The 56075-nt window shown below is 67.8% G+C and carries 52 protein-coding genes (1 of these 52 cut by a window edge); 23 read left to right on the forward strand and 29 right to left on the reverse strand.

The window, feature by feature from the left end; all coding sequences use genetic code 11:
* Positions 1–35: 35 nt before the first annotated feature.
* Positions 36–242 (reverse strand): hypothetical protein, encoded by a 207-nt coding sequence (locus tag BM162_RS22345; RefSeq protein ID WP_143096115.1) that lies wholly within the window; start codon positions 240–242, stop codon positions 36–38.
* Positions 243–401: 159 nt separating this feature from the next.
* Entirely contained in the window at positions 402–1181 is a 780-nt protein-coding gene (xth, locus tag BM162_RS07375; RefSeq protein ID WP_093419852.1) for an exodeoxyribonuclease III, read from the reverse strand.
* A 77-nt stretch (positions 1182–1258) separates the two neighbouring features.
* On the opposite strand from xth, the gene BM162_RS07380 reads away from it, so the two are divergent.
* A complete protein-coding gene (locus tag BM162_RS07380; RefSeq protein ID WP_093419855.1) occupies positions 1259–1597 on the forward strand; it encodes a hypothetical protein in 339 nt (112 codons plus the stop codon).
* A gap of 262 nt (positions 1598–1859) precedes the next feature.
* Here BM162_RS07380 and BM162_RS07385 read toward each other — a convergent pair whose 3' ends face one another.
* Positions 1860–2282 carry a VOC family protein gene (locus BM162_RS07385; protein ID WP_093419858.1) on the reverse strand — a complete coding sequence of 141 codons (423 nt, stop codon included), beginning with the start codon at positions 2280–2282 and terminating at the stop codon, positions 1860–1862.
* Positions 2283–2510: 228 nt separating this feature from the next.
* Here BM162_RS07385 and BM162_RS07390 point away from each other — a divergent pair, with 228 nt between their 5' ends.
* A complete protein-coding gene (locus tag BM162_RS07390) occupies positions 2511–3095 on the forward strand; it encodes an HNH endonuclease (protein ID WP_093419860.1) in 585 nt (194 codons plus the stop codon).
* On the opposite strand, the gene BM162_RS07395 is transcribed toward BM162_RS07390, so the two are convergent.
* Positions 3096–3428, reverse strand: a complete 333-nt coding sequence (locus BM162_RS07395; protein ID WP_093419863.1) for a DUF3140 domain-containing protein — start codon at positions 3426–3428, stop codon at positions 3096–3098.
* 221 nt (positions 3429–3649) lie between these two features.
* Here BM162_RS07395 and zwf point away from each other — a divergent pair, with 221 nt between their 5' ends.
* From zwf to pgi, 3 genes are all read left to right on the forward strand, one after another.
* Positions 3650–5101: a glucose-6-phosphate dehydrogenase gene (gene zwf, locus BM162_RS07400; RefSeq protein ID WP_093419865.1), complete on the forward strand. Its 1452-nt coding sequence runs from the start codon at positions 3650–3652 to the stop codon at positions 5099–5101.
* A gap of 66 nt (positions 5102–5167) precedes the next feature.
* The gene (pgl, locus tag BM162_RS07405) at positions 5168–5839 is read left to right on the forward strand and encodes a 6-phosphogluconolactonase (protein WP_093419868.1); all 672 of its coding nucleotides are present in this window, start codon (positions 5168–5170) and stop codon (positions 5837–5839) included.
* A 4-nt stretch (positions 5840–5843) separates the two neighbouring features.
* Positions 5844–7445, forward strand: coding sequence for a glucose-6-phosphate isomerase (gene pgi / locus BM162_RS07410; RefSeq protein WP_093419871.1), 1602 nt, complete (start codon positions 5844–5846; stop codon positions 7443–7445).
* Between the two features lie 154 nt (positions 7446–7599).
* On the opposite strand, the gene BM162_RS07415 is transcribed toward pgi, so the two are convergent.
* Positions 7600–8022 carry a cupin domain-containing protein gene (locus BM162_RS07415; protein WP_093419873.1) on the reverse strand — a complete coding sequence of 141 codons (423 nt, stop codon included), beginning with the start codon at positions 8020–8022 and terminating at the stop codon, positions 7600–7602.
* A gap of 105 nt (positions 8023–8127) precedes the next feature.
* Here BM162_RS07415 and BM162_RS07420 point away from each other — a divergent pair, with 105 nt between their 5' ends.
* Both BM162_RS07420 and BM162_RS07425 read left to right on the forward strand, forming a co-directional pair.
* On the forward strand, positions 8128–8547 hold the full coding sequence (locus BM162_RS07420) for a PRC-barrel domain-containing protein (RefSeq protein ID WP_093419876.1): 420 nt from the start codon (positions 8128–8130) through the stop codon (positions 8545–8547).
* 74 nt (positions 8548–8621) lie between these two features.
* A complete protein-coding gene (locus tag BM162_RS07425) occupies positions 8622–9086 on the forward strand; it encodes a PRC-barrel domain-containing protein (RefSeq protein ID WP_093419878.1) in 465 nt (154 codons plus the stop codon).
* A 67-nt stretch (positions 9087–9153) separates the two neighbouring features.
* Here the strand turns inward: BM162_RS07425 and eno are convergent, their stop codons facing one another.
* The 6 genes from eno to BM162_RS07455 all read right to left on the reverse strand — a co-directional run bounded on the left by eno (position 9154) and on the right by BM162_RS07455 (position 16027).
* Positions 9154–10431 carry a phosphopyruvate hydratase gene (eno, locus tag BM162_RS07430; RefSeq protein WP_093419881.1) on the reverse strand — a complete coding sequence of 426 codons (1278 nt, stop codon included), beginning with the start codon at positions 10429–10431 and terminating at the stop codon, positions 9154–9156.
* A 193-nt stretch (positions 10432–10624) separates the two neighbouring features.
* Positions 10625–11527 (reverse strand): DMT family transporter, encoded by a 903-nt coding sequence (locus tag BM162_RS07435; protein ID WP_093419883.1) that lies wholly within the window; start codon positions 11525–11527, stop codon positions 10625–10627.
* A 123-nt stretch (positions 11528–11650) separates the two neighbouring features.
* Positions 11651–12064: a Fur family transcriptional regulator gene (locus BM162_RS07440; protein ID WP_093419886.1), complete on the reverse strand. Its 414-nt coding sequence runs from the start codon at positions 12062–12064 to the stop codon at positions 11651–11653.
* Between the two features lie 29 nt (positions 12065–12093).
* On the reverse strand, positions 12094–12969 hold the full coding sequence (locus BM162_RS07445; RefSeq protein ID WP_093419889.1) for a PhzF family phenazine biosynthesis protein: 876 nt from the start codon (positions 12967–12969) through the stop codon (positions 12094–12096).
* 34 nt (positions 12970–13003) lie between these two features.
* Positions 13004–13738, reverse strand: a complete 735-nt coding sequence (locus BM162_RS07450) for a DUF533 domain-containing protein (protein WP_093419891.1) — start codon at positions 13736–13738, stop codon at positions 13004–13006.
* 15 nt (positions 13739–13753) lie between these two features.
* Positions 13754–16027 (reverse strand): CDC48 family AAA ATPase, encoded by a 2274-nt coding sequence (locus tag BM162_RS07455; RefSeq protein ID WP_245759195.1) that lies wholly within the window; start codon positions 16025–16027, stop codon positions 13754–13756.
* 373 nt (positions 16028–16400) lie between these two features.
* Here BM162_RS07455 and BM162_RS07460 point away from each other — a divergent pair, with 373 nt between their 5' ends.
* The gene (locus tag BM162_RS07460; RefSeq protein ID WP_093420057.1) at positions 16401–17783 is read left to right on the forward strand and encodes a pyridoxal phosphate-dependent decarboxylase family protein; all 1383 of its coding nucleotides are present in this window, start codon (positions 16401–16403) and stop codon (positions 17781–17783) included.
* Between the two features lie 161 nt (positions 17784–17944).
* On the opposite strand, the gene gltA is transcribed toward BM162_RS07460, so the two are convergent.
* Together gltA and gltX are read right to left on the reverse strand one after the other, a co-directional pair.
* Complete coding sequence (gene gltA / locus BM162_RS07465; protein ID WP_093419896.1) at positions 17945–19240, reverse strand: citrate synthase; 1296 nt, start codon at positions 19238–19240, stop codon at positions 17945–17947.
* Between the two features lie 87 nt (positions 19241–19327).
* Positions 19328–20731 carry a glutamate--tRNA ligase gene (gene gltX / locus BM162_RS07470; RefSeq protein WP_093419899.1) on the reverse strand — a complete coding sequence of 468 codons (1404 nt, stop codon included), beginning with the start codon at positions 20729–20731 and terminating at the stop codon, positions 19328–19330.
* A gap of 77 nt (positions 20732–20808) precedes the next feature.
* Between gltX and BM162_RS07475 the strand changes: the two genes are divergently transcribed.
* Positions 20809–22848, forward strand: a complete 2040-nt coding sequence (locus tag BM162_RS07475; protein WP_093419901.1) for a ComEC/Rec2 family competence protein — start codon at positions 20809–20811, stop codon at positions 22846–22848.
* Here the strand turns inward: BM162_RS07475 and lexA are convergent.
* The 5 genes from lexA to tyrS all read right to left on the reverse strand — a co-directional run bounded on the left by lexA (position 22842) and on the right by tyrS (position 27734).
* Complete coding sequence (lexA, locus tag BM162_RS07480; protein WP_093419904.1) at positions 22842–23528, reverse strand: transcriptional repressor LexA; 687 nt, start codon at positions 23526–23528, stop codon at positions 22842–22844. The two genes, BM162_RS07475 and lexA, sit on opposite strands and share 7 nt — an antisense overlap.
* Before the next feature lie 79 nt (positions 23529–23607).
* Positions 23608–24786, reverse strand: a complete 1179-nt coding sequence (locus BM162_RS07485) for a molybdopterin molybdotransferase MoeA (RefSeq protein ID WP_093419906.1) — start codon at positions 24784–24786, stop codon at positions 23608–23610.
* A complete protein-coding gene (moaC, locus tag BM162_RS07490; RefSeq protein ID WP_093419909.1) occupies positions 24783–25262 on the reverse strand; it encodes a cyclic pyranopterin monophosphate synthase MoaC in 480 nt (159 codons plus the stop codon). Before moaC ends, BM162_RS07485 begins: the two co-directional genes overlap by 4 nt.
* Entirely contained in the window at positions 25262–26062 is an 801-nt protein-coding gene (gene trpC / locus BM162_RS07495) for an indole-3-glycerol phosphate synthase TrpC (protein WP_093419911.1), read from the reverse strand. The genes moaC and trpC overlap by 1 nt, the downstream gene beginning before the upstream one ends.
* Positions 26063–26480: 418 nt before the next feature.
* Positions 26481–27734, reverse strand: a complete 1254-nt coding sequence (gene tyrS / locus BM162_RS07500) for a tyrosine--tRNA ligase (protein ID WP_093419914.1) — start codon at positions 27732–27734, stop codon at positions 26481–26483.
* A 69-nt stretch (positions 27735–27803) separates the two neighbouring features.
* On the opposite strand from tyrS, the gene BM162_RS07505 reads away from it, so the two are divergent.
* The 3 genes from BM162_RS07505 (at position 27804) to treY (ending at position 33041) form a co-directional block, all read left to right on the forward strand.
* Positions 27804–28928 carry an anhydro-N-acetylmuramic acid kinase gene (locus BM162_RS07505; RefSeq protein WP_093419916.1) on the forward strand — a complete coding sequence of 375 codons (1125 nt, stop codon included), beginning with the start codon at positions 27804–27806 and terminating at the stop codon, positions 28926–28928.
* 97 nt (positions 28929–29025) lie between these two features.
* Positions 29026–30765 carry a malto-oligosyltrehalose trehalohydrolase gene (treZ, locus tag BM162_RS07510; protein ID WP_093419919.1) on the forward strand — a complete coding sequence of 580 codons (1740 nt, stop codon included), beginning with the start codon at positions 29026–29028 and terminating at the stop codon, positions 30763–30765.
* On the forward strand, positions 30762–33041 hold the full coding sequence (gene treY / locus BM162_RS07515) for a malto-oligosyltrehalose synthase (protein ID WP_093419921.1): 2280 nt from the start codon (positions 30762–30764) through the stop codon (positions 33039–33041). Before treZ ends, treY begins: the two co-directional genes overlap by 4 nt.
* 85 nt (positions 33042–33126) lie before the next feature.
* On the opposite strand, the gene mepK is transcribed toward treY, so the two are convergent.
* The gene (mepK, locus tag BM162_RS07520; protein WP_093420060.1) at positions 33127–33672 is read right to left on the reverse strand and encodes a peptidoglycan L,D-endopeptidase MepK; all 546 of its coding nucleotides are present in this window, start codon (positions 33670–33672) and stop codon (positions 33127–33129) included.
* A 346-nt stretch (positions 33673–34018) separates the two neighbouring features.
* Between mepK and BM162_RS07525 the strand changes: the two genes are divergently transcribed.
* Genes BM162_RS07525 through BM162_RS07540 form a run of 4 tightly spaced genes read left to right on the forward strand, consistent with a single transcriptional unit; the run spans position 34019 to position 38272 of the window.
* On the forward strand, positions 34019–35644 hold the full coding sequence (locus tag BM162_RS07525; RefSeq protein WP_093419924.1) for a L,D-transpeptidase family protein: 1626 nt from the start codon (positions 34019–34021) through the stop codon (positions 35642–35644).
* Between the two features lie 9 nt (positions 35645–35653).
* The gene (gene lpxD / locus BM162_RS07530; protein WP_093419926.1) at positions 35654–36760 is read left to right on the forward strand and encodes a UDP-3-O-(3-hydroxymyristoyl)glucosamine N-acyltransferase; all 1107 of its coding nucleotides are present in this window, start codon (positions 35654–35656) and stop codon (positions 36758–36760) included.
* 37 nt (positions 36761–36797) lie between these two features.
* A complete protein-coding gene (locus tag BM162_RS07535; protein ID WP_093419929.1) occupies positions 36798–37064 on the forward strand; it encodes an acyl carrier protein in 267 nt (88 codons plus the stop codon).
* Positions 37061–38272, forward strand: a complete 1212-nt coding sequence (locus BM162_RS07540; protein ID WP_093419931.1) for a beta-ketoacyl-[acyl-carrier-protein] synthase family protein — start codon at positions 37061–37063, stop codon at positions 38270–38272. The genes BM162_RS07535 and BM162_RS07540 overlap by 4 nt, the downstream gene beginning before the upstream one ends.
* Positions 38273–38336: 64 nt before the next feature.
* Here BM162_RS07540 and BM162_RS07545 read toward each other — a convergent pair whose 3' ends face one another.
* Entirely contained in the window at positions 38337–38996 is a 660-nt protein-coding gene (locus tag BM162_RS07545) for an invasion associated locus B family protein (protein WP_093419934.1), read from the reverse strand.
* A gap of 407 nt (positions 38997–39403) precedes the next feature.
* On the opposite strand from BM162_RS07545, the gene BM162_RS07550 reads away from it, so the two are divergent.
* The gene (locus tag BM162_RS07550; protein ID WP_093419938.1) at positions 39404–39823 is read left to right on the forward strand and encodes a PaaI family thioesterase; all 420 of its coding nucleotides are present in this window, start codon (positions 39404–39406) and stop codon (positions 39821–39823) included.
* A 29-nt stretch (positions 39824–39852) separates the two neighbouring features.
* On the opposite strand, the gene tkt is transcribed toward BM162_RS07550, so the two are convergent.
* Positions 39853–41871 (reverse strand): transketolase, encoded by a 2019-nt coding sequence (gene tkt, locus BM162_RS07555; protein WP_093419941.1) that lies wholly within the window; start codon positions 41869–41871, stop codon positions 39853–39855.
* A 201-nt stretch (positions 41872–42072) separates the two neighbouring features.
* Between tkt and BM162_RS07560 the strand changes: the two genes are divergently transcribed.
* Positions 42073–42576: a hypothetical protein gene (locus BM162_RS07560; RefSeq protein ID WP_093419943.1), complete on the forward strand. Its 504-nt coding sequence runs from the start codon at positions 42073–42075 to the stop codon at positions 42574–42576.
* A complete protein-coding gene (locus BM162_RS07565; RefSeq protein WP_093419946.1) occupies positions 42569–42985 on the forward strand; it encodes a cell division protein ZapA in 417 nt (138 codons plus the stop codon). Before BM162_RS07560 ends, BM162_RS07565 begins: the two co-directional genes overlap by 8 nt.
* A gap of 125 nt (positions 42986–43110) precedes the next feature.
* Here BM162_RS07565 and BM162_RS07570 read toward each other — a convergent pair whose 3' ends face one another.
* From BM162_RS07570 to guaA, 5 genes are all read right to left on the reverse strand, one after another.
* Positions 43111–43974 carry an ATPase gene (locus BM162_RS07570; RefSeq protein ID WP_093419948.1) on the reverse strand — a complete coding sequence of 288 codons (864 nt, stop codon included), beginning with the start codon at positions 43972–43974 and terminating at the stop codon, positions 43111–43113.
* Positions 43975–44097: 123 nt separating this feature from the next.
* On the reverse strand, positions 44098–45243 hold the full coding sequence (locus tag BM162_RS07575) for an OmpP1/FadL family transporter (RefSeq protein WP_093419951.1): 1146 nt from the start codon (positions 45241–45243) through the stop codon (positions 44098–44100).
* A 125-nt stretch (positions 45244–45368) separates the two neighbouring features.
* The gene (locus BM162_RS07580) at positions 45369–46265 is read right to left on the reverse strand and encodes a DMT family transporter (protein WP_245759197.1); all 897 of its coding nucleotides are present in this window, start codon (positions 46263–46265) and stop codon (positions 45369–45371) included.
* 100 nt (positions 46266–46365) lie between these two features.
* Complete coding sequence (locus BM162_RS22350; protein WP_143096116.1) at positions 46366–46575, reverse strand: hypothetical protein; 210 nt, start codon at positions 46573–46575, stop codon at positions 46366–46368.
* 153 nt (positions 46576–46728) lie between these two features.
* Positions 46729–48297 (reverse strand): glutamine-hydrolyzing GMP synthase, encoded by a 1569-nt coding sequence (guaA, locus tag BM162_RS07585; protein ID WP_093419953.1) that lies wholly within the window; start codon positions 48295–48297, stop codon positions 46729–46731.
* Between the two features lie 326 nt (positions 48298–48623).
* On the opposite strand from guaA, the gene modA reads away from it, so the two are divergent.
* From modA to BM162_RS07605, 4 genes are all read left to right on the forward strand, one after another.
* Positions 48624–49361 (forward strand): molybdate ABC transporter substrate-binding protein, encoded by a 738-nt coding sequence (gene modA, locus BM162_RS07590; RefSeq protein WP_093419955.1) that lies wholly within the window; start codon positions 48624–48626, stop codon positions 49359–49361.
* Positions 49361–50023, forward strand: a complete 663-nt coding sequence (gene modB, locus BM162_RS07595; protein WP_093419958.1) for a molybdate ABC transporter permease subunit — start codon at positions 49361–49363, stop codon at positions 50021–50023. Before modA ends, modB begins: the two co-directional genes overlap by 1 nt.
* Positions 50016–51008, forward strand: coding sequence for an ATP-binding cassette domain-containing protein (locus BM162_RS07600; protein WP_177215090.1), 993 nt, complete (start codon positions 50016–50018; stop codon positions 51006–51008). The genes modB and BM162_RS07600 overlap by 8 nt, the downstream gene beginning before the upstream one ends.
* A 621-nt stretch (positions 51009–51629) precedes the next feature.
* Entirely contained in the window at positions 51630–53837 is a 2208-nt protein-coding gene (locus tag BM162_RS07605; RefSeq protein WP_143096117.1) for a Hint domain-containing protein, read from the forward strand.
* A gap of 78 nt (positions 53838–53915) precedes the next feature.
* Here BM162_RS07605 and BM162_RS07610 read toward each other — a convergent pair whose 3' ends face one another.
* The 3 genes in view from BM162_RS07610 to BM162_RS07620 are tightly spaced (each overlapping or abutting the next) and all read right to left on the reverse strand, a layout consistent with a single transcriptional unit that may run on beyond the window.
* Positions 53916–54506 carry a nucleotidyltransferase family protein gene (locus BM162_RS07610; RefSeq protein ID WP_093419963.1) on the reverse strand — a complete coding sequence of 197 codons (591 nt, stop codon included), beginning with the start codon at positions 54504–54506 and terminating at the stop codon, positions 53916–53918.
* Positions 54503–55807 (reverse strand): branched-chain amino acid ABC transporter permease, encoded by a 1305-nt coding sequence (locus tag BM162_RS07615; protein ID WP_093419967.1) that lies wholly within the window; start codon positions 55805–55807, stop codon positions 54503–54505. Before BM162_RS07615 ends, BM162_RS07610 begins: the two co-directional genes overlap by 4 nt.
* Positions 55804–56075: the end of a branched-chain amino acid ABC transporter permease gene (locus BM162_RS07620; RefSeq protein WP_093419969.1), read on the reverse strand. 739 nt of this gene lie beyond the right edge of the window; the window shows 272 of its 1011 coding nt (coding positions 740–1011); its start codon lies beyond the right edge, outside the window; its stop codon occupies positions 55804–55806. Before BM162_RS07620 ends, BM162_RS07615 begins: the two co-directional genes overlap by 4 nt.

Consider the following 56075-nt stretch of genomic DNA (forward strand, 5'->3'; position numbering starts at 1 on the left):
TCCAGAGGCGCCGAAGGTCGTCGGCGGCTGGCCGCTCAGAAGGCGCGGTTCGCTTGATGCGTGACGCGCTCGAGCACCTCCAACGTGTCCCGGCCGACGCGATAGATGTCGTCGTCGACCCGGTAGTACACCCAGCCGTCCGCCACTGGCGGCAGGCCGTAGTAGCCCGTGTTGAACATCATGCGATAGCGACCTTCGGGCAGGATCTGGCCGATCTCGACCGGAGGAGGCGCCTGCGGCACGGACAGCCACTTCCCGGCGTTCCCGCTGCTCAGGCCGCCGGTCTCGACACTGATGCATTTCGCCCCACTTGGACAGGCCAGGGCGGGAAGTGGAAGGCAGCACAGGATGAGGACAGCCGCACGCATGAGCGTCGAACGCCGGTGCGGCGCGGCGGTTCCTCAGGCGGCGAGATCCAGCCAGACCGGCACGTGGTCCGACGGCTTCTCGCGTCCCCGCATTTCGCCCTCGATCCAGCAATCCTGCATCAGGTCGGCGCATTGCGGCGTCAGCAGGAAGTGATCAATGCGGATCCCGTCGTTCCGGTCCCAGGCGCCAGCCTGGTAGTCCCAGAACGAGTAGTGTCCCGGCGCCATGTTCCGTGCGCGGAACGCCTCGGTGAAGCCGAGGTTGAGCACGCGCCGGAAGGCTTCGCGCGATTGCGGCAGGGCCAGCGCATCGGTGCGCCAGGCGTCGGGTCGGGCGGCGTCCTCGTCCTGCGGGATCACGTTGTAATCTCCGGCCATCAATGCCGGTTCCTCCATCTCGAGCAGCGCCTCGGCCCGCGCCTTGAGACGCTCCATCCACGCAAGCTTGTAGTCGTACTTCGGCCCCGGCGCCGGGTTGCCGTTGGGCAGGTACAGGCCGCAGATGCGGATCGGCCGCTCGCCGATCACCGTCGCCTCGATCCAGCGGGCCTGCTCGTCGCTGTCATCGCCGGGCAGGCCGCGGGTGACGTCCTCGAGCGGGAGCTTGGACAGGATCGCGACGCCGTTGAACCCCTTCTGGCCGTGGGTTTCGACGGTGTAGCCCATGTCCTCGAAATGCTGCCGGGGGAAGTTCTCGTCGACCGACTTGATCTCCTGCAACAGCGCGACGTCGGGCTTGCTGTCGCTCAGCCAGGTCGAGACGGTTTCGATGCGGGCCTTGACGCCGTTGATGTTGAAGGTGGCGATCTTCATGCTGGTCCCTCCGGTTTGGCCCGTTCTGGCGCAAGCACTTCGCGGGCACAAGCGGTCGGGATCAGCTGGAGGCGAGGATGACAGAGCGCGACGTCGCAGTGCGGCTGGTCCTGCCGTGTACGCACCAGTTTGTCGGAGCACGCGGCCCCAGGGTGGGCGAGGCCTTGTGCGGCGCAAGCGCACTGGACTTGTCGGACGGCACCGTCGCCTTCGGCAGCCTGCGCGCCGCGGGCGTGCTGCGGATGGAGCCGCATGTCAGGGCGGCGGGCACGCGCATCCCCGCGAAGGACTGGCAACTGGTTCGCCGACGACGGGTTCAGGGTGGCGCGGCGGCTGTGAGCTTCAGCGTCGTCGCTGCGGGATCACGTCCATCGCTGCGTCGATACGTCGGCGCGGGCCACTGCGCTGCGGCCTGAGGCCGAGGCTGAGCCACGGCGTCCGATCCTCTTCTGTCGGTGTCTCGTCTTCCTCCGCGGCGTCATCCGCGCGGTCGGGCGGCGGGAACTGAAATGACATATCCATACCCCTCTAACGTGTGAGGATTGCGGTGGTTTCAAATCAGTCCGGCCGGACGCAAGAAGTGTGCTCCGGAACCTGCTTTCGCGGTATGCTTAAGTAACAGGATGGTGCGTATTGTGGCGTTGCGGCATCAGCTGCAGGCGCGCGGCTCCGTCGGTCTCAGAACCACAAGCGCGGCTCGGCGATCTCGACCGAGTTGCCGTCGGGGTCGCGGGAATAGATTGAACGTGCGCCATTCGGCCATTCGAAATCCGCCTCGATGCCGTACCCGGCGGCTTCGAGCCGGGCACGCCAGGCGTCGAGTTCCTCGGCCGTCGCCGAAAAGCATACGTGGCATTCCCCCGTGGCGCCGTGCGGCGGAACCGGGAGCTTGTCGTTCTCGGTCGGCTTCACCGTCTCGGCAGGGTTGAAGACCAGCAGGACCGAGGTCCCGACACGGTAGAAAACGTGCCGGTTGCCCACGCGGCGGATCTTCTCGAGTCCCATGACGCCGCCATAGAACGCCTCGGCCGCTTCGAGATCCCGGACATAGATCGCCGCTTCGAGGATGCCGCGCGGCGGGGCGGGCATGTCGCTGCTCATGGTCGCGACTCTAGCGGTCGTGCCTCGACCTGTCAGCCCGTACCGCACCTTGTGGATAACTGTCACTCGGACGTCACGAAACAGGATTACCTGTGCGACCGAATGCGGCACACATCGTGAGGCTTGAAAGGCTCACAGCGCCATATATAGTCGAACATGATGCTGGGGCGGGTGGTCCCGCTCTGGTGCCGCGCGACGGGGGCAGACAGGGCGAGGATCGAGTCGATCATGGACGGCGATTTCAGGACGAGTTTCGTAAGGGAGCCGAACAGCCTGAGGCATCATCCGGCGCTGGTGCTGAACGCGGATTACCGTCCGCTGTCGTATTATCCGCTGTCGCTCTGGCCCTGGCAGGAGGCGGTGAAGGCGGCTTTCCTGGACCGGGTGGATATCGTGGCCGAGTACGATGCCTTCGTCCGGTCGCCGACGACGAAAATCCGAATACCCTCGGTCGTGGTGCTGAAAGACTACGTCAAACCGCAGAAGCGCGTGGCCTTCACGCGCTTCAATTTGTTTCTGAGGGATGAATTCTGTTGCCAGTACTGCGGCGGGCGCGGCGACCTGACCTTCGACCACGTGGTCCCGCGTGCGCGCGGCGGCATCACCAGCTGGGAAAACGTTGTCGCCGCCTGTTCGCGCTGCAACCTGAAGAAGGGCTCGAAGAGCCTGCGGCAGGTCGGCATGACGTTGCGCAAGGCACCGCGCCAGCCCGGGGCGGAAGAGCTGAAGAACATGGGCCGGAAGTTCCCGCCCAACCATCTGCACGACACCTGGATCGACTTCCTTTACTGGGACGCCGAGCTGGAGGCCTAATCACTTCAGCGGGTCGTGCCCCCAATTCATCAGCGAGTAGCGCCAACGCGAATGCTCGACATCCTCGGACGGGCCGCCCTGCGCCGTGTGGCGCTTGATGTAGCCCACGACCTTGGCCATGTGGTCCCAGTCGTCGTCCGACAGCTCCGCCTTTTTCGTGCGCTTGATCCCCACGATACGGCGGCCGGACTTGTGGCCGGTCGACTCGCCGTCGCTCGTGTCGCCGACGGACTTGCTTTCCTCGGTCTCCAGGAACTCCTCGAGCTCCTTCGGCGTCATGTTGACCAGGTCGTTCCACTCGTCCCAGATTTCGTCGTGCGACTTCGATGACATGTGGCCTGTCTCCCTTCGACGTTCCGCACAGGAACCGGGCAGGGCGGGCGGAGGTTCCGGAGGTGTCACGCGGTGGAGCGTCGGCGCTTCGAATTCTAGTCGCTCGTGCATTGTGAGCCGCCGCGGGCGCGCTAGACTTGGCGCAGATCAAGCGATATCACGGCGGCGCGAGGATGGTTAGCGCTAACGGGGCCGTCCGCACACAGACAGGGGTTGGGAATATGGTGTCGCGCATCATTCCGGTCGATCCGTTCGACCTGGTGATCTTCGGAGGGACGGGCGACCTCGCGCGGCGCAAGATCCTGCCGGGCCTCTATCGTCGTTTCCTGGCCGGTCAGATGCCCGAGGACGCCCGCATCATCGGCGCCGCCCGATCCGAACTGGACGACGACGCCTATCGCGCGTTCGTGCGCGACGCGGTGGACGAATTCGTGCGGCCCGACCGCAAGGACGTGGGCCAGATCGACGCCTTCTTGTCCCGGCTGCACTATGTCACCATCGACGCCAAGGGCACGGGTGGCTGGCAGGAGCTTGCCGGTCTCATGCGCGACGGCGTGATCCGCTCTTTCTATTTCTCGGTCGCACCCGGGCTCTTCGGCGATCTGGCCGAGCGGTTGCACGACCACGACATCGCCGATGCCGACAGCCGCATCGTGGTGGAAAAACCGTTCGGCCGCGACCTGAGCAGCGCGAAGGCGCTGAACGCCACGCTGGCCGAGCATTTCAACGAAAGCCAGATTTATCGCATCGACCATTACCTGGGCAAAGAGACGGTCCAGAACCTGATGGCGGTGCGCTTCGGCAACGTCCTGTTCGAGCCGCTGTGGAACTCGCAATACGTCGATCACATCCAGATCACGGTGGCCGAAACCGTGGGCGTCGGCGGGCGCGGCAGCTACTACGACCGCTCGGGCGCGATGCGGGACATGGTGCAGAACCACCTGATGCAGCTTCTCTGCCTGATCGCGATGGAGCCGCCCTCGCGCTTCAATCCCGACGCGGTGCGGGACGAAAAGCTCAAGGTCATCCGCGCCCTTGAACCAGTAGAGCCCTACCAGATCGTGCGCGGCCAGTACCAGGCGGACGCCGACGGCCCCTCGTACCGCGAAGACGTCGAGAATCCCCGTTCGCTGACCGAAAGCTTCATCGCCATGAAGCTGCACGTGTCGAACTGGCGGTGGGCGGGCACGCCGTTCTACTTGCGCACCGGCAAACGCCTGCGCGCCCGCGCCTCCGAGATCGCGGTGGTGTTCAAGGACGCGCCGCATTCGATCTTCGGAGACGAGGCCGGGCACCACCGCAACATCCTGACAATTCGGCTTCAGCCCGACGAGGGCATGACGCTGGGCGTCACCATCAAGGAGCCGGGGCCGGGCGGCATGCGCCTGATCGACGTGCCGCTCGACATGACCTTCGCCGAGGCGCTGGGACCCGAGAGCGAGGAGATACCGGATGCCTACGAGCGGCTGATCATGGACGTGATCCGCGGCAATCAGACCCTGTTCATGCGCGGTGACGAGGTCGAGGCCGCCTGGTCCTGGACCGATCCGATCATCGAGGGGTGGGAGGCGCGCGGCGACGCGCCCAAGCCCTACGAGCCGGGCACGGCGGGGCCCGAGGAGTCGCAGATGCTCATGCACCGCGAGGGCCGGCGCTGGCGCGAGATCCGCTGACGGTCGCAATTCAGCCCGATCCGCGCTAGACCGGCGTCCGGGCCACGCGTCACGAAGGAGGACGTCATGGAGCTGATCGAGTATCCCGACCGGGAACTGATGATGATCGACCTGGCCGACAAGCTCGCCGCCGAGCTGAACGGCTATCTCATGAATCACGAATGGGCCACTTTCGCGGTTCCGGGCGGCACCACGCCGGGCCCCATTTTTGACACGCTGTCCGGCATCAAGCTCGACTGGTCCCGCGTGCACGTCATGCTGACGGACGAACGCTGGGTGCCCGAGGATCATCCCCGCTCGAACACGCGCTTGCTGCGCAAGCACCTGCTGCGCGATAAGGCGGAGGCGGCGAAATACATCCCGCTGCACGCCGATGCCATGGCTCCGGAAGATCGGATCGACGAGCTGTCGGGCAATGTGGCCGCCGAGCTTCCGATCTCGGTCCTGCTGCTGGGCATGGGCGGCGACATGCACACCGCGTCGCTTTTCCCCGGCGCGGACCGGCTGCAGGAAGCGTTGCAGGACGACGCCCCGCCGCTGATGGCGATGCGCGGGGGCGGTGCGAACGAGCCGCGGATCACCCTGACTGCACCAGTGCTGAAGGGTGCGATGTCGACGCACGTGGTGATCACCGGGCCAGAGAAGCGCGCGGCGCTCGAGAAGGCGCAGAAGATGAAACCCCTCGACGCGCCCATCGCTCTGGTGCTGCGCGAGGCCAAGGTCCACTGGGCGGAGTAAAGCGATGAACTGGAACGATCTGAAGGCCCGGGCGCAGGCTGCCGGGGGCCGCCACATCCTCGACCTCTTCGACGACGCCCGCGCGGCAGACTTCTCGGTGACCGCCGGCGGATTGCTTTTCGACTATTCGAAGACGAACCTTGACGCCGACACCCGCGACCTGCTGGTGCGCATGGCCGAGGAGGCCGACGTCCCCGGCCGGCGCGAGGCGATGTTCTCCGGTGAGAAGATCAACGAAACGGAGGGCCGCGCGGTCCTGCACACCGCGCTGCGCAACCTCGAGGGCACGCCGGTTCATGTGGACGGGCAGGACGTCATGCCAGAGGTGCTCGACACGCTCGCGCGGATGGAGCAGTTCGCGGGCGCCGTGCGCGAAGGCGCGTTCCGGGGGCAGGGCGGCCCGATCACCGACGTGGTCAACATCGGCATCGGCGGCTCCGACCTCGGACCCGCGATGGCGACGCAGGCGCTCACGCCTTACCACGACGGCCCGCGATGCCACTTCGTCTCCAACGTCGACGGCGCGCATATCGCCGACGTGCTGCGCCCGCTGGACCCGGAAACGACGCTGGTCATCGTCGCCTCCAAGACCTTCACCACGATCGAGACGATGACCAACGCGGCGACTGCGCGCGCCTGGATGAGCGAGACGGTCAGCGACCCCGCGGCGCAGTTCGCCGCCCTCAGCTCGGCCAGGGACAAGACCGCAGCCTTCGGCATCGACGACTCGCGCGTCTTCGGCTTCGCCGACTGGGTCGGCGGCCGCTATTCCATGTGGGGGCCCATCGGCCTGTCGCTGATGATGGCCATCGGCGCCGACGCCTTCCGCGCATTCCTGTCGGGCGCGCAGGCTATGGACACGCACTTCCGCGCCGCCCAGCCGCTTGAGAACATGCCGCTGATGCTGGCCCTCGTCGGCATCTGGCACAACCAGGGCTGCGGCCACGCCACCCGTGCGGTGCTGCCCTACGAACAGCGCCTCGCCCGTCTGCCCGCCTATCTCCAGCAGCTCGAGATGGAGAGCAACGGCAAGCGGGTCTCGATGGACGGAAAGGACCTGCCGGTTGACAGCGGCCCCGTCGTCTGGGGCGAGCCCGGCACCAACGGTCAGCACGCTTTCTACCAACTCATCCACCAGGGCACCCGCGTCGTCCCGTGCGAGTTCATGGTCGGTGCCGAGGGACACGAGGACGACCTGTCGCACCAGCACCGCCTGCTGATCGCGAACTGCCTCGCCCAGTCCGAGGCGCTGCTCAAGGGCCGCTCGATCGACGAGGCGCGTACGCTGATGAAGGGCAAGTTCCAAGGCGAAGAGCTCGAACGCCAGGCCCGCCACCGCGTCTTCCCCGGCAACCGCCCCTCGACAACGCTGGTCTACCCGAAGCTCACACCCTTCGTGCTGGGCCAGATCGTGTCGCTCTATGAGCACCGGGTCTTCGTCGAAGGCGTGATGCTCGGCATCAATTCCTTCGACCAGTGGGGCGTCGAGCTGGGCAAGGAGCTGGCCAAGGCGCTCGAGCCCGTCCTCTCGGGTGACGAGAGCGCGGGCGGGAAAGACGGCTCGACGCGGCAACTGGTGGACTTCATGCGCCTGAATGCTGACTGACTAGCCGAGAGCCGAGGCGGCCCCTCCGCTGCCTCGCCGCTCGCACTGCGCCACGGGGCCGTGCGCTCCGTGATGACATCTTTGGTCCTCAAATATCCCGGGGGCCGCGTGTAGCGCGGCGGGGCAGAGCCCCTCCACGCCCTCCGCCCGCGCCTCACCCTGGAATGTCGAAGTTCGGCTCGGCCAGCTCGAACCCTTCGAACCGGAAGCCCGGCGACACGGTGCAGCCCACCAGGGTCCAGTCGCCCCGCGTCTCGGCCGCCTGCCAGTGATGCGCCGGTACAATGATCTGCGGCCGCTCGCCCCGCGCCAGGTCCGCCCCCAGCACGTATTGCCCCGCCGGACCCACCGGATCGGCCGAAATCGACAGGACCAGCGGCGCGCCGGCGTAGAAGTGCCAGATCTCGGTGGCGTCCACCTTGTGCCAATGGCTGCGCTCGCCCTTGCGAAGCAGGAAATAGATGCAGGTCTTGGCCGGCCGCGCCTCCTCGCGCCCCTCGATCCAGGTCTGCCGGTACCAGCCGCCCTCGGGATGCGGGGACAGCTCCAGCATGTCGATGATGTCGTCGGCCGTCATGCGCCCCACAATGCCTGGGCCGCGCGGCGCCTGTCCAGAGCGTCGGAACCCGCCGCGCCGCGCTTCGGTTGATGCTGCGACAGTCAGAACAAGGGACGACGCACCATGCAGACCCACTTGAAGCTCGGGCTCGCCGCCGCGCTGGCGGCCGCCACGCCCGCCGCAGCCCAGGACGAGGGTGCGACGCCGTCGCTCATGCGCGCGTCGCTGCTGCTCGACGGCACGATCTACGCCCCCGGCGAAAGCCAGACCGAAGACTGGACGGTGGGCGAGGACCTGCTCGCCATGCCTGCCGACTGGGAAGAGGTCGGCGAGATCGAGGATGTCGCGCTGTCCACCGACGGCACCATCGCCGGCATCGTGGCCGATGTCGGCGGCTTTCTCGGCATCGGTGAAAACACGATCCTGCTGCCCATCGAAGACCTGCGCGCCGTGCGCGTCGCCGGCGAATTCTATTACATCACGCGCCTGACAGAGGAGCAGCTCGAAGAGCTGCCGGAAGTGGACGAGTCCACCTGGCAGTGAGCCGTAACAGGAACCCGGCCACCGGATCAGGTGTTGTCCAAGTGAAGAAGAGTTTGAAACTAAAGGAGATCGACATGAAACGCATCGGACTTTCCGCCCTCGCCCTGACCGTCGCCACCGGCGGTGCCGTGGTCGCCGAGACGCACATGACAGACGATGCAACGTTCAGCGGCGTCGTGTCGCCCGAGGTGTCGCAGAACGTCCTGCGAGCCGAGAACATCATCGACGCGGACATCTACACGCTGGAAGCCGAGTATGACGAAACCACCTGGTTCGACACCGACTACTACGACGAGATCGACACCGACTGGGAGGAGATCGGCGAGATCGAGGACATCGTGATTTCGCGCGACGGCCAGATCATGGGCCTCGTGGCCGAGGTCGGCGGCTGGCTCGATATCGGCGACAACGACGTGATCATTGACATGAACGACCTGCGGCTGGTGGGTGACACGGTGGGCAACGTGGCCTTCGTTACCCGCCTGAGCGAAGAGCAGCTCGAGGCGCGCCAGGAAGTCGACGACGCCTGGGGCTGGTAAGCCTCCCGCCGGATTACCGGCTTGACGAACGGGGCGCGGGGCCGTCAGGCCCGCGCCCCTTTTCGTGTCAGCGGCGCAGGATGCCCCTGCCGGCATACTCCGCACTTTCGCCCAGCATCTCCTCGATCCGGATCAGCTGGTTGTACTTCGCCAGCCGGTCCGAGCGCGACAGCGAGCCGGTCTTGATCTGTCCGCAATTGGTGGCCACGGCGAGGTCGGCGATCGTGGCGTCCTCGGTCTCGCCCGAGCGGTGGGACATCACGTTTGTGAAGCCCGCCCGGTGCGCCATGTCCACGGCCCGCAGGGTCTCGGACAGGGTACCGATCTGGTTGACCTTCACCAGCATCGAGTTGCCGCAGCCTTTGGCAATCCCGTCGGCCAGGCGCTTGGGGTTGGTGACGAACAGGTCGTCGCCCACCAGTTGCACCTTGCCGCCCAGCCGCTCGGTCAGCATCTTCCAGCCGTCCCAGTCGTCCTCGGCGCAGCCGTCCTCGATCGACAGGATTGGGTAATCCGCGACCAGCTTCTCAAGGTAGTCGACGTTCTCTTCCGAGGTGAGCGAGGCGCCTTCGCCCTTCATCTCGTACTTGCCGTTCTCGTAGTATTCGGTCGAGGCGCAGTCGAGCGCCAGCATCACGTCGTCGCCCGGCGTATAACCCGCTTTCTCGATCGACTTCAGGATCACGTCGAGCGCGTCGCGGGTCGAGCTCAGCGCCGGCGCGAAGCCGCCCTCGTCGCCGATGCCCGTGGACAGGCCCATCGACGACAGCTCCTTCTTCAGCGTGTGGAAGATCTCGGCCCCCACGCGCACCGCATCGCGGATGTTGCCGGCGGCCACAGGCATGATCATGAATTCCTGGATGTCGATCGGGTTGTCGGCATGCTCGCCGCCGTTGATGATGTTCATCATCGGCACCGGCAGCACCCGCGCCGATGTCCCGCCGACATAGCGGTAAAGCGGCTGGCCGGTGAACTCCGCCGCCGCCTTCGCGGTGGCCAGCGACACGCCCAGGATCGCGTTCGCGCCCAGCCGGCCCTTGTTGTCGGTGCCGTCCATCTCGATGATCGCGGCGTCGAACGACTCCTGCTCGGTCGCGTCGAAGCCCACCAGCCCCTCGGCGATTTCGCCGTTGACCGAGGCGACGGCCTCCAGCACGCCCTTGCCCTTGTAGCGGTCCGCGTCGCCGTCGCGCCGCTCGACGGCCTCGTGCGCGCCGGTGGACGCCCCCGAGGGCACGGCGGCCCGGCCCATGGTGCCGTCCTCGAGGATCACGTCCACCTCGACGGTGGGATTGCCCCGGCTGTCGAGGATCTCGCGGCCGATGATGTCGATGATGGTGCTCATTGCGATCTCCGCTGATGCTGTGTCGCCGGACCTATATCAGCCCCTTCACCGCACGGAAACCACGCCCGCAGCGTAGCCGCGGCAGCCCCCATCTTCGGTCCTCAAATATCCCCGCCGGAGGCATATCCGCCCGCAGCGCCGCAGGCGCGCAGGGCCAGAAGGTGCGCGCCGCAGGCGCACAATTCTGTCGCGCTCAGTTCACCGGCCCGCTCGGCGTCAGCACCGCGCGTCGCCGGGCCCGGCCCAGGCGCGCCTCGCGGAAGAGGGTGTAGAGCCCCGAACCTATGACGATCGCTGCGCCCACCAGCGTCAGCGTGTCGGGCCGTTCGCCGAAGACGACCGTGCCGATGACCAGCGCGAACAGCAGGCGGGTGTAGCGGAACGGCGTCACGGCCGCGACCTCGCCCACGCGCATGGCCGCCGTGATCGCGTAGTAGCCGAAGACGCCGACCACCAGCGCGCCGCCCAGGTCGATCCACCGCGCGGTTTCGGGCAGGGCTGCGCCGCCGCTGAAGGCCAACAGGATCAAACCCGCCGGCACCATCAGCGCGAAGGCATAGACCGACAGTTGCGTGGTGGAGACATGCGCCGGCACGCGCCGCGTCGCGAGGTCCCGCGTGGCAAGCCCGACCACCGCCAGAACGGCGAACAGCGACGCCGGGCGAAACCCCTCGAACCCCGGGCGCAGGATCAGCAGGACACCGAACAGGCCGACAGCGATGGCGCTCCAGCGCCGCCAGCCCACGTCTTCGCCCAGAAACAGCGCGGCCCCCAGCGTCACGGCCAGCGGCGTGGCTTGAAGAATGGCCGAGGCCAGCGACAGCGGCACCAGCGAGATCGCGGTGACGAAGCTGAGCGTGCCCACGACCTCGCCCACGTGGCGCAGCATCACCGGCGGCAGGATCGCGCTGCGCGAGACCAGACGCGTGCCGTGCCGCCGCGCCATCAGGCCGAAGACCAGCGTGCCGCCGAAGCCCAGGATCACGAGGATCTGCCCCGTCGGCAGACTGCCCGAGGCGCGCTTGATGAACATGTCCTCGAGCGCGAAGCCGGCCATGGCGGCGACCATCAGCACGATGCCGCGAATGTTGTCCATCTGTCGGGGTCCTTCCGGTTACGCACCGCGCTTAACGCGGCGGCGGCGGGAAGGGAAGGTGGCGCCGGACAGTGCGAGGGGCGCCCCGCCGGAGACCGCGTTTGCGGCGATGCGGACCGGCCGTTACTTCTTCTTGCGTGGCACGCCGTAAAGCTCCAGCCGGTGGCCCTTGAGATCGTAGCCCAGCCGCTCGGCGATCTTTTCCTGGAGCGCCTCGATCTCGGCGTCCACGAACTCGATCACCTCGCCCGAGTTCATGTCGATCAGGTGGTCGTGGTGGTCGCGCTCCGCATCCTCCCAGCGGGCGCGGCCGTCGCCGAATTCCCGCCGTTCAAGGATTCCGGCCTCCTCGAACAGCTTGACCGTGCGATACACCGTGGCGAGAGAGATACGCGGGTCCTGGTCTGCCGCGCGACGATACAGCTCCTCGACGTCCGGGTGGTCGGCGGACGCCTCGATCACCGAAGCGATCGTGCGGCGCTGGTCGGTCATGCGCAGGCCCTTGGCCTCGCAGCGTTCAATGATCGTTTCCGTCATGGGCCCGTCCGTCGCTTCGGGGTCCCCGCTCATATGGAATCATGCCCGGGCCGTGAACCCTGTTCCAACGTCAGCCGGCCCTCCATCATCCGGACCGCACGGCCCGAAATGGTCACCGCCCCGCCGGAAACGGCGACGCCGATGCGCGACGGGCGGCCCATCTCGACACCCTGCGCGATGTCGAGCGACATGTCGCCGTCGTCGAGGTCGGCAAGGAACGCGCCGAGCGCCGCGGCGGCGCTGCCGGTGGCCGGGTCCTCGGGGATGTTGTCGAGCGGCGCGAACATGCGCTGCTGCACGCGCTCGCCGTTGCGCACATAGGCCAGCACCGCGAAGTCGAGCGACGAGGGATAGACCCTCGCACAGCGCCGATACTGGTCAAGCGCCGGCGTGCAGGCGGCGAGCGCGTCGAGGTCGCGCAGCTCGGCCAGCACGAAAGGCAGCCCGACCGAGGCCATGGCGGGTGCGTGCCGATCGATGCGGATCGCGTCCGTGCCCAGGCCGAGGCACGCCGCGATGTCGTCCGGATCGCAGCGGTGGAGGATCGACAGCGGCACCTTGGTGACGAACTCCGCCTCGCCGTCGCTCACGCGGCAGGGGATGGGGCCCACGCCCAGCTCCAGCACCTGCTCGGCGCCCCGGCCCATCTCGGCCAGCGCGATGGCGGTGCCTATGGTGGGGTGCCCGGCGAACGGGATCTCGGCGTTCGGCGTGAAGATGCGGACGCAGGCCGTGTGGGCCGGGTCCTCGGGCGGGAAGACGAATGTCGTTTCCGAGAAGTTGAACTCCCGCGCGATCTTCTGAAGCCGTGCCTCGGGCACGTCCCGGGCATCGGGGATGATGGCCAGCGGGTTGCCGCCGAACGGGGTGTCGGTGAAGACGTCGTAAACGAGGTATTCGGTCATACCCTGTCGTCGCGCGCCGCCGCGCCCGCGTCAATCACGAAAGCGGCGGCTTGCGCAACGCCGCGTGGATCTGGTTCACCGTCTCGCGGTCGAGCTCCAGCCGGTCCGACAGCGTGCGAAGATAGTCGAGCTCGGCGTCGTTGTCCGGGTCGATCACGTTGACCGAGGCGGTGTAGACTTCGGCGCGCAGGCCCCGGGGCGTGTCGCGAGCCAGCCCCTCGACGTCCACCGGCGCGGCGAGCAGTTGGTCCACCGTCGCAACGTCCTCGCGGTCGCTTTCGCCGATCACGTCCATCAGGGTTTGCCGCTCGACGCTGTCGATCTCTCCATCGGCTTTCGCCGCCTGGATCATGGCCCGGATCAGAAGCTGTGCCTCCTGGTGCTCGTCGATGCCCGCTGCCTCGCGGTGCCGGCGCAGAACCTCCTGCACCCGCGCGCCCTGATCCGGATCGCCCGACGCCGTGGCCAGCCCGCCGAACAGGCTGGTGTAGTCGTCCTGCATCGGCGTCTGCCCGGCAAAGCGGGCCTCGCGCGCGTCAGTGGCGCCCGCGAAGCCCAGGCTGTCGAGCACGTTGCCCAGCCCGCTGGCCGAGCTTTCGCGATCGCCGCCCACGCGGCCGATCATGCCGCCGATGCCGCCGCCGGGACCGTCATGATCCTCGAGCCGTTTCTTCACGCTCTTCATGCCGCCCGCGCGGCGGTGGGTCTCCACGCCTTTCGCCGCCGCGAAGGCGAGGGCGAGGCGGGTGGCGAGGGACTTGAGGGACATCCGGTGTCTCCTTTCTCACGATCCGCCGAAGGGGCGAAAGCCGATGGGCTGGCGCAGCGGGCCTTCCTGGCCCAGCGAGGCGCGGATCTGCTCGTATTCCTGCTCCATCTGTTGCGTGACGGAGGCGCGGCTTTCGTCCAGCGCGCTTTCGAACTCGGCCTTGCCGACCATGTCTTTCCCCGCGCGCAGGGCGTGCAGCCCGGCCCGACGTGTCACGTCGGTCAGGTCCGCGCCGGTGTAACGTTCGGTCCGCCGCGCGATGTCGTCGAGGTCGACGTCCTCGCCAATTGGCATTTTCGAGGTCTGGATGCCGAGGATGTGGCGGCGCGACTCGAGGTCCGGCACCGGGACATAAATCAGTTCGTCGAAGCGGCCCGGCCGCAACAGCGCGGGGTCCACAAGGTTCGGGCGGTTGGTCGCGCCGATGACGATGACCGATTGCAGCTCTTCCAGTCCGTCCATCTCGGACAGGATGGTGTTCACCACGCGCTCGGTCACCGCCGGCTCGCCCAGGCCCCCGCCGCGGGCGGGCACCAGGCTGTCGATCTCGTCGATGAAGATCACCGTGGGAGCGACCTGCCGGGCACGGCGGAACAGGCGGGCGACCTGCTGTTCGCTTTCGCCGTACCACTTCGACAGAAGGTCCGAGGACTTGGTGGCGACGAAGTTCGCCTCGGCCTCGCGCGCGACCGCCTTGGCCAGCAGCGTCTTGCCGGTGCCCGGCGGGCCGTAGAGCAGGAAGCCCTTGGCCGGTCGGATGCCGAGTTTGCGGAACGCCTGCGGGTTCTTCAGCGGAAGCTCGATGCTTTCCTGCATCCGCTCGCGCACGTCGCTCAGTCCGCCGATGTCCTTCCACGAAACGTTAGGCACCTGGATCATGATCTCGCGCATGGCCGAGGGTTGTACGCGGCGGAGCGCGTTGTCGAAATCCTCGCGCGTGACCTTCAGAGCTTCGAGCGTCTTTGCCGGAACCCCTTTCTTCAGGTCCAGCCCGGGCAGGATGCGCCGCACCGCGTCCATCGCCGCCTCGCGGCTGAGCGCCGAGAGGTCCGCGCCCACGAAGCCATAGGTGGTGCGAGCGAGGTCATCGAGATCCACGTCTTCGCCCAGCGGCATTCCGCGGGTGTGAATGCCGAGGATCTCGCGCCGCCCGTCCTGGTCGGGCACGCCGATGATGATCTCGCGATCGAAGCGGCCGGGACGGCGCAGCGCCTCGTCTATGGCGTCCACGCGGTTGGTCGCGCCGATCACCACGATGTTCTGGCGCGGCTCGAGCCCGTCCATCAGGGTCAGAAGCTGGGCCACCAGCCGCCGTTCGGCCTCGCCGCCGACCTGTTCGCGCTTTGGGGCAATCGAGTCGATCTCGTCGATGAAGATGATCGCGGGCGACTGCTCGCGCGCTTGGGTGAAGACCTGGCGCAGCCGTTCCTCGGACTCGCCCTGCATCTTTCCCAGGATCTCGGGGCCGTTGATGGTGAAGAAGTTCGCTTCGGCCTCGCTGGCGACGACGCGGGCCATCAGTGTCTTGCCTGTGCCCGGCGGCCCGTGCAGCAGCACGCCCTTGGGCGGGTCGATACCCAGCCGTTGGAACAGCTCGGGGTGGCGCAGGGGCAGCTCGACCATCTCGCGGATTTGCTCGACGGTGTTCCCTAGCCCGCCGATGTCGTCGTAGGTGATGTCGGGGCGGCGTGCCTCGGCCGGTTCCTCGTATTGCGGGCGCAGGTTCACCTCGGTTTCGGGCGTCATCTGCACGATGCCGCGCGGCTCGGTCGACACGACGACGAGCCGGATCTCCTGCAAGCCGTAGGCGGGCAGGTTGAGCATCGCTCGCAGTTCCTCGGGCATCCGGTGGTCGGCATAGGCGCGGGGGGCATGCACGCTGGTCGAGATCACGTCGCCGGCGACGAAGGGGCGGCGGTAGAAGGTGCGCTTGAGCGCCTCGCCCGTGCCCGTCAGGCGCAGGTTCTTCTGCGCCGGGGCCACGGTGATGCGGCGGGCCGGCTTCACCTCGGCCCGGCGCACCTCCACCTGGTCGCCCGAGGCCGCGCCGGCATTGCCGCGAAGAAGCCCGTCCAGGCGGATGACGTTGAGCCCCTCGTCCTCGGGATAGGGCGGGAAGGCGATGGCGGCCGTGGTGCGGCGTCCCTCGATCTCGATCGGCTCGCCCTCGCGGACGCCGATGCGGTTCATCGACTCGCGGTTGAGGCGGGCGATGCCGCGCCCGGAATCCTCGGGGCGCGTGTTGGCCACCTGAAGCGTCAGATCTGTGTCGGTGTCGGTGTCGGCCACTTGCGTTCTCCCTCGCCAGCTTTCGCGTCCGCCCGTGGCGGCCATGTCGAAGCAATGTGGAACGGGGCGCGCGCGTTCCACGGGGGCGGCGAAATGCGCGGGGGCGGAGGCGGTGAGGAGGGCCCGGTCCGCTCCTTTTGGCGGCGCGCGCTGCCCGAAGATCCGGTGCGTGGCCGGTATGCGGCGGAGGGCTCCGAATGTGGTGCGCGACGAAAGGGCGGACCCGGCCTCGGGTGGGCGTGGAGCGCCCGCCCGTGGGGCGGCTCTGCGCTGTCCGAGCGGCTGGCTCGGGCGCATCGCGGCAGGGATGCACTGTCGGGAGACACGCGCCGCGCCCTTGCCATCCGTCCGTACCCCGGGCTCTATGCGCGCCATGAACCATGACGATCTGAACCACTGGTCGAAGCGTGCGGCCGACTGGACGCGCGACTACCACGCTACCCTCCGCGAGCGGCCCGTGCGCGCCGACACGACGCCGGGCAAAACGGCCGCCAAGCTGCCGAAGGCGCCGCCCGAGCATCCCGAACCGGTCGAGCGCATCTTCGACGACTTCGCCCGCATCGTCCCCGAGGCGACGACGCATTGGCAGCATCCGCGCTTCTTCGCCTACTTCCCCGCGAACGCCGCGCCCGCCTCGATGCTGGCCGAGCAATTGGCGAACTCTATCGCCGCGCAGGGGATGCTGTGGCAGACCGCCCCGGCGGCGACCGAGATCGAGCAGGTGATGATCGGCTGGCTGCGCGACGCGCTGGGGCTGCCCGGCGGCTTCACCGGGACCATCCACGACAGCGCCACCACCGCCACGCTTTCGGCGGTACTTGCGATGCGCGAGGCGGCGCTTGGCTGGAAGGGCAACGCCGAGGGGCTGTCGGCCCTGCCGCGCCTGCGGCTCTATGCCAGCGACCAGACGCACAGCTCGGTCGACAAGGCGGCGCGCGTGGCGGGCATCGGACAGGCCAACCTGGTGAAGATCGAGACGGACGATAACGACGCGCTGAAGCCCGGGGCGCTGGACCGCGTCATCGCCGCCGACCGCGCGGCGGGGCATCTGCCGGCGGGGGTGATCCTTTGCGTCGGCGGGACCTCGGTCGGCGCGGTCGATCCGGTGGCCGATGCCGTGGCGGTGGCGAAGAAACACGACCTGCCGGTGCACGTGGACGCCGCCTGGGCGGGCTCGGCCATGATCTGTCCGGAGTTCCGGCACCTCTGGACGGGGATCGAGGCGGCGGACAGCATCGTGTTCAACCCGCACAAGTGGCTCGGGGCGCAGTTCGACTGCGCAGTGCAGTTTTTGGCCGACCCGACGGCCCAGCTTCGCACGCTGACGCTGAAGCCCGACTACCTGCAGACGCTGGGGCAGGAGGGTGTCACCGACTTCAACGACTGGACCATCCCCCTGGGCCGCCGTTTCCGCGCACTGAAACTGTGGTTCGTGCTGCGGGCATACGGGCTGGAGGGGCTGCGTGAGCGGCTGCGGAACCACGTGGCATGGTCGCAGGCGCTGGCCGAACATATCGGCGCGATGGAGCGTTTCGAGATCGTCACGTCTCCGGTGCTGTCGCTCTTCTCATTCGCGCTTGTCGACGGGGACGAGGCGACCGAGGCGCTGCTGCGCCGGATCAACGACGACGGGCGCGTCTACCTGACTCAGACGCGCCACCGGGGCCGGTTCGCGATCCGCATGCAGGTGGGCAGCTTCGACTGCACCGAGGACGACGTGATGGAGGTTGCGCGGGTTCTCGAAGACCTCGGCTGACGCGGCGGGCGCAGGAGCGCACGTCAAGGCCGTCGCGGGTCCCTTGAGGCAATCGAACCGCCCGAATAGCGCCGAACGCTGCCGGGCAGAATCCCTACGCAGCCGGCATGAAAAAAGGCCGCCCCGAAAGGCAGCCCTTTAACATTACGCGTCGCGTCGCCTCAGCGGTTTTCGACGTCGACGTAATCGCGCATGGTCGCGCCGCAGTAAAGCTGGCGCGGGCGGCCGATCTTGAGCTGCGGATCGCTGATCTGCTCTTTCCACTGAGAGATCCAGCCGACGGTCCGTGCAAGTGCGAAGATCGGCGTGAACATCGAGGTCGGGAAGCCCATCGCATCGAGGATGATGCCCGAGTAGAAATCCACGTTGGGATAAAGCTTCTTCTCGGCGAAGTAGGGATCTTCCAGAGCCACACGCTCGAGCTCTTTGGCGACCTGGAGCGTCGGGTTATCCTCGATCCCCAGAAGCTCGAGCACCTCGTCGGCCGACTGCTTCATCACCCGCGCGCGCGGGTCGAAGTTCTTGTAGACGCGGTGGCCGAAGCCCATCAGGCGGAACGGGTCGTTTTTGTCCTTCGCGCGCGCAATGAATTCGGGGATGCGGTCGGGCGTCCCGATCTCGCGCAGCATTTCGAGGCAGGCCTGGTTGGCGCCGCCATGGGCGGGGCCCCAGAGGCAGGCAATGCCGGCCGCGATGCAGGCGAAGGGGTTCGCGCCCGAGGACGAGGCCAGACGCACAGTGGAGGTCGAGGCGTTCTGCTCGTGATCGGCGTGCAGGGTGAAAATCCGGTCCATCGCGCGGGCGAGGATCGGGTTCACCTGGTATTCCTCGGCCGGAACGCTGAAGCACATGCGCAGGAAGTTCGACGCATAGTCGAGGTCGTTGCGCGGGTACACGAACGGCTGGCCGATCGAGTACTTGTAGGCCATCGCCGCGATCGTCGGCATCTTGGCGATCAGGCGGATCGAAGCGACTTCGCGCTGCCAGGGGTCCGAGATGTCGGTCGAGTCGTGGTAGAACGCGGACATCGCGCCCACGACACCGACCATGATCGCCATCGGGTGGGCGTCGCGACGGAAGCCGCGGAAGAAGTTCTGCATCTGCTCGTGCAGCATCGTGTGGTTGGTCACACGGCTTTCGAAATCCTCGAGCTGATCGGCCGTCGGCAGTTCGCCGTAAAGCAGCAGGTAGCAGACCTCGAGGAAGTGCGACTTCTCGGCCAGCTGGTCGATCGGGTAGCCGCGGTGCAGCAGCTCGCCCTTGTTGCCGTCGATGAAGGTGATCGTGGAGTCGCACGACGCGGTCGAGGTGAAGCCCGGGTCGTAGGTGAACACGCCGCCCTGGGCATAGAGCTTGCGGATGTCGAGCACGTCCGGCCCCGCGGTGGGCGACAGGATCGGCAGTTCGACGGTCGTGTCGCCGAAGGTCAGCGTTGCGGATTTCTGGCTATCAGCCATGGCATTCCCCTTCCTGTAGGTCGCCCCGCCCGCCGTGCGGAGAGGGGCCATCCGTTCCGGCAGGGCGCAAGAGGGGCGCCCCAGCGTTCAAGCCGCAGCGTCGTTCAGCCGGGCTATGGTTTCGTCCCGGCCTAGGACGAGCATCATGTCGAAGACGCTGGGAGACACGGCACGCCCCGCCAGGGCCGCGCGTGCCGGTTGCGCGACCTTGCCCAGACCGACGCCGTTGGCTTCGGCCACGCGGGCCGCGGCGGCCTCCAGTTCGTCACGCGTCCAGCTAGCATTTTGCAGGTGCGGCGTCAATTCCGACAGTATACCACGGGATACTGAATTGAGCTGCTTCGCCGCCTTCTCGTCGGGCTCGACAGGCCGCTCTGCAAGCACGAAATGCGCCTTTTCAAGCAGATCCGGCAGCGTCTTTGCCCGGTCCTTGAGGCAATACATGGAGGCCAGAAGCCCGCTGCGCTGCGGCGAAGTCAGCGCCGACTGTCCAGTCGCGGCAAGGTAGCCGTCGATCTCGGACACGAGGGCGTCGTCCTCCATCGCGGCGATGTGCTGGCCCGAGATGTGGTCGAGCTTCTTGAAGTCCAGCCGGGCGGGCGCCTTCTTGATGCCGGTGATGTCGAACCAGTCGAGCATCTGCGCGTCGCTGAACACCTCGTCGTCGCCGTGGCTCCAGCCGAGGCGAGCCAGATAGTTGCGCATGGCGGCGGCGGGATACCCCATCGCCTGGTATTCCTCGACCCCCAGCGCGCCGTGTCTTTTCGACAGCTTCTTTCCGTCCTCGCCGTGGATCAGCGGAATATGCGCCCAGACGGGTTCAGCCCAGCCCATCGCGTCATAGACCAGCTTCTGGCGCGCCGCGTTGTTCAGGTGATCGTCGCCGCGGATCACGTGGGTCACGCCCATGTCGTGATCATCCACGACCACCGCCAGCATGTAGACGGGCGTCCCGTCCGAGCGCAGCACGATCATGTCGTCGAGTTGGTCGTTGCGGATGGTCACGCGGCCCTGCACGGTATCCTCGATCACCGTCTCGCCCTCCCGCGGGGCCTTCACGCGGATCACGTAGGGCGCATCGGGATAGGTCGAGGGATCCGCGTCGCGCCAGGGGCTCTGGAACAGGGTCGAGCGGCCCTCGGCCCGCGCGGCCTCGCGGAACGCCTCGATCTCGTCCTGCGTCGAGAAGCACTTGTAGGCCGCGCCCTTGTCGAGCATCTCGCGCGCCACCTCGGCGTGCCGCGCGTGGCGCGAGGCCTGGCTCACCGGCTCCCCGTCCCAGTCGAGGCCCAGCCACGTCAGGCCCTTCAGGATCGCCTCGGTCGCCTCAGGGGTCGAGCGAGCGCGATCGGTGTCCTCGATCCGCAGCAGGAACCTGCCGCCACGACCGCGCGCGTACAGCCAGTTGAACAGCGCCGTGCGGCCCCCGCCGATATGCAGGAAACCCGTGGGCGAGGGGGCAAAACGCGTGACGACCTCGGGCTGGGACATGGGGCGCGGTAACCTTCTCTCAATCTTCCGGGAAGTAGGTTGCCGTGGTCTAGCCAATCGCCGGAAGGAGGACAAGAGTGCGGCCAGCGGCGGCCCTGGCCGCCTTCATCGACGCGCAGCGGGGGCACCTGTTTCCGTGGGTGCCTGTCTGCGTCGGCCTCGGGATCGGCGCCTACTTCGCATTGCCGAAGGAACCGCCGATGGCTGTCTGGGCGGCGCTCGGAGGCTTGCTCGTGCTCGGTGCGGCGCTCCTGCAACGGCGGGCGGCACGACACCCGCTGGCGCTGGCGGTGCTGCTGGCGGTCGCGGGGCTGTGCCTGGCCGGGGCGCGGGCACACCTGGTCGCGGCGCCAAAGCTGGCCTTTCGCTATTACGGCCCGGTCGAGGGGCGCATCGTGCGCATCGACCGTTCGGCCAGCGACGCCGTGCGGCTGACGCTTGACCGGGTGGTGCTGTCCGACACGGTGCCCGCGCGCACGCCGGCGCGGGTCCGTGTCTCCCTCCATGGTGAGCAGCGATTCATCGTGCCGCGTCCGGGGCTGACGGTGATCCTGACCGGTCACCTGTCGCCGCCCGCGGGTCCGGTCGAGCCTGGCGGCTTCGACTTCCAGCGCCTGGCGTGGTTCCTGCGCCTGGGCGCCGTCGGCTACACGCGTTCGCCCGTCCTCGCGCTCGGACCACCGGGACGGGCGTTGCCGGTGGAGCGCCTTCGGATGCGCATTTCATCCGCCGTCCGTGCCAAGATGGACGGGGAAGCCGGGGCCTTCGCCGCCGCCATCACCACCGGCGACCGCTCCGATATGGGCCACGCCACGCTTGAGGCGTTGCGCGACGCTAACCTTGCGCATCTGCTGGCGATCTCGGGCCTGCACATGGGCCTGCTGACGGGCTTCGTGTTCTCGGCCTTGCGCCTCGGCCTCGCCGCCGTGCCGTACCTGGCGCTGCACGCGCCCACCAAATCGTGGGCGGCCGCCGGCGCGCTCGCCGCCGGCGCGGTTTATCTCGCGCTTTCGGGCGGCAACGTCGCGACGCAGCGCGCCTTCGTCATGATGGCGGTGGTGCTATGCGCCGTGATGCTCGGCCGGCGCGCCCTGACCCTGCGCGCGGTGGCGGTCGCGGCGCTGATCGTACTCGCGCTGCGCCCCGAAAGCCTGACCGGTCCCGGCTTCCAGATGTCCTTCGCAGCCACGACGGCGCTGGTGGCCGTGTTCGGCGCACTGCGCGACGGCCCGTGGCAGCGCCTGCCGCGATGGCTGCGCCCGCCGCTGGCCGTGGCGCTCTCGTCGGCCGTGGCAGGGGCGGCCACCGCGCCCTTCGCCGCCGCGCATTTCAACCAGATCGCGCAATACGGCCTGCTCGCCAACCTCCTGACGGTGCCGCTGATGGGGGCCGTGGTGATTCCGGCGGCCGTGCTGGCCGCCTGCCTTTGGCCCTTCGGCCACTCCTGGATCGGCCTGTCGCTGATGGAGCCGCCGGTCGCCTGGATTCTTGCCGTAGCCCAGTTGGTTGCGGAACGGCCTTCCGCCCTCATCCACGTCTCCGCTCCCGGGCCCCACGTCCTGCCGCTCTTGTCGCTGGGCCTTCTGTGGTTGGCGCTCTGGCAGGGCCGCATGCGGATCGCGGGCGCGCTTCCGGCGCTCGCCGCTCTGCTCCTTTGGGCTCAGACGGAACGGCCGGACCTTCTGATCGCATCCGACGGCCGTTTGGCGGGCCTCATGACGCCAGAGGGACGCGCGCTGTCGAAGGCAAAGGGCGGAAGCTTCGTTGCGTCGATCTGGCTCGAGAACGACGGCGATCCGGCGGACCAGAAGACCGCAGCCGCACGCCCTGGGTTTTCGGGCGACCGGTCCGCGCTCGCTTTCGACATCAGTGGAAACCCGGCAGTGCTGCTTGGCGGGCGCGGCGCGGCTGGCCGGGCCGAGCGCCACTGCAACGAAGCCGTGCTGGTCATCCTGCCGGCGGAAAGCAAGGCTAGTGGCGACTGCCGCATCGTCGATCGCACCGTGCTGACGGAACGGGGATCACTTGCCATTCACGCCGCCGATGGATTGCTTCAGATGACCGGCGCGTTCGACCGCGCCGGGACCCGCCTCTGGACGGGCAACCCGGATCAGTAGGTGCGGATCAGCCCGACCAGCCGACCCTGCACTTGCACTTGGTCGTCGCGAAGCACGCGCGTCTCATATGCTTCGTTCGCGGCTTCCAATGCGACCATTCCGCCCCGGCGGCGAAAGCGTTTGAGCGTCGCTTCCTGCCCCTCGACCAGCGCCACGACGATGTCGCCGTTGTCGGCCTTCTTCGTCTCGCGGATCACCACCACGTCGCCATCGTGGATCCCGGCGTCGATCATCGAGTCGCCCCGCACCTCCAGCGCATAATGCGTCGCCTGTGCCGCCAGCATCTGCTGCGGCACTGCCACGTGATGCGACACCTCGCTGATCGCCTCGATCGGAACGCCCGCAGCGATGCGACCCATCACGGGCAGGTCGAGAGCCGATGCCCTTACCGGCTGCGCAGCGGCCGGCGGCGGCGCGTCCGGCCTGTCGCCCTCGACCACCTTCGGGGCGAACCCTTTTTCCAGGCTCTCGGGCAGGCGCACGATCTCGATCGCACGGGCGCGGTGAGCGAGCCGGCGGATGAAGCCGCGCTCCTCCAGTGCCGTGATCAGGCGGTGGATCCCGGACTTGGAACGGAGGTCCAGCGCTTCCTTCATCTCGTCGAACGACGGCGGCACCCCGTCGGCCTGCAGGCGCTTGTGAATGAAGTTGAGCAAATCCAATTGCTTGCGCGTGAGCATGAAGGTCGCCTCTGTACCGGTGCGCCGCCCGTCATGTTGGCGCGTTCACTCCATGTTCTAAGTGTGTTCCCGCTTCGTGTCAAGCTTGCAGCGGAACGTACTCGACCCACGCACCTTTCTCCTGCGCCGGGTTGTCCGGCGGGCGGACGACCAGCGCATCCGCATCCGCCAGCACCGACAGGAGCGAGCTGTCTTGCCGGTCGAAGACCTCGAGCCCGTCCGGTGTCAGGCGCGCACGCATGTAGTGCTCCCGCGCGCCATTCGCGCCGACCGGGGCGGCAAGTTGCGCCCGCCGACGTGGTGCCCGCTGCGCGGGGAGCCCCAACATCCGGCGCAGGGCGGGAAGGATGAAGACGTGGCCGCAAACCATTGCAGATACAGGATTTCCCGGAAGTCCGATCATCGGAGTTCCGTCGATGCGACCGGCCATCAGCGGCTTGCCCGGCCGCATCGCCACTTTGTAAAATGCACGCTCCAATCCACGCTCGGCAGCGACCTCCGCCACCAGGTCGTGGTCACCGACCGACGCGCCGCCCACAGTCACGACCATGTCCGCTCCAGCCGAAAGGTCGAAGATCGCCTTCAAAGAGGAGACGGTGTCGCGCGCGATGGGCATAAGCCGCGCCCGGCCGCCCGCGCGCTCGATCAGCGCTTTAAGGCCGAACGTGTTGGACGCGATGATCTGGTCGGCCCCCGGCGCCTCGCCCGGCATCACCAGCTCGTCGCCGGTCGCGACCAGGGCGATCTCGGGCTTTCGCGTGACCGGGACGTCCGGAAGGTTCATCGACGCGAGAAGCGCGACGTCCGACGGTGTCAGCGGTCGCGCGGGAGCGAAGGTGGCGCCGGCACGAAAATCCGTTCCAGCAGGTCGGACATACGGGCCGGCGTCGATGTTCTGGTTGAGCGTGATGATCTCGCCCATACGCGTGACGTCCTCCTGGATCACCACGCGGTCGGCGCCCTGGGGGACCGGAGCGCCGGTGAAGGTGCGGACGGCGTCTCCCGGGCCGATAGAGCCGCGGAAACCGTGACCGGCGGCGGACTGCCCGATCACACGAAGCCGTTGGCCCGGAGCAACGTCAGCGCTGCGGACGGCGTAGCCGTCCATCGCCGAGGCCGGAAAGGGCGGCTGGTCGCGCCCGGCCGCGACGGGCGAGGCGAGCACACGGCCAGCGGCCTCTGTCAGTGTCACGCTTTCGGATTCGAGCGGCGTGACGAGGTCGAGGACGTGACCGAGTGCTTCTTCGACCGAAATCATCTCTTCGCCTCGTAACGGCCTGATTTACCGCCGTCTTTTAGCTTCAGGCGAACGGCGCCGATCTCCATCGACTTCTCGGCGGCCTTGACCATGTCGTAAAGCGTCAGGCAGGCCGTCGTCACGGCCGTCAGCGCCTCCATCTCCACGCCAGTCTGACCGGTGGTTTTGACCGTCGCCTCGACGCGGATGCCCGGCAGGTCCGGATCCGGCGTGAGGTCCACCGAAACCTTTGTGACGGGAAGGGGATGGCATAGCGGGATCAGATCGGCGGTTCGCTTCGCGCCCATGATGCCGGCCAGCCGCGCCACGCCCAGAACATCACCCTTCTTGGCGCGGCCTTCGGTAATCATCTCAAGCGTTTCGCGCTGCATCTTCACGTGGCCTTCGGCCACGGCAATACGGGGCGTCGTCTCCTTCTCGGAAACGTCGACCATGTGAGCGTGGCCCTCGGCGTCGAAATGGGTGAATTCGGGCATCAGGCAGGCACCGGGTCGTTCAGGATGGCACGCGTGGCCTCGGTCACGTTGTCCTGCCGCATCAGACTTTCGCCGATCAGGAAGCAGCGCGCGCCGTGGGTGGCGAGTTCGGCGAGGTCGGCAGGGGTCGAAAGCCCGGACTCCGCGACGATCGTGCGGCCGGCGGGGATGCGGGCGGCCAGGCGGCGGGTTGTGTTGAGGTTGGTCTCGAAAGTGTGCAGATCGCGATTGTTGATTCCGATCAGCGGCGACTGCAGCTCGAGCGCACGGTCGAGTTCAGCCTCGTCGTGAACTTCGATGAGGACGTCCATCCCCCAGTGGCGAGCGGCATCCTCGAGGTCTTTGGCCTGCGCATCATCGACGCTGGCCATGATGATCAGGATGCAATCCGCGTGCAGCGCGCGGGCCTCGGCCACCTGGTAGGTGTCGTAGAGGAAATCTTTACGAAGCGCGGGCAGGGTGGTGGCCGAGCGTGCCTGCGTCAGAAAGGCGTCGGCACCCTGGAACGAAGGCGTGTCGGTGAGGACCGAGAGGCAGGTGGCGCCGCCGGCCTCGTAGGCTTTCGCCAGCGTGGGCGGATCGAAATCCGCGCGGATCAGGCCCTTCGAGGGGCTCGCCTTCTTGACCTCGGCGATGAGGCCATAGCCGGTGCGGGCGGCCTCGGCGAGGTTCTTCGCGAAGGGGCGCGGGGCCGGCGCGGCCTTGGCCGCGGCCTCCACATCCCGAAGCGGGTGCTCGGCCTTCCGGGCGGCGACCTCCTCGAGCTTATAGGCCTTGATGCGGTCGAGAACGGTGGTCATGGGCGGCTCCGAAGAGTGGATGTGCGAAAGGCGGCGGGGCGCGCCAGGGTCGGAGTGAAGGTGCCTTGGAGTTTGGCGTCAGGCAAGGTGGCGGTGAACCAGGATGTCGAACGCCGAAGAAAACAGGCAGCTACTGTGCAAGCGAACGCCAATCTCGGCCTGTCGTAACTGCGAAAGGAGAACCCGGTGGCGGTGGCAAGTAGAGGGTTCCGAAGAGAGGCGCGGGCCAGCGTACATGGCAGCGCGCGACCGTCATCCCAGCGAGCGCATGAGCGCCGGTTATGCGCGGCCGTGGTCCATCTGCTGACGGACCGCATCAGGCATCGGGGCCGGAGCCCGACGCCGCGGCGCATGCACGACGGCCCGCGGCGGTCGGTCAGCCTGACCGACCGCCCCGCATCCGCCATGCACCTGCCGCTCATCCTGCCAGCGTCACTAGCGCGTGGCGCTTCTTGCCTGCGCTCAGCTTCACGGGGTTGGCGAGCGCTGCGGCGTCCAGCATCAAGCCGGCGTCGCTCAGCGGCGCATCGTCCAACCGCGCGCCCTGATCCGCGATCAGACGCTTCGCTTCTTTACCCGACTTCGCGAGGCCCGAGCGCACGATGAGTTGCACGATCGAGATCCCTTCGCCGACCTCGTCCGCCGTAAGCGCCAGGGTCGGCAGGTCGCCACCCGCGCCGCCCTTCTCGAAAACCTCGCGCGCTGTTGCCTCGGCGGTGGCGGCAGCGTCGTCGCCGTGGCACAGGCGCGTGACCTCGTTGGCCAGGACCACCTTGGCTTCATTAATTTCTGAGCCCGACAGCGCGCCCAGACGCTCGCACTCCTCGACCGGAAGCTCGGTGTAGAGCTTGAGGAACCGGCCGGTGTCGGCGTCGGTCGTATTGCGCCAGAACTGCCAGAATTCGTACGGGCTCAGCATGTCGGCGTTCAGCCAGATCGCGCCGCCCGCGCTCTTGCCCATCTTGCGCCCGTCCGAGGTGGTCAGAAGCGGCGACGTCAGACCATAGATCTCGTGGTCCAGCACCCGGCGCGTCAGGTCGATGCCGTTGACGATGTTGCCCCACTGGTCAGAACCGCCCATCTGCAGCAGGCAGCCATAACGGCGGTTGAGCTCGAGGAAGTCATAGGCCTGCAGGATCATGTAATTGAACTCGAGGAACGACAGCGACTGCTCGCGGTCGAGCCGGGACTTCACGCTTTCGAACGACAGCATCCGGTTGACCGAGAAGTGCCGCCCGATATCCCGCAGGAACGCGAGGTAGTTCAGGTCGTCCAGCCACTCGGCATTATCGAGCATCAGGGCCTCGGTCGCCCCCTCGCCATATGTCAGGTACTTGGCAAAGACACCCTTCATCCCGGCGATGTTGTCGGCGATGGCGTCGGGGGTGAGCAGCGGGCGCTCGTCCGAGCGGAACGAGGGGTCGCCCACCTTCGTCGTGCCGCCGCCCATCAGCGTGATCGGCTTGTGGCCCGTCTTCTGCAGCCAGCGCAGCATCATGATGTTGAGAAGATGCCCGACATGCAACGACTTGGCCGTCGCGTCGTAGCCGATATAGGCCGGGACTACCCCCGCGATCAGCGCCTCGTCGAGCCCCTGATAATCGGTGCAATCGGCCAGGAAGCCGCGCTCGATCATCACGCGCATGAAGTCGGATTTCGGGTGGTAGGTCATGGGGTTTCGGTCCATCTTCGGCGTCGCGCCCCTTCTATACGTGGGGTGGTCAGGAAGGGAAAGCATCTGATGGCAGGCGCTTTGAAGGCCGCGGTTGAGGCGGGGCCGGTCTGGAGCCTGGGGGCGATGTCGGGCACCTCGCTCGACGGCGTGGACGCGGCGATGCTGCTGACCGACGGCGCCCGGATCGTCGACTTCGGCGCAAGCGACTACCGGCCCTATTCCGACGACGAACGGGCCGTCCTGCGCGCGGCGCTCGGGCGCTGGCCGGGGGCCGGGGTCGAGGCGGCGGCCGAGGTGGTCGAGACGGCGCATGCCGAGCTTCTGGCCGGCTTTTCCGGTGCGGCGGTGGTGGGGTTTCACGGCCAGACGCTGGCGCACGACCCACGCGGGCGCGGCACGCACCAGGCGGGCGACGGGCGAGTGCTGGCGGGTGCGCTCGGCGTGCCGGTGGTTTGGGATTTTCGATCGACCGACGTGCGGATGGGGGGCGAGGGCGCACCGCTCGCCCCGTTCTTCCACTTCGCCTGCGCCAAGTGGACGGGCGCGAGAGAGCCGGTGGTCTTCCTCAACCTCGGCGGCGTCGGGAACCTGACATGGGTGGACCCGGCACTTTCTGCGCCCGACGCGGCAGGCGCGTGTCTGGCCTTCGATACCGGTCCCGCGAACGCGCCGCTCAACGACCTGATGCAGGCGCGGCGCGGCGTGGCTTTCGATGAAGGCGGCGCGCTTGCGGCCGAGGGCGAGGTGGACGAGGAGGTACTCCGCCGCCTGCTCGCGGCGCCGTATTTCACCCGCATGCCGCCCAAGTCGCTGGACCGGGACGATTTCGGCTGGCTGGCCGAGGCTGTCGCGGAACTCTCCGATGCCGACGCGGCCGCGACCCTCACCGCCTGCGGTGCGGCCGCGGTAGGCGAGGCGGTGGCGCATTGTCCCGCGCCGCCCGCACGTGTGCTGGTGACCGGCGGCGGACGGCGCAACCCGGTGATGATGGCGATGCTGGGCGGTACGCTCGACTGTCCGGTGGAGCCGGTCGAGGCCGTGGGGCTCGACGGCGACATGCTCGAGGCGCAGGCCTTCGCCTTCCTCGCCGTGCGGGTGGCGCGCGGCTGGGCGACCTCGGCCCCTGGAACGACGGGCGTGGCGGCGCCGGTGGGCGGCGGCATCGTCAGCGCGCCTGAGCAGGTCGCCTGACGCTCACGCGCCCATTCCGTGTTACGCTGGCGGCTGCCGGGAACCGCTGGCGCGGCCCGCGGTTTCGCCAAGGGACATACGGGACGGGGGCGCGGACATGACCGAAAAAGGAATCCTGCACTTCGAGCGGACCTGGGGCGCCGAACCGGCGGGCGAGGGCGCCTGGCGCTTTGCCCTGTGGGCCCCGCAGGCGCAGGAGGTGGCTGTCGAGGTCGAGGGCCGCCGTCACGGCATGACCCGCGACCATGACGGGTATCACCGCGCGACTGTACCGGCGGAAGCCGGCGAGACGTACATCTACCTGGTTGACGAGCAACGCTATCCCGACCCGGCCGCACGAGCGCAGGCGGGCGATGTACATGCGCCCTCGCGCCTCGTGGACCCGCGTGCGCATCGCTGGGTGCGGGACTGGTCCGGCCGGGCTTGGGAAGAAGCCGTGATCTACGAGATGCACGTCGGCACCTTCACGCCCGAGGGCACCTTCGCAGCAGCCGCCAAGCGGATGCATGAATTGGCCGACCTCGGTATCACCGCGATCGAACTGATGCCCGTTGCCCAGTTCTCCGGCGACCGGGGCTGGGGGTACGACGGCGTGCTGCCTTATGCGCCGCACCCGGCCTACGGCATGCCGGAAGAGATGAAGCAGCTTGTGGAGGCGGCGCAGAGTTGCGGGCTGATGGTGCTGCTCGACGTCGTCTACAACCACTTTGGACCCGATGGCGCCTACCTGCATGCCATCGCGCCGGACTTCTTCGACGAGGACCGGCACACCCCCTGGGGCGCGGGGATCGACTACATCCGGCCACAGGTCCGGCGATTCTTCATCGAAAACGCGCTCTACTGGCTGCACGAATACCGGCTGGACGGCCTCAGGCTCGACGCCGTGGACCAGATCCGCGACCCCTCCGACCCAGAACTCCTGGTCGAGATAGCGCAGGAGGTGCGCCGCTACGACTTCGACCGACCCATCCACCTGACGACCGAGGACAACCGCAACATCACCCGCCTGCATGATCCCGATGCGGACCTTTATACCGGCGAGTGGAACGACGACTACCACCACGCCGTCCACTGCCTTCTGACGGGTGAGAGCGAAAGTTACTACCAGAACTTCGCCGTCGACCCGATGGCGGATCTCTGCAAGACGCTGGCCGAGGGGTATGTCGAGCAGGGCCAGACGCGCGACCCGATGGTCAGCGCGCGGGGGGAGCCATCGGGCCACCTGCCGTGGACGGTCTTCGTCAACTGCAACCAGAACCACGACCAGGTCGGCAACCGGGCGCAGGGCGACCGGCTGATCATGCTTGCCAAAGAGCCGAAGGCGCTGCGGGTGACGCACGCGCTGCTGCTGACTTCGCCGTTCATCCCGATGCTTTTCATGGGGGAAGAGCGGGGCGCGACGAACCCGTTCCAGTTCTTCGTCGATTTTCACGGCGAGCTGGCCGAGGGGACGCGGAAAGGCCGCGAATCGGAATTCGCCGACTTCGCCGACTTCCAGGGCCGCGTGCCCGACCCGAACGATCCGGCCACCTTCGAACGCTCGCGGCCGAAGGACGGGCCCGAGGCGGGGGAGTGGCTGGCGATGACCAAGGGGCTGCTGGAGTTCCGGCAGGCCCGCATCGTGCCGCTCATGAAATCAGGCCGGGCCGGAGATGCGACGTGCGAACGAACCTCCGACCGCAGCCTCACGGCGCGTTGGCCGTTCGCTGACGGCACCCTGACCATACGCGCCAACTTCGGCACCCGGCCCGAGGGCGCGGCCGACGTGCCGCACGCCGACTACGCCTGGGGCAACGTCGCCCGTGACGACCATGCCATCGCGGTGAGCATCACATGAGACTTCCGACGACGACCTACCGCCTGCAACTGCGCGAGGGTGTGACCTTCGAGACGGTGGAGGGGCTGCTGCCGTACCTCGTGGACCTCGGAATCAGCGACCTCTACCTCTCGCCCATCTTCCGCGCCTCCACCGGCTCGACCCACGGCTATGACGTGATCGATCCGAACGAGATCGAGCCGTCGCTGGGCGGGCGCGCAGGCTTCGAGAGCCTGGCCAAGGCCGCGCAGGACCACGGGCTGGGTGTCATCCTCGACATCGTGCCGAACCACACCGCCTTTTCGCCCGAGAATCCGTGGCTGCGCGACGTGCTGCGTCATGGCCGCGACAGCCGCTACGCCGCGCATTTCGACATCGACTGGTCCGAGGGCCGCTTGCTCCTGCCCATGCTCCAGGCCCCGTTCGAGGCGCGGCTGGCCGAGGGCGCCTTCGAGATCCGCGAGGCCGAGGATGGCCCGGTGCTCTGCGACGGCCCGCTCGAGATCCCTTTGCGCCCGACCTCGGTCCCGAAGGAAACGCCGGACACGGACCGCCTGCGGCAATTGCACGAAGCGCAGGCGTGGAAGCTGTGCGACTGGCGACTCGAGCGCGACAGCGTCACCCATCGCCGGTTCTTCAACATCACCGGCCTGATCGGCATGCGGATCGAGGACGAGGGCGTGTTCGAGGACATGCACCGTACCATCTTCGAATTGGCCGATGCCGGCTTGATCCAAGGGCTGCGGCTTGACCACGTAGATGGCCTGGCGGATCCGGGCCGATATCTGCGCCGCCTGCGCGACCGGTTGGGCGACATGCCGATCTGGATCGAGAAAATCCTGACCGGCGATGAGGCGCTGCCGGATTGGCCGGTGCAGGGAACGACCGGATACGAGGCCGCGCGGTCAATCGCGCGGGTCCTGACCGACGAGGACGGGCTGGCGCGGCTCGACGCCGAGTGGCGCGAGGCGACGGGATCCCGCAGCGACTTCGCCCGCACGCTGGCGCAGTCGAAGGCCGAGGTGTTGCGCAACGAGCTGGCCGCCGAATTGCACCAGCTCATCCACCTCGCGCAAAAGGCGGCGAAGGCCGCGCGCGGGATCGAGGTCGGCCCTGAATTCCTGCGCGAGGCGATCGAGGCGCTTCTGATCGCGTTCCCGCGCTACCGAACCTACTTCGACAGCGGCGAGCCGCGCCCCGAGGACCTCGAACTTTGGGACGCGGTGGTGGCCGAGGCTGCGCGCCGCCCGCGCTCGGACGCCGCGATCACCTTCGTCGCGGGGCTGGTCCGAGAGCCCGACACCGAGGAGGCCGCGGCCTTCCGCACGCGGTTCCAGCAGGTCACCGGCGCGCTGATCGCCAAGGCGCACGAGGACACGGCGTCGTTCCGCTATACCCGGTTCCTCGCCGCCAACGAGGTCGGGGCCGAGCCGGATCATGCCACGCTAGACGTCGGCGGCTTCGCCTGGATACTGGAACGTCGGCAGAACATGCAGCCGCAGGGGCTGACGCTGACCTCAAGCCACGACACCAAGCGGTCCGAGGACGCGCGGATGCGGCTCGTCGCCATCAGCCACATGCCCGAGGCGTTCGAGAAGCTGTACCAGGACGCCTCGATTCGTGTGCCGGGCGCGGCGGATGTGGGTCCGAATTTCCGCTGGTACCTGTGCCAGTCGCTCCTGGCGATCTGGGACGACGCTGCGGACGACCTGGGCCAGCGGCTTGCCGACCACGCCGAGAAGGCAATGCGCGAGGCCAAGCGGATCACCTACTGGACCGATCCGGTGGAGGAGGTCGAGGCCCCCGCGCTCGATTGGGCGCAGTCGTTGGCCGCCGACTGGGGCCGCTACCTGCCGCGAGCGGCCGAGGAACTGATCGAGCGCGGGCGCGTGCTGTCCGAGGTTCAGGTCGCGCTGAAGTTCGTGATGCCCGGCATCCCGGACATCTATCAGGGGGCCGAGATCGGCCACCATTACCTGACCGATCCCGACAATCGCCGCCCGGTGGACTTCGCGCACCTGGCGCGCGTGGCCGGGGAGGACGGCTTCGACGGGCGCAAGGCCAGGCTGACACGGGCGCTCGCACGGCTGAGACGCGACGCCGGGGACTTCTTTACGCAAGCCGCGCCCGAATTCGACCGGATCGGAGAGGGGCGCTTTACCCTGCGGCGCGCGGCGGGCGGCAAAAGCCTGTGCCTGACCTTCGACACGACCGGCCCCCTTCAGGCGGGGAAGGCCGATATCTGGCCGTCGAAGCAGGATGCCGAGGTGTCGCCCGTTCGCCTTCACTGGGACTAGGAAAAACAAAAGGCTCCGGGCCATGCAGGCGCCGGAGCCTTTGTTCATCGGCCCGTCGTGCCGGGCCGCCGGACAGGAGCCGCGCTCAGCTGCCCCAGCTGCGCACGCGGCCGCAATCCATGTGCACGAAGTTCGACGAGGTATAGCGCCCCACGCCGCCCGCGTTGCAGGCCTGCGCCGCGCGCGCCATCTGCGCCACCGAGCGCGACTTCATCCGCAGGTCTGCCGCCTGGCCCTGAAGGTGCAGAGAATTCTTGGCAACACCGCTCGACCGGCGGCGCAGCATCGCGTTGGTTTCGGGCGAACGGTAGCCCGAAATCAGCATGTAGGGCTCGTTCACGTCCATCATGTTGTGCGCCGCGGACATGATGTCGACGGTTCGCGCGTCGATGGGCTTCACCTGATTGTTGCGCCAATCGCGCATGAAGTAAGTGATCTCGTCGAGAGCCTCTTTGATGTAATTGCCCTCGATCCAGTAGATCATGTTGATGCTCTCGCCCGTCCGGCCCGAGTACATCTTGATGCGCCGGACGTCACCTGCGCCACGCAGGAACCCGAATGCATGTGAGTAAGTTGGTGCTGCGGTCACTGCCGTTGCCGCGAACGCACCAAGGAGAGCACGGCGAGTCATGCCGTTCGCGCTGATCTTGGTCAAAGCTATTGCCCCGCTTTTTTCTTTACCTGTCCCGCCGCGTTATCGCGGCTTGTTCTGCCACCTCATCCCCAGGTGATGCTTCGTTCTATGGCACAGCGCAGCCAACGGACCAAGCGCCGGGGGCAGGGGTTGTGTCTGCAGTGCCTCATTTCGGCAAATATTCGCTTAATGACGGGAACCGTACTGCCGGAGCCGCGGGTTGCGGGGCAGAACCAATACGCGCCGGCGCTGTTGAATCCGTGAGTGGACGGAGACGTTTGTGGGCACAATGTCTGTGGCAATGGCGTTGCGTGCAGCAGGGCGCGAGGCAGAGAGGAAGAACATGATCCATCGTGCGGACACGGAAACGCGGCGCACCCGGCGGCGCGGGGCGGCCTTCGCCGCGGCACTGGCGACGGCCTTGGTCTGCGCGCCGGTCGCGCCGGCCAGTGCGCAGGTCACCGCGTTCAAGCAGGCGGTGGCCGAGACGGCGGCGCGGCAGGACGCCATCGCCGACCACTACCGCGAGAACGCCTATGCCCCGATCTGGACCGCCCCGGGCGAGGACGGCCGTGCGCGGCGCGAGGCGCTGCTCAACGCGTTTGCCACCGCCCCGGCGCACGGGCTTCCGGCGGCGCGCTACGACGTGCAGGACGTGCTGGCCAAGCTGCGCGCCGTGCAGTCCGAGCGGGACCGGGGGCGTGTGGAGGTGGAACTGTCGCGCCTCTTCGTCCGGTTCGCCCGCGACATCGGTAGCGGCGTGCTGACCCCGCGCGACGTCGACGCGGGACTCGTGCGTGACGTCGACCGCCGGAACCCGCGCGACCTGCTGCGCGAGGTGTCCGAGAGCGATCCGCGCCTGTTCCTGCGCGACCTGATGCCGACATCGCCGGAGTACCGGCGCCTTCTGAAAGAGAAGATGGCGCTCGAGCGCGTGGTCGAGCGCGGCGGCTATGGTGCGCCGGTGCCCGGCGGCCGATTGGAGCGCGGCGACAGCGGCGACAGGGTCGTGGCGCTGCGCAACCGGCTCATCGCGATGGGCTACCTGCGCCGCACCGCCACCGCGGGCTTCGACGTCGCCATGGAAGAGGCCGTGCGCACCTTTCAGCGCGACCACGGGCTGTCGGACGACGGTGTGGTAGGCGACTCGACACTGGCCGCGCTGAACCGCACGGCGGTCGACCGTCTGGGCAGCGTGCTCGTGGCGCTCGAACGCGAACGTTGGCTGCCGCGCGACCGGGGCAAGCGCCACGTCTGGGTGAACCTGACGGACTTCAAGGCGCGGCTCATCGACGAGGGCCAGATCACGTTCGAGACCCGGTCGGTCATCGGCAAGAACCAGAGCGACCGCCGCACGCCCGAGTTCTCGGACGTGATGGATCACATGGTCATCAACCCGTCCTGGTACGTCCCGCGCTCGATCGTGGTGAACGAGTATCTGCCGCAGTTGCAGCGCAACCCCTATGCGCTGAGCCACATGGAGATCACGGACCGTCGCGGCCGGGTGGTCAACCGGGCGCAGGGCTTCGCGCAGTACACCGCCTCGACCTTCCCGTTCTCGATGCGGCAGCCGCCGTCGAACGACAACGCGCTGGGGCTGGTGAAATTCATGTTCCCCAACCGCTACAACATCTACCTCCACGACACGCCCGCCAAGAGCCTGTTCAGCCGGCAGGAGCGCGACTTCAGCCACGGCTGCATCCGTCTCAACGACCCGTTCGAGTTCGCCTATGAACTGCTTTCCCGGCAGGAGGCCGATCCGCAAAGTTACTTCCACCGCATCCTCGATACCGGGCGCGAGACCCGAGTCGAGCTCGAGACGCCGGTGCCGGTGCACCTGGGCTACCGCACGGCGATCACGAAGCCGACCGGCGGGATGGAGTACCGCAACGACATCTACGGGCGCGACGCGAAAATTCTCGCCGCCCTGCGTGCCGCCGGGGTAGCCATGCCCGCCGGAGAAAGCTAAGCCCCCGACATGACCAAGGGCGCAGAACGATACCGACTGAGCGACATCGCAGAAGCGCTTCACGCGCGGCTTTACGGCGATGGCGACCTGATGATTTCGGGCGCGGCGGAACCCGCCATGGCGGGCCCCGAGGACCTGGCGCTGGCCATGGCGCCGAAATACGCCGAGGGGCTGCCCAAGGGCAGCGCCCGCGCGGCGATCCTGTGGGAGGGCGCGGACTGGCAGGCGCTGGGGCTCGACGCGGCGCTGTTCGTGCCGCGGCCGCGCTATGCGCTGGCGGGCCTGACCAAGCGGCTCGACCCCGGCCCCGCCATTGCCGACGGCATCCACCCGACGGCCGTTGTGGACCCGTCGGCCGTGATCGGCCCCGGTGCGGCCATCGCCCCCTTCGTCGTCATCGGCCCCGGCGTGACCATCGGACGCGGGGCGCGCATCGCCTCGCACGTCAGCGTCGGCGAAGGCGCGACGATCGGCGACGACGTGCTGCTGCACGCGGGCGTGCGCGTCGGACGCAACGTCAGGATCGGCGACCGTTTCATCGCGCAGCCCAACGCCTCGATCGGCGGCGACGGGCTGTCCTTCGTCACGCCCGAGAAGTCGGGCGTCGAGCGGGCGCGCGAGACGATGGGCGACCAGGGCGAGCTTCTGCGCCAGAGCTGGACGCGTATCCACTCTCTTGGCAGCGTCGTCATCGGCGACGACGTCGAGGTGGGGGCCAATGCCTGCATCGACGCGGGCACCATCCGGCCCACGCGCGTGGGCACCGGCACCAAGATCGACGACCTTTGCATGGTCGCCCACAACGTCGAGGTGGGCGAGCACTGCCTGATGGCCGGCCTGACGGGCATCGCCGGCTCCACCAAGGTCGGCGACCGCTGCGTCTTCGGCGGGCAGTCGGGCGTCGTGGACAACATCGAGGTGGGCGATGACGTCATCGTGACGGCCGCGACCAAGGTCCTCTCGAACGCGCCGGCGGGCCGCGTGCTGATGGGGTATCCGGCGGTGAAGCTCGAGACCCACGTCGACATGTACAAGGCGCTCCGCCGCCTGCCGCGCCTGCTTTCCGAGCTTCGGGGCGGGAAGAAAGCGGTTCCAAAGTCGGGCGAGAATGGATAAACGACCCGACGAACATTTGGGGTATCGGAACCGGGGTATGGCGGACAGCATCAAGGACAAGGTCATTCGCATCATCGCGGAACAGGCGGTGGTCGAACCGTCCGACGTGACCATGGACCAGACGCTGGAAGACCTGGGCATCGACAGCCTCGGGCTGGTCGAGTCCATCTTCGCCATCGAAGAGGAGTTCGACATCCAGGTGCCTTTCAACGCCAACGACCCCACCGACAGCGAGTTCGACATCTCGTCGGTCGCCGCCATCGTCCGCGCGGTCGAGGGGCTGGTCGCAGACCAGAAGGCATGAAGCGCGTCGTCATTACCGGCGCGGGCACGATCAACTCGCTCGGCCACTCGGTCACCGCGACGCTGGAGGCGATGCGCGAGGGGCGCTGTGGCATCGGCGAACTCGAGACGCGCGATGTCGAGCGTCTCCAGGTCCGCATCGGCGGGCAGGTGCGCGACTACGACGCCGAAACGCACTTTAACCGCCAGCAGATCGCGCTTTACGACCGGTTCACGCAGTTCACGCTGCTGTCGGCCCGGCAGGCGATCGAGCAGTCGGGCCTGTCCTTTGCGGGCGAGCTTGCGGCGAAGACGGGCGTGGTGCTGGGCACCGCCGGTGGCGGTGTGCAGACCTGGGACGAGAACTATCGCGCGGTCTATGAAGAGGGGAAGAACCGCGTTCATCCCTTCGTGGTCCCCAAGCTGATGAACAATGCCGCGGCCTCGCACGTGTCGATGGAGTACAACCTGAAGGGCCCGACCTACACGGTCGCGACCGCGTGCTCGTCGTCGAACCATGCGATGGGCCAGGCCTTCCACATGATCCGGTCGGGCATGAGCCCGGTGATGATCACCGGCGGGTCGGAATCCATGCTCTGCTTCGGCGGCGTGAAGGCGTGGGAGGGGCTGCGCGTCATGTCCAAGGACGCCTGCCGCCCGTTCAGCCTGGGCCGCAACGGCATGGTGCAGGGCGAGGGCGCGGGCGTCTTCGTGTTCGAGGAATACGAGCACGCCAAAAAGCGCGGCGCCGACATCCTGGCCGAAGTCGTGGGCTTCGCCATGACCTCGGACGCCGCCGACATCGTGATGCCGTCGAAGCAGGGCGCCGCGCGCACCATCGCCGCCGCGCTCGAAGATGCGCGCGTCTCGCCCGAGGCCGTCGGCTACATCAACGCCCACGGCACCGGCACTGCGGCCAATGACAAGACCGAGTGCGCCGCCGTCGCGGACGTGTTCGGCCACCACGCCGACAACCTGATGATCTCGTCCACCAAGTCGATGCACGGGCATGTCATCGGCGGCACCGGCGCCATCGAGCTTCTGGCCTGCGTGATGGCGGTGCGGGACGGCGTCATCGCGCCCACCATCGGCTACGAAGAGCCCGACCCGGAATGTGCGCTCGACGTGGTCCCGAACCAGGCGCGCGAGGCGAAGGTCGATGTGGTCGTCTCCAACGCCTTCGCCTTCGGCGGGCTGAACGCCGTCCTGGCGCTGCGCCGCGCCTCCTGATCCCCCATCAACGAAGAACGCCGCCCGAGGGGCGGCGTCAGGAAGCTTGCGCTCCAAGGCGGCGTCACCGCGTTTCGGCGTTCGCCTCGTTCACGGCCTCGTAGCCTGCGGTAAAGCCCGAGAGCGAGATCGTCAGGTCCACCTGCTGGTCCGGTGCGGCTGCGGGAACGATGGTCAGCGTCGCCTCGGCGCCGCGCTTAAACGCCGCAACCTCGGGTCCGGTGAAGCCGATGCGCGCAAAGCAACCGACCTGGCTGCAGAAGGTGTAGGGATAGCGCTTGGCCTGACCATCATCCACCGCCAGCGTCAGCGCCGGGGTCAGCAGCGTCTCGAGCGGGGTGACGATGGTCGCTCCCGCCGCCGCCTGCTGGCCTTCGGGGAGACCGAAGATCGAAATCTCGGCGACGGAGTTGCCGTCCTGGTCCTCGAGAAGCTGGTAAAGCTGGCAGGGGTCGTTCTCGGACTCGGTGCGCACGCAGCGCATCTGCCAATCGCCGAATTCCTCGGCGATATAGGTCTGCCCGGCGCGCGGCCCGGTCTGCGCCGGCTGGCCCATCGAAAGCTCGCCCGGCGCGGGCGCATTGCCGTCGGACGGTGCTGCCGTCTCGGTCTGGGCCTCGGCTTCGGCGGCCGGCGTCTCGCCCGTCGTGTCCGCGTCCTGCGCGACCGCCGGCGTCGCCGCCAGAAGCGCCAGAAGGGGCAGGGTCTTGGTCAGGTTCTTCATGGTCTCCCCGGATGCTGTTGCGGAGTTGGTCCGGCCTTAGCATGGCGCTGCGGGAGTGTCAGGCCCGGATCGCGCCGGCTGCCGCGGGGAGACTCAAAAAGGGCCCGCACCGGGGCCCTTTTCGTTGGTATGTCTCTCGCTGCCGGACTGGCCGACTTAGTTATGCCGGGACGCTACGGCCTTTCGTCCCACCGGTCAACAGTCGAAATTTCTTCAATTTCGCGCACCTGCCGGATGGCGTTGACGCAACGCAAAAGAGGCCGCGCCCGCAGGCGCGGCCAGTCAAACAGGGAGGAGTGCCGGGTTTTTCCCGGCGAACCTCGTGTCGCACACACACGTTAAGAGCGGGTTGAGCCCGCGCGGCGCCTGCGCCACCTTCGCCGTCGACGGCAGGAGGAGATGCCCTGGTGACGATACGGATGGACCGCGCCGAGCTGACGGCGTTTCTGCGGGCAGAGTTCCCGCAGGTCGCCGACGATTTCGAGGTGACGGGGGTTACCGCCGAGGGCGCGGCGCTGCACATGAAGGTGGGCGAGCGCAATCTGCGTCCCGGCGGCACCGTGTCAGGTCCAGCAATGTTCGCGCTGGCCGACGTTGCGTTCTATCTCGCGCTTCTGTCGCGGATCGGGCCGCAGGCGCTGGCGGTCACGACGAACTGCTCCATCGATTTCATGCGAAAGCCCGGGGCCGCGCCGATGCGAGCCGAGGCGCGTCTGCTCAAGCTCGGGCGGACGCTGGCCGTGGGCGACGTGCTTCTGTTCTCGGAAGGTGTGCCCGCCCCGGTGGCGCGGGCCAGCCTGACCTATGCGATACCGCCCGCGCGGTAGGACCGGCGCGGGCGGCAGCTTTACTTGGCTCAGAGGAGCGCCTTGGCCTTTTCGGCCACGGCCTCGGCCGTGATGCCGAAGCGCTCGTAAAGTTCCGGCGCCGGGGCCGATGCGCCGAAGCCTTCCATGCCGATGAAGCCGGCCTTCTGCTCGCGCCCGCGCTCGCCCAGAAGCCAGCGGTCCCAGCCCTGCCGCACGGCGGCCTCGACCGCGACGCGGACGGGGCCCGCGGGCAGCACGCGGCGGCGGTATTTCTCGTCCTGCTGCGCGAAGAGTTCCATGCACGGCATCGAGACGACGCGCGTGCCGATCCCCTCGGCCTGCAGCAGGTCACGGGCCTTCATGGCGATCTCGACTTCCGAGCCCGTGGCCATCAGGATCGCCTGTCGCTTGCCCTCGGCCTCGGCCAGAACATAGGCACCTTGCGCCGTCAGGTTCTTGGTCTTGTGCTCGGTCCGCACGGTGGGCAGACCCTGACGGCTGAGCGCGAGAACCGACGGCGTCTTCTCGCTGGTCAGCGCCAGTTCCCACGCCTCGGCGGTCTCGACCGTATCGGCGGGGCGGAAGACCCAAGTGTTTGGCGTGGCGCGGCAGATCGCCAGGTGCTCGACCGGCTGGTGCGTCGGACCGTCCTCGCCCAGCCCGATGGAATCGTGGGTCATGACATAGACGACCGGCGCGCCCATCAGCGCCGACAGGCGCATTGCGCCGCGGGCGTAGTCGGTGAAACAGAGGAAGGTGCCGCCATAGGGGCGCACGCCGCCGTGCAGCGCCATGCCGTTCATCGCGGCGGCCATGCCGTGTTCGCGGATGCCGTAATGGACGTAGCGGCCCTTGCGGTTGTCGGCGTCGAAGATGCCCAGGTCGGCGGTCATCGTGTTGTTCGATCCGGTCAGGTCGGCCGAGCCGCCCACCGTCTCGGGCATTGCCGGGTTCACGACCTCAAGCACCATCTCGGATGCCTTGCGGGTGGCAACCTTCGGCTGGCCCTCGCTGATCTGCTTTTTCAGCGCCCGGATGGTCGAGGCGAGCTTCTTCGGGGCCTCGCCGGCCTGCATGCGGGCGAACAGCGCCTTGCGGTTGTCGGAGAGTTCGTCGAAGCGGCTCTGCCATTCGGCGCGGGCAGTCGCGCCGCGGCGGCCGATCTCTTCCCACTGCGACTTCACGTCGGCCGGGATCTCGAACGGCGCGTGGGGCCAGCCATAGACTTCGCGCGTCGCGGCGATTTCGTCGGGGCCCAGCGGCGAGCCGTGCGCCTTGGCGGTGTCCTGCTTGTTGGGCGCGCCGAAGCCGATGGTCGTCTTGCACGCGATGAGCACGGGCTTGTCCGACGCCTTCGCCTTCTCGATAGCGGCGTCGATGTCGGCCGGATCATGGCCGTCGCACGAGAGCACGTCCCAGCCCGCCGCCTCGAACCGGGCCTTCTGGTCGGTGACGTCTGACAGGCTGACGCGGCCGTCGATCGAGATGTCGTTGTCGTCCCAGAACACCGTCAGCTTCGACAGCTTCTGCTTGCCGGCCAGGCCGATGGCTTCGTGGCTGATGCCCTCCATCAGGCAGCCGTCGCCGGCGATGACCCAGGTGCGGTGGTCGACGACCTTCTTGCCGAAGCGGGCGCGCAGGATCTCCTCGGCCATCGCGAAGCCGACCGAGTTGGCGAGCCCCTGGCCCAGCGGGCCAGTCGTGGTCTCGACGCCGTTGACCAGGAAGTTCTCGGGGTGGCCCGCCGTGATCGAGTGGAGCTGGCGGAAGTTCTTGATCTGGTCGAGCGTCATCTGCTCGTACCCGGTGAGGTGCAGCAGCGCGTAGATCAGCATCGAGCCGTGGCCTGCCGACAGGATGAAGCGGTCGCGGTCCGGCCAGTCGGGCGCGGCGGCGTCGAACTTCAGGTGCTTCTCGTACAGGACGGTGGCGACGTCGGCCATGCCCATGGGCATGCCGGGGTGGCCCGAATTGGCCGCCTGGACGGCGTCCATGGCCAGCACGCGGATCGCCGCGGCGCGGGTCCAGTGGTCGGGATGGGTCTCACGCAGGGTGGCGATATCCACTTGGTGCATTCCTTCGGCTGCCTCGATAGGGTCGCGCGGGTCTTAGCAGTCTCGGGGCCAATATCAAGCGCCGGGGGGCGGCGGGGCGTCGATGGGGGGCTGAAATCGCCCGCCAGTCGTCTATTGTCGGGCTGCGCGGGCGACGATGACCCGAATCGCAGGCGGCGCGAGACCGCCGCGCAAGACGAGAGGAACGGCAGGATGAAGGACATCACCGAACTGGAGCGCCGCATCACGGCGGCCCTCGACCGGATCGGCGCCGGCGTCGAAGGGCTGTCGCGGTCCGCCCCGGCGCCCGCGCCGTCCGACGACGAAGGGCAGACCACTGCCGTGCTGCAGGCCGAGCTTGAGGCCGAGCGCGAGACGACGGCCCAGCTCGAGGAGCGCGTGCGCGCGATCCAGGAAAGGCAGGACACCCGCGTCGTCCAACTCGAGGCCGAGCTGGCAGCGGCGATGGAGCGGCTCGACCGGGTCGAGGCCGACCGCCGCCGGATCAAGCGCGTCAACGACGAGCTGCGCGGCTCGAACCAGGCCCTGCGCGAGGCGAACGAGGCCGGGCTGGCCGACGCCGCGCTGGTGGACCAGGCGATGAGGACCGAACTGGACGCGCTGCGCGCGATGCGCGACAGCGACCGCGCCGAGATGGAAGAAATCCTCGCCGACCTCGCGCCGGCGCTCGACGAAGGAGAGACGGCCAATGCCTGAAGTGAAGGTCACCATCGGCCACCGCGAATTCGAGGTCGCCTGCCAGGCGGGCGAAGAGCATTACCTGCAGGCCGCCGCCAAGCTTCTGGACGTCGAGGCGACGGCGATCCTGGGCCAGATCGGCCGGCTGCCCGAGGCACGGATGCTGCTGATGGCGGGATTGATGCTCGCCGACAAGACGGCCGGAATGGAAGAGCAACTGGGCGCCATGGAAGAGCAGCAGCGTGGGCTAGAACGCTCGGTCGCGGCGCTGCAATCCGAGATCGACCGGCTGAAGAACGCCCCGCCGCCCGAGCCCGAGCGCGTCGAGGTGCCGGTGATCCCGCCGCACGTGGCCGACAGCCTTGCCGAACTCGCCGCGCGCGCCGAATCGGTGGCCGACAAGGTCGAGGAGCGGGCGGCGGAGTAAGCGGCCATCCTGTGAGCAAAAGGAGCGCCTTCGGCGCACGCTGTCACTTGCGCCGGGCTGCGCCCGGCGCGGTGCCTCCGGCGGGGATATTTCAGGACCGAAGATGAACCTTTCGTCGTCCGGCCTTAGCCGCGGCGGTCGAGGGCGCGCGCGATGAGGGCGTCGAAAGCCTCGCGGCCTTGGACCTGCGCCACCTCTTCCGCCGTGACCGTGACGCCCCAGTTCCGGGCCATCGCCGCGTAGCGCGGCTGGCGGTGGGCAAGCGCACGGGAATAGGTCCAGCGGACGAAGGCGTCGGGATCGACGTCTGTCTCGGCCAGGTCATGTGTGCTCAGGTACTCGGCCCAGGCATCGCGCAGGAACTCGGGCTGGTAGTACATGGGCTTGGGCGCGCGGTCGAAGCGGCGGACGAGCTCCTCGGTGTGCGCCTCCGATCCCTCGATCCAGACCATCAGGAGGTTCTGCGACAGCGCGGTGAGCACCGGGTCCTCGGGGTTGTCCGGATCCACCACCTCGCAGATCGAGCCGCCGGTGTCGCAGACGAAATTGTCGTAGCCATAGATCGCCTTCGCACGCTCGATGAAGTGCGCGGTGTCGAGAAGCGCGTTCACCTCGGCCACGCGGTGCTGCTCCTGCCGGCGCATGTACTCGTCGAAGGGCAGTCCGCCCTTCTCCGGATTTCCCGGCTTGCCGAGATATGTCGAGAGCGGCGCGAGGTTGTGGAAGGTGATGTTGGACGCGATGTAGATCGAGTCGGTCAGTAGCAGCTCGCGCAGGAACGGGTTGCGCATCGCCTCGCGCTTGAAGTTGTCGACGATGTGCTCGCCCATGTAGCGGGTACCGATGCGGTAATCGATCGAGTAGTGGAACCACCCGCCCGAGCCGCGCAGCATCGAGGCGAGGTGCGTCTTGCCCAGTCCCGACATGCCGAACAGGCAGACCCGTTTCGTCTTCGCCCCGCGCCAATCCTCTGCGCTGTCGTAGATCATCCGATCACCCCTCCGCTTCGCCCGGTTGCATAGCGCGCGGCGCACACGGAGGGTAGGGGGCCGAAACGAAAAGACCCCGCCCGGAGACCGGACGGGGTCGGATCGCGCCAGAGCGTGGAGCGATCAGAACTTGTAGCCGAGCCGCAGACCGAAGGCGACGGCGGAGTTGTCGTCGAACTGGCCGAGCGCGGTTCCCGGGGTGCTGGGCGAAGTCGTCTCGGCATCGCCGATGTTGACGTAGCGCACGCCGCCAGTGATCTCGTAGGTCTCGGTTTCGTAGGTCAGGCCGAGCCCCAGCGAGGTCTGCCCGTCCGTCGGCCCGAGGTTCGAGGAGAACCCGCCGGTGTCCGGTTCGTAGCCGACGGTGACGGCGCCGGACCAGTTTTCGTTGAAGCGGCGGCCGAGACCCAGCGTATAGGTGATGGTGTCGTCGTCGTAGGCGACGAGCGGCACCGTGGTCGTGGCTTCGAAGATGCTCGGCGCGATCTCGAACTCGTCCCAGTCGACCCAGCGGACCGAGCCGAACAGCAGCGTGTCTTCCGCGATGCCTGTCTGGAAGTCTAGGTTCACCGACTGGGGCACCGTGGTCGAGAATTCGGTCGGCGATCCCGGGGCCGCATTGCCGGCGAAGGCTTCGTCGGCGCTGAAGTCGTGGGTGATCTCGGAGTTGTAGGTCAGCGCAACGCGCAGGGCGATCTCAGGTTTTTCATAGGCGACGCCAACCACGTAGCCCAGATCCGTCTCGCTCGACGTCTCCATCGTGTAGGCGCCCACGTTAGGAAGGCTGACGCGCCCTTCGGCCTGCTGAATGCGGAGGCCGCCGTAGACGCTGAAGTTCGATGGCAGCGCGTACTTCGCCAGCGCCGTCACGGCGGTCGAGTCGATCTCGGCCGTGGAGCCGGCATAGGGGTAGTTCGGGCCGTTGGGGAAGGGCAGGCCGTCTCCGTCCGGGTAATCCACATCCGCGCCGATGGGCTGGTCGAGGATCAGGGCAAGCGACACGCGGTCGTTCACTTGCGTCTTCACCCCGAGCGAAAAGGTGGAGTAATCCTCGGCCATGTCGCCGGACCCGATGCTGGCGCCGGGCGGCAGAAGGGCAGTGTTCACGGCACCGCTGATGTCCGGGCTTGCATAGCCGAACGAAAGCGAGGCGTAGTTGCTTTCCTCGAACAGGATCGCGGACGACTGGACCGAACGCTCCACGCCCCCGGCGGCGGCGGCGCCCGCGCCGAGTGCGAGCGCGGCGACGGCCGTTGCTGTTGTTCTCATTCTTGTTCCTCCCTCAAGAAGCTGTGATCTTGCTAGGGGCGGGAACAGCATGTGGTCAATTTTAACCTGACGTCACGACCGCGCGGGCGGGAACTTCCCCGTGCGACGTGTGCGCGATGCAACTCTCAGGCGGCGCGCCTCCGGTCGCGCCTGTCGGCCCAGAGGTTGAGGTAGTTCGCCCCGAAGATGATCGCCGCGCCCATGATCACCAGCGCGTCCACCGGTTCTGCATAGACGATCATGCCCACCACCGCGATCACGGGCAGACGCATGAAATCGAACGGCATGACCACCGCCGCCGGGGCGAGGGTGAGCGCCGTGGTCAGGCAGAAATGCGCCAGAAGGCCCGCGATCCCGATTACCACGAGGCCCGGGAGTGTCGCGGCCGAGGGCAGGGCGATGTCGCCGTCGATGCCCGCGCAGACGATGCCGAAGACGGCCTGCATCACCGTCAGCCAGAACAGGATGCAGGTGATTGTGGCAGTGCGGGTGAGCAGCTTGGTGAATACGGCGGAACCGGCGAATCCGACGGCTGCCCCGGCCGCCGCGACGATGCCGGGTTCGATGTTGCCGAAGTCGGGCCGGGCGACGATCAGGATGCCGCAGAAGCCGATGGCGGCCGTGGCCAGCCGCGGCGCGGTCAGACGCTCGCCCAGGATCAGCGGGGCCATGACGACGGCGACCCAGATGGGCATCGAGAACTCAAGCGCGAAGACCTGCGCGAGCGGGATCAGCGTGATCGCGTAGAACCACAGGTTCTGGCCGGTGAAATGGCTGATGTTGCGGATCAGGTGGATGCCGAGCCGCTGGGTGTTGACCTCGCGCAGGTGTCCCGTCGCGCCGCCGATGATCAGTACGATCAGGATGCCGACGAAGGAGCGGTAGGTCATGATCTCGAACGTGTCGAGCTCGAACGAAACCTCGCGCCCGGCCACGGCCATGGACGAGAACGAGGCGATGGCCCCGAACATCCAGAGCGCGGCCTTGCCCGCGTTGTGCGTCTCGACCTGCAGCGTCGCCATGTGTCCCCTCCCTCGCGCGCGCGGGCACGCTAGGTCGGCCCCGCGGGAAAGGGAAGCGGCTGCGGCGGACACGATCGGCAAACCCGGCGCTGCGGTCCTGTCAGGTGACCAGCGCCATGAGCGTGATCAGAACGACGATCACCAGAAGGGCGACATAGGTGCCCGGCCTTTGCCAGCGGTTCTTGTCGGCATAGCAGTAGCCGCAGTGCGCACCGCGCAGGCGCATCTTGTGGCCGCATTCGTCGCAGGTGAAGATACGGAACGCGCGGGAGCGGTGTGTTGAATGGTGGCTGTTTGAATCACGGGGCACGACGGTACTCGCTCGGAAATCGGTGCAGGTAATGCACCGACCAAAACGTGTTCCGTGGCGTCTGGCAAGCGGGAAGCGCGCGGCGGGCTGTCCGTCTCACGAGACGCCCCCGGCTGTGCCTGTCACGTGATCAGGAGCCCTCGGCGCGACCCGTCATTCCCACTCGATGGTGCCCGGCGGCTTCGACGTGATGTCGTAGGTCACGCGGTTGATGCCGTTGACCTCGTTGATGATCCGCGTCGCCGTTTCACCCAGGAATTCGTGGGTGAAGGGGTAGTAGTCGGCGGTCATGCCGTCCACGCTGGTCACCGCACGCAGGGCGCAGGCATAGTCGTAGGTGCGGCCGTCGCCCATGACGCCCACGGTGCGCACCGGCAGGATCGCCACGAAGGCCTGCCAGATGTCGTCGTAAAGCCCGTGCTTGCGGATCTGGTCGATATAGACGGCGTCGGCCTTGCGCAGGATGTCGAGCTTATCGCGCGTGATCTCGCCCGGGCAGCGGATCGCCAGGCCGGGGCCGGGGAAGGGATGCCGGCCGATGAAGCTTTGCGGCAGGCCCAGTTCGCGGCCAAGCGCGCGGACCTCGTCCTTGAAGAGTTCGCGCAGCGGCTCGACCAGCTTCAGGCCCATCTTCTCGGGCAGGCCGCCCACGTTGTGGTGCGACTTGATGGTGACAGACGGGCCGCCCGAGAAGCTGACGCTCTCGATCACGTCCGGGTAAAGCGTGCCCTGCGCCAGGAACTTCGCGCCCTCGATCTGGTCGGCGTATTTCTGGAACACGTCGATGAAGAGCCGGCCGATGGTCTTGCGCTTGGTCTCCGGATCGCTGACGCCTTCGAGTTCGCCCAGGAACAGTTCGCTCTCGTCGGCGTGGATCAGAGGGATGTTGTAGTGGTCGCGGAACATCGTGACCACTTCCTCGGCCTCGCCCAGCCGCAGAAGGCCGTGGTCGACGAAGACGCAGGTCAGCTGGTCGCCGATCGCCTCGTGGATCAGCACAGCGGCGACCGAGCTGTCCACGCCGCCCGACAGGCCGCAGATCACCTTCGCATCGCCCACCTGCTCGCGGATCATGCGGATCGCCTCGTCGCGATAGGCGCCCATCGTCCAGTCGCCGCGGAAACCGGCGAGGCGGGTGAAGTTCTCCAGCAGTTTGCGGCCGTTCGGGGTGTGATGCACCTCTGGGTGGAACTGCACGGCGAAGAAGTTGCGGTCATAGTCCGCAACGATGGCATAGGGCGCGTTCGGCGACTTGCCGATCACCTCGAACCCCGGGGCGAGCTTCGCCACCCGGTCGCCGTGGGACATCCACACCTCCTCGCGCCCCGTGGCGAAGAGGCCCGAAAAGATCGTGTCGTCGCCGTGCCGGCCCGCCGGCTCGACGAAGGCGCGGCCGAATTCGCGGTGCTGGTCGGATTCGACGTGCCCGCCCAGCTGCTCGATCATCACCTGCTGGCCATAGCAGATGCCCAGGACGGGCACGCCCATCTCGAACACCTTTTGCGGCGCGCGCGGGCTGTCGGGCGCGTTCACGCTGGCGGGGCCGCCCGAAAGGATCACCGCCTTCGGGTTCAGCTCGTAGAGCGTTGCGTCGTCCACCGACTGGTAGGGGCGGATCTCGCAGAAGACGTTCGCCTCGCGCAGGCGGCGGGCGATCAGCTGCGTCACCTGGCTGCCGAAGTCGATGATGAGAAGCAGGTCGTGGGATGCGGTCGCGGTCATGGCGCGTGATTAGGGGCGCAGCGCGGCGGAGGCAAGCGAGATCGGAGCGACGAACAGGGAAGAGCGGCGGCGCATCCGCAGCGCGCCTGGCCCGCCAGGCGGCGGAGCTCGGCCGCAGCTCCGCTCCGCCGCGACCGTGAGTGGCGGCGCCACACGAATTAGCACCGGTCGACACGGCGGCATAGACCTGTGGACCGTTTATCCACAGGTCGCCCACAACTTTCGGTGTATTCTAGCCTTAAGGCTATACCTCTGGCGGAAGGAGCGGGCGGTCTCCGGCCAATCCTCTTGCATCGGCCCCGGCGGCGTGAGCCTATGGCGCGGCGATGAAGAAACTGGCCGTCATAGCTGTCGCGCTCGCTCTGCAGGCGCTGCCCTTCCGGGGTACTGCCGGCACGGTCTCGGTCGCCGTGGCGGCCAACGTTTTGCCCGCGATCGAGGAGATGGCGGAGACGTTCGCGCGCGAGACGGACCATGGGTTGCGCATCTCGTCCGGTTCGACGGGTCGCCTTTACGCCCAGATCCGCGCCGGTGCCCCCTACGACGTCTTTCTGGCCGCAGACGCCGAGCGGCCGGAGCGCCTGGAGGGGGACGGGCTGGTGGAGAGGCGGCGGACATACGCGCTTGGACGCCTGGCGCTCGTGGGGCCGCCGGGCACGCTGGACGACCCGGCGGCGGCGCTGCGGGGCCAGCGGCTGACCGTGGCGGATCCCGCGGTCGCCCCCTACGGCCTGGCGGCGATGGAGACGCTGACGGCGCTGGGGCTGAAGCCGCAGGACGTCCGCCTAGTGACCGGCGAAAGCGTGGGGCAGACGGCGATGTTCGTGGCCACCGGGAACGCGCCCTACGGGTTCCTCGCCCGGTCGCTTCTGCCGCAGGTGCGGGCGGCGCGGGACGTCGACGTCTGGGACGTGCCGCCGGACCACCACGCGCCGATCCGGCAGGACGCGGCGCTTCTGTCCCGCGGCGCCAGTGCTGAGGCCGCACTGGCGTTCTGGGACTGGCTTCAGGGCGACGCGGCGCGGGCAATCCTGAGTAGCGCGGGTTACGAGGTGCCGGACTAGTGCTGCTCGACGCCGTGTGGCTGTCGGTCCGGCTTTCGGCCGTGACCACGGCGATCCTTCTGGTGATCGGCCTGCCGCTGGCCTGGTGGCTTGCGACCACGTGCTCGCGGTTCAAGCCGGCGGTCGAGGCGCTGACGGCGCTGCCGCTTGTTCTACCGCCGACTGTACTTGGGTTCTACCTCCTGGTGCTGATGAGCCCCGATACGCCGCTGGGCGCGGCCTGGGTGCGGCTGACGGGCGACACGCTGACCTTCAGCTTCGCGGGGCTGGTCGTCGCCTCGATCCTCTACTCGCTGCCCTTCGCAGTGCAGCCGATGCAGACCGCGTTTTCCGGCGTCGGGACAGGGCTGATGGAGGCGGCGGCGATGCTGGGTGCCGACCGGCTGGACGCCTTCCGCACCATCGCGCTGCCGCTCGCCCGGCGGGGGATGCTGACGGCAGGGGTGCTGACCTTTGCCCACACCCTGGGCGAATTCGGCGTGGTGCTGATGGTCGGCGGCAACATCCCCGGCCGGACGCGCGTGATCTCGATCGAGATTTTCACGGCGGTCGAAACGCTCGATTATCGCACGGCGCACGTGCTGTCGGCGGGGCTTCTGGTCGTGTCGTTCATCGTGCTGACCTTCGTCTACGTCCTCAATCGCGGGCGCGCGCGTGGCTGAGGTGCTGTCTTTCGACCTGTCGCTCCGGCGCGACGGCTTCGCCCTGTCGTTGACCGAGCGCATCCCGCTCGACGGCGTCACCGCCGTCACGGGGCCGAGCGGGGCGGGCAAGACGACGTTGCTGCGCTGTCTCGCCGGGCTCGAGCGGGGCGCGTCGGGCAGCGTGCGGCTGGGCGACGACGTATTGCAAGATGAAACACGCTTCGTGCCACCGCACGCGCGGGGCGTCGGATACGTCTTTCAGGAGGCGCGGCTGTTTCCGCACATGAGCGTCGCGCGTAACCTTGCCTACGGCGCGCGGCGGCGCGGTGTGGCGCAGGAGCGTATCGAGGAGATCGTGCGCCTGCTCGATCTTGCGCCGCTGCTCGACCGGCGGCCGGGGGGCCTGTCGGGCGGAGAGTCGCGGCGTGTGGCGCTCGGCCGGGTGCTGGCCTCGCAACCCCGCGTGCTGTTTCTGGACGAGCCGATGACCGGGCTCGATTCCGCGCGCAAGGCCGAGATCATGCCGCACATCGTCCGCGCCACCCACGGGCTGGGGCTGCCCGCGCTCCTGGTGAGCCACGCCGAGGACGAGATTCAGACCTTGGCCGACCGGGTGCTGAAGATCGAGGAGGGCGGGCACGCGGGCTGGGGCCGGGTGCCGGTGCGCCTGCCGGCGCGCGTGGTCGAGCATTGCGACCATGGCGCCGTCCTGGTGGTCGGAGAGGCACGGCTGATCCTGCCGCTGCCCGCTTCGGCCGAGCGGAACTGGGCGCTCGCCGTGCCGCCTGACGGTGCGCTTGTCTCGACCGGGCCGCCGGGTCCCGGGAATGCCCTGGCAAGCCTTCAGGCGCGGGTCGGTGCGGTTCCTGGTGACGGAACGGTGGCGCTGGAGGTTGCTGGGCATACCGTTGCCTGGCCGTGGCCCGAGGGACGGATCGTGCCTCCGCCGGGAAGCGATGTGTGGTTCACGATCCTGAAGGTCTATCCGCGTCCCACAGGTTGATTCCCGCGCTCCGTTTCGCGCTGCTTCACAAATGGCCCCGGATCAGCCGATTAGCGCGTCCGAAGGAACTCTGGTTTGCGCCATGTTCCCGCCACAAACAGTGAGCCCTGCGCACAACGCGAACACACTTCGACATCCCGGCGACCGGTGGATAGAACGCATCCGCCGTTTATCCATTTCCAATCAAGACATTGTTAAGGCGCCAATTTCCATGGGAACGGTGCCCGGATGCTTCGCACCCGCGAATCCGGGACTGGAGGTCGGATTCCCCGGCCGCTCCTGACCATTCGCATAGGATCGGGCGCGATCTTTCCCCGCAATGGCCCCTCGCGCGGCGTAAACCTGCCCCCTTCCCGCCACTTTTTCCTTCGTCTCGCCGTTCGGCCCCCGTAGGTTGCAGATGGCCGGAGCGATCCGGCCCGGCCAGCGGGGGCTTGGCCGACGGGCTTCGAACCGAACCTTCGAGAGGAGGCGGGGTCACACTCCGCCACGCGCATGGCCAGACCGGCGGCGACAGGCCGCGGGATGAACCAATGCGGCCGAAAGAACCGGTCGCGCGTGAAGATCAGCGCCGGGCCGGGCGAGCCAACGCATCGGGCCTTGGGGAACGGGAGACGGTAAATGTCGAACTACTTGCTGGACTGGTCGAAGGCCGGGCTGGAGGGCACCTTCGGTGTCGACGGACCCAACGGAACCCTCGACGTGCGCGTCGGCACGGGCTGGCACGACAGCGGCGATCTGCGCATCGAAGAGAAATACGGCGAGAAGCTGATCGTCTCGGACCCCGACGACGGCAAGTCGACGACCTGCATCTCGTTCGACGAGCCGGTCGAGGGCGTGTCGTTCAAGCTTTACGACGTGGACGAGGGCCAGACCTGGGACGACAAGGTGACGGTGATCGCCCGCGACGCGGACGGCAACGTGCTGGACGTCACGTTCTCGGACCTGAACGGCCAGAAGGTCTATGGAAACACGCTCAAGGGCGAAGGCGACCTTCAGGGCGGCGAGCATCCCGTGAGCGTGACCGTGAGCGGCGAGGTCGCGACGCTCGAGATCGTGCACGAGGACAAGGGCGATTGCGGCGACGGCTCGGGCAAGGTCGGCATCGGTGACATCTCGTTCGACTACGGCCCCGCGCTCGACGGATACGTCGAGGGCACGAACGGCGACGACGTCATCGACATCGACTATACGGGTGACCCCGAGGGCGACCGCATCGACCACGGCGACGCGATCCTGCCGGGCGAGACGGGCGACGATGACATCGTGTTGGCGGGTGGCGGAGACGACGAGATTCGGTCCGGCGACGGCAACGACGAGATCTACGGCGGCGGCGGCGACGACACCCTTCATGGGGGCACGGGCGACGACGTCATCTACGGCGACAGGACCGGTCCCGGCGCAGGCGAACGCGTGACGCTGGACTTCGAGGGCTTTCACTCGGGCGAAATCGTCGGCAACCAGTACGCGTCGATGGGCGTAACCATCTCGTCGGGCGACGGGCACCACCCGGCCATGATCTTCGACTCCGAGCATCCCACTGGCGGTGACCGTGACCTCGGGACCGGCGACCTCGGCAACGTGCTGATCGTGTCCGAGGACGGGGACTCGAGCGACCCGGACGACAACGCCCACGGGGGCGAGCTGCGCTTCGACTTCGACAGCCCGTCCTCCGTGCACGAACTGACACTGCTCGACATCGAGGAGTCGGGCGGCGAGATCCGCCTCTACGACGGTGACGGAGAACTGATCCGCGAGGTCGCGATTCCGCGCGACTGCGACGGCGGCCGGCAGACGCTGTCGATCGACACCCACGGCGTCTCGCGGATGGTGGTCGAACTCGCCGGCAGCGGCGCCATCGACAACGTTTCGTTCACCCCGTCGGGAGACGAGGGCGGCGACAACGACGACCATCTCTACGGCGACGAGGGCCACGACACGATCTACGGCGGCGGCGGCGACGACTTGATCGTCGGTGGCGCGGACGGCGACACCCTGTACGGCGGGGACGATTCCGACCATTTCATCGTCGACGATCACGGTCACGGCATCGGCGACTACGTCGATGGTGGATCGGGCGGCAACGATGACGACCGGCTCGATCTTACGGGTTCGGGCACCTTCCGCATCGTGGACAGGACGACCGACAGCGACGGCAACGGCTACGACGGAACGGTCGAGTGGCTGGACGACGACGGCGACGTGACCGGCCGGCTCGAGTTCGACAACATCGAGGAGATCATCGTCTGCTTCACCCCGGGCACGGCCATCGCCACGCCCATGGGCGAGCGTGCGGTGGAAGAGCTTGCGCCAGGTGACCGGGTGCTGACCCGCGACAACGGCATTCAGGAGATCGCGTGGACCGGCAACAAGCGGCTGGACCGGCTGGACCTGAGCGCCGCGCCGCACCTGCAGCCGGTGCTGATCCGCAAGGGCGCGCTCGGCCAGGGGCTGCCAGAGCGCGACATGATGGTGAGCCCGAACCACCGGGTCCTGGTGTCGAGCGACCGCGCCGCGCTGTTCTTCGAAGAGCGCGAGGTGCTCGTCGCCGCGAAGCACCTGGTCGGGCAGGCGGGGATCGAGCGGACGCTGCCCGAGCGGGTCAGCTACATCCACTTCATGTTCGAGCGGCACGAGGTCGTGCTGTCCGACGGCGCCTGGACCGAAAGCTTCCAGCCGGGCGACTACACCATGCAGGGGCTCGAGACTTCGCAGCGGCGCGAGATCCTCGACCTTTTCCCCGAGCTGGAAAGCGTGAAGGGCATGGCAGACTACGCCGCCGCGCGCCGGACGCTGAAGCGGCACGAGGCCCGGCTTCTGGCCTGCTGAACGCGTGCGAGTGAGGGGGGCTAACGGCGCCCCCACGTAGCGAAGGGCGGATCGCGGCGCGGTCCGCCCTTCGTCTTTTCAGCGCCGTGCGGCGCGCCACGCGTCCCATGCCTCGGGCGTGTCCAGATCCGTCAGCGCGTGCCGGGCGGGCAGGTGCAGCGGGCGTGCGCCGTGTTCTCGGATGATCTCCCGGGCCCCGCTGTCGCCGGAAAGCCCAGCGAGGTCCGCTAGCAGGTGGCGCGGGAACAGCACGGGGTGGCCCGGCGTCCCGTCCTCGGCCGCGCCGCGCAGGATCGTGCGGCCGTCGAAGGCCTCGATGAGCGCGGCCATGTCCTCGGCGGTGATCTCGGGCATGTCGGCCAGCACCACCAGCAGCCCGCGTGGCGCGCCCGCGGCCCGTGCTCCGGCAGAGAGCGAGCGGGCCATGCCCTCGGCGGCGTCCGGCACCTCCACCACCGCGACCGGTAGCCCGGCGAGCGCGGCGCGGCGTCCGGGCGCGCGGGGCGGCAGCGTTGCGATCACGGGGGCGCCCGTGGCGACGGCGGCCTCGGCCTGACGGCGCAGAAGGGGGCGGCCGTCCACCTCCTCCAGCAGCTTGTCGCGCCCCCGCATGCGCGACGAGGCCCCGGCGGCCAGAAGCAGGATGGTGACGCCGGGGCCTGCGCTCATCTTTCGGGGATCAGCCCGCGCGGCGAGAAGCGCAGCACGATCAGCAAGATCAGCCCCATCGTCAGCAACCGCATGTGCGCCGCGCTGCCCACCAGGTGCGCCTTGAGCGCCGAGCCGTCGGCCAAACCGGCGGTGACGGTGTCCATCAGCCAGCGGCCCACCGGTTCGACCTGCACCCACAGGAACCAGATCAGGAAGCCGCCCAGGACGGCGCCGAAGTTGTTGCCGGATCCGCCGACGATGACCATGACCCAGACGAGGAAGGTGAAGCGCAGCGGCTGGTAGCTGCCGGGCGTGAGCTGGCCGTCGAGCGTGGTCATCATCGCACCCGCCAGCCCGCAGACGGCCGAGCCGATGATGAAGATCTGCAAGTGGCGCTTGGTGACGTTCTTGCCCATCGCCTCGGCCGCGGTTTCGTTGTCGCGGATGGCGCGCATCATGCGGCCCCAAGGCGAGCTCAGCGCCGCCTGAGCGAGCCACAGAAGCACCAGCAGCACGACGAGGAACAGGCCGGCGTAGGCCAGCTTGACCGTGATCGACGAGGCGATCACCGGGTCATAGCCCCAGGTCGTCATCCAGTTGATGAAGTTCTCGTTCTGCTGGAGGTCGATCTCGTACGGGACGGGCCGGGGCAGGCCGATCACGTTCTTCACGCCCCGGCTCAGCCAGTCCTCGTTCTTCAGAACGGCGATGATGATCTCGGCAATGCCCAGTGTCGCGATGGCCAGGTAGTCCGAGCGCAGCCCCAGCGCCGTCTTTCCGACGATCCACGCGGCCCCGGCGGCGAGAAGTCCGCCGATGGGCCACGAGATCAGGATCGGCAGGCCGAGACCGCCGAGATAGCCGGTGGACGCGGGGTTCACACGCTCGATCGCCTCGACCGCCGGATCGAACAGACCGCGATAGACGAAGAAGCCCACGACGAGGATGGCGAGCATGCCCAGCGTGCGCACCGCGCCCCTGGGCAGCCGCTTCCAGGCGAAAACGGCGGCCACGATTGTGGCCGCGCCCGCAACCAGCGCGAAGATCAGGCGCAGGCCGCCCGCCGCCCAGGCCTCGTTCACCGGGGGCATCGACACGATGACCGCGCCCAGCCCGCCGAGGGCAACGAAACCCATGACGCCGATATTGAAGAGCCCCGCATACCCCCACTGCATGTTCACGCCGAGCGCCATGACGGCCGAGATCAGGCCCATGTTGATGATGCCGAGCGCGACGTTCCAGCTTTGCATGAAGCCGGTCAGCAGGATCAGGCCGAAGACGACGGCGAACAGGCCGATGTTTTTGGCAGAGATGCTCATACCGCTTTCCCCCGGAAAAGGCCCGTGGGCCGGAACAGCAGGACGATGACCAGGATGGCGAAGGACACCGCGAACTTGTAGTCGGTCGAAAGAAGCTGCGCGAGGCTGTCGATCTCGAGGTTTTCGGGCAGGACGTAGTTCGCGACCTTCTTGAAGGCGTAGGTCACTGTCACCTCGGAATAGGCGATGACGAAGCCGCCGACGATGGCGCCGAGCGGTGAGCCGAGTCCGCCCACGATGGCGGCCGCGAAGACCGGCAGCAGAAGCT

It is taken from the genome of Tranquillimonas alkanivorans (assembly GCF_900115595.1).
Classification (GTDB): domain Bacteria; phylum Pseudomonadota; class Alphaproteobacteria; order Rhodobacterales; family Rhodobacteraceae; genus Tranquillimonas; species Tranquillimonas alkanivorans.

What these genes read in the sequence shown, in the direction of transcription:
- xth (WP_093419852.1), bottom strand. Translation starts at nt 1,181, where the DNA reads ATGAAGATCGCCACCTTCAACATCAACGGCGTCAAGGCCCGCATCGAA.
- BM162_RS07380 (WP_093419855.1), top strand. Translation starts at nt 1,259, where the DNA reads ATGACAGAGCGCGACGTCGCAGTGCGGCTGGTCCTGCCGTGTACGCAC.
- BM162_RS07385 (WP_093419858.1), bottom strand. Translation starts at nt 2,282, where the DNA reads ATGAGCAGCGACATGCCCGCCCCGCCGCGCGGCATCCTCGAAGCGGCG.
- BM162_RS07390 (WP_093419860.1), top strand. Translation starts at nt 2,511, where the DNA reads ATGGACGGCGATTTCAGGACGAGTTTCGTAAGGGAGCCGAACAGCCTG.
- BM162_RS07395 (WP_093419863.1), bottom strand. Translation starts at nt 3,428, where the DNA reads ATGTCATCGAAGTCGCACGACGAAATCTGGGACGAGTGGAACGACCTG.
- zwf (WP_093419865.1), top strand. Translation starts at nt 3,650, where the DNA reads ATGGTGTCGCGCATCATTCCGGTCGATCCGTTCGACCTGGTGATCTTC.
- pgl (WP_093419868.1), top strand. Translation starts at nt 5,168, where the DNA reads ATGGAGCTGATCGAGTATCCCGACCGGGAACTGATGATGATCGACCTG.
- pgi (WP_093419871.1), top strand. Translation starts at nt 5,844, where the DNA reads ATGAACTGGAACGATCTGAAGGCCCGGGCGCAGGCTGCCGGGGGCCGC.
- BM162_RS07415 (WP_093419873.1), bottom strand. Translation starts at nt 8,022, where the DNA reads ATGACGGCCGACGACATCATCGACATGCTGGAGCTGTCCCCGCATCCC.
- BM162_RS07420 (WP_093419876.1), top strand. Translation starts at nt 8,128, where the DNA reads ATGCAGACCCACTTGAAGCTCGGGCTCGCCGCCGCGCTGGCGGCCGCC.
- BM162_RS07425 (WP_093419878.1), top strand. Translation starts at nt 8,622, where the DNA reads ATGAAACGCATCGGACTTTCCGCCCTCGCCCTGACCGTCGCCACCGGC.
- eno (WP_093419881.1), bottom strand. Translation starts at nt 10,431, where the DNA reads ATGAGCACCATCATCGACATCATCGGCCGCGAGATCCTCGACAGCCGG.
- BM162_RS07435 (WP_093419883.1), bottom strand. Translation starts at nt 11,527, where the DNA reads ATGGACAACATTCGCGGCATCGTGCTGATGGTCGCCGCCATGGCCGGC.
- BM162_RS07440 (WP_093419886.1), bottom strand. Translation starts at nt 12,064, where the DNA reads ATGACGGAAACGATCATTGAACGCTGCGAGGCCAAGGGCCTGCGCATG.
- BM162_RS07445 (WP_093419889.1), bottom strand. Translation starts at nt 12,969, where the DNA reads ATGACCGAATACCTCGTTTACGACGTCTTCACCGACACCCCGTTCGGC.
- BM162_RS07450 (WP_093419891.1), bottom strand. Translation starts at nt 13,738, where the DNA reads ATGTCCCTCAAGTCCCTCGCCACCCGCCTCGCCCTCGCCTTCGCGGCG.
- BM162_RS07460 (WP_093420057.1), top strand. Translation starts at nt 16,401, where the DNA reads ATGAACCATGACGATCTGAACCACTGGTCGAAGCGTGCGGCCGACTGG.
- gltA (WP_093419896.1), bottom strand. Translation starts at nt 19,240, where the DNA reads ATGGCTGATAGCCAGAAATCCGCAACGCTGACCTTCGGCGACACGACC.
- gltX (WP_093419899.1), bottom strand. Translation starts at nt 20,731, where the DNA reads ATGTCCCAGCCCGAGGTCGTCACGCGTTTTGCCCCCTCGCCCACGGGT.
- lexA (WP_093419904.1), bottom strand. Translation starts at nt 23,528, where the DNA reads ATGCTCACGCGCAAGCAATTGGATTTGCTCAACTTCATTCACAAGCGC.
- BM162_RS07485 (WP_093419906.1), bottom strand. Translation starts at nt 24,786, where the DNA reads ATGATTTCGGTCGAAGAAGCACTCGGTCACGTCCTCGACCTCGTCACG.
- moaC (WP_093419909.1), bottom strand. Translation starts at nt 25,262, where the DNA reads ATGCCCGAATTCACCCATTTCGACGCCGAGGGCCACGCTCACATGGTC.
- trpC (WP_093419911.1), bottom strand. Translation starts at nt 26,062, where the DNA reads ATGACCACCGTTCTCGACCGCATCAAGGCCTATAAGCTCGAGGAGGTC.
- tyrS (WP_093419914.1), bottom strand. Translation starts at nt 27,734, where the DNA reads ATGACCTACCACCCGAAATCCGACTTCATGCGCGTGATGATCGAGCGC.
- BM162_RS07505 (WP_093419916.1), top strand. Translation starts at nt 27,804, where the DNA reads ATGGCAGGCGCTTTGAAGGCCGCGGTTGAGGCGGGGCCGGTCTGGAGC.
- treZ (WP_093419919.1), top strand. Translation starts at nt 29,026, where the DNA reads ATGACCGAAAAAGGAATCCTGCACTTCGAGCGGACCTGGGGCGCCGAA.
- treY (WP_093419921.1), top strand. Translation starts at nt 30,762, where the DNA reads ATGAGACTTCCGACGACGACCTACCGCCTGCAACTGCGCGAGGGTGTG.
- mepK (WP_093420060.1), bottom strand. Translation starts at nt 33,672, where the DNA reads ATGACTCGCCGTGCTCTCCTTGGTGCGTTCGCGGCAACGGCAGTGACC.
- BM162_RS07525 (WP_093419924.1), top strand. Translation starts at nt 34,019, where the DNA reads ATGATCCATCGTGCGGACACGGAAACGCGGCGCACCCGGCGGCGCGGG.
- lpxD (WP_093419926.1), top strand. Translation starts at nt 35,654, where the DNA reads ATGACCAAGGGCGCAGAACGATACCGACTGAGCGACATCGCAGAAGCG.
- BM162_RS07535 (WP_093419929.1), top strand. Translation starts at nt 36,798, where the DNA reads ATGGCGGACAGCATCAAGGACAAGGTCATTCGCATCATCGCGGAACAG.
- BM162_RS07540 (WP_093419931.1), top strand. Translation starts at nt 37,061, where the DNA reads ATGAAGCGCGTCGTCATTACCGGCGCGGGCACGATCAACTCGCTCGGC.
- BM162_RS07545 (WP_093419934.1), bottom strand. Translation starts at nt 38,996, where the DNA reads ATGAAGAACCTGACCAAGACCCTGCCCCTTCTGGCGCTTCTGGCGGCG.
- BM162_RS07560 (WP_093419943.1), top strand. Translation starts at nt 42,073, where the DNA reads ATGAAGGACATCACCGAACTGGAGCGCCGCATCACGGCGGCCCTCGAC.
- BM162_RS07565 (WP_093419946.1), top strand. Translation starts at nt 42,569, where the DNA reads ATGCCTGAAGTGAAGGTCACCATCGGCCACCGCGAATTCGAGGTCGCC.
- BM162_RS07570 (WP_093419948.1), bottom strand. Translation starts at nt 43,974, where the DNA reads ATGATCTACGACAGCGCAGAGGATTGGCGCGGGGCGAAGACGAAACGG.
- BM162_RS07575 (WP_093419951.1), bottom strand. Translation starts at nt 45,243, where the DNA reads ATGAGAACAACAGCAACGGCCGTCGCCGCGCTCGCACTCGGCGCGGGC.
- BM162_RS07580 (WP_245759197.1), bottom strand. Translation starts at nt 46,265, where the DNA reads ATGGCGACGCTGCAGGTCGAGACGCACAACGCGGGCAAGGCCGCGCTC.
- guaA (WP_093419953.1), bottom strand. Translation starts at nt 48,297, where the DNA reads ATGACCGCGACCGCATCCCACGACCTGCTTCTCATCATCGACTTCGGC.
- modA (WP_093419955.1), top strand. Translation starts at nt 48,624, where the DNA reads ATGAAGAAACTGGCCGTCATAGCTGTCGCGCTCGCTCTGCAGGCGCTG.
- BM162_RS07605 (WP_143096117.1), top strand. Translation starts at nt 51,630, where the DNA reads ATGTCGAACTACTTGCTGGACTGGTCGAAGGCCGGGCTGGAGGGCACC.
- BM162_RS07610 (WP_093419963.1), bottom strand. Translation starts at nt 54,506, where the DNA reads ATGAGCGCAGGCCCCGGCGTCACCATCCTGCTTCTGGCCGCCGGGGCC.
- BM162_RS07615 (WP_093419967.1), bottom strand. Translation starts at nt 55,807, where the DNA reads ATGAGCATCTCTGCCAAAAACATCGGCCTGTTCGCCGTCGTCTTCGGC.